This is a genomic window from Ruminococcus sp. RTP21484sp1_RTP21277st1_D2_RTP21277_210401 (assembly GCF_040924225.1).
GTDB lineage: Bacteria > Bacillota > Clostridia > Lachnospirales > Lachnospiraceae > Blautia_A > Blautia_A faecis.
In genome coordinates, this window is the sequence record NZ_JBCOMJ010000017.1 from 17,632 (window position 1) to 75,302 (window position 57,671).

At 42.3% G+C, this 57,671-nt stretch carries 54 protein-coding genes, 5 pseudogenes and 1 riboswitch (1 of these 60 running past the window's edge); of the genes and pseudogenes, 5 read left to right on the forward strand and 54 right to left on the reverse strand.

The genetic code is table 11. The features are described from left to right. Both AB5706_RS12310 and AB5706_RS12315 read right to left on the reverse strand, forming a co-directional pair. A partial coding sequence (locus AB5706_RS12310) for a copper ion binding protein (RefSeq protein WP_368366115.1) occupies window positions 1–588 on the reverse strand: 588 nt, incomplete at its 3' end. Window positions 589–647: 59 nt separating this feature from the next. Further along, window positions 648–1,007, reverse strand: a complete 360-nt coding sequence (locus tag AB5706_RS12315; protein WP_015512809.1) for an ArsR/SmtB family transcription factor — start codon at window positions 1,005–1,007, stop codon at window positions 648–650. Window positions 1,008–1,394: 387 nt separating this feature from the next. Between AB5706_RS12315 and AB5706_RS12320 the strand changes: the two are divergent. Then, window positions 1,395–1,632, forward strand: a pseudogene (locus tag AB5706_RS12320) (DUF6061 family protein). Window positions 1,633–1,831: 199 nt separating this feature from the next. Here the strand turns inward: AB5706_RS12320 and AB5706_RS12325 are convergent. Together AB5706_RS12325 and AB5706_RS12330 are read right to left on the reverse strand one after the other, a co-directional pair. Continuing rightward, window positions 1,832–2,788, reverse strand: coding sequence for a 2-hydroxyacid dehydrogenase (locus AB5706_RS12325; RefSeq protein ID WP_148462638.1), 957 nt, complete (start codon window positions 2,786–2,788; stop codon window positions 1,832–1,834). 32 nt (window positions 2,789–2,820) lie between these two features. After that, on the reverse strand, window positions 2,821–4,164 hold the full coding sequence (locus AB5706_RS12330) for an MATE family efflux transporter (RefSeq protein WP_117855163.1): 1,344 nt from the start codon (window positions 4,162–4,164) through the stop codon (window positions 2,821–2,823). Between the two features lie 214 nt (window positions 4,165–4,378). Here AB5706_RS12330 and AB5706_RS12335 point away from each other — a divergent pair, with 214 nt between their 5' ends. Next, window positions 4,379–4,831, forward strand: coding sequence for an Lrp/AsnC family transcriptional regulator (locus AB5706_RS12335; protein WP_226815844.1), 453 nt, complete (start codon window positions 4,379–4,381; stop codon window positions 4,829–4,831). 79 nt (window positions 4,832–4,910) lie between these two features. Here the strand turns inward: AB5706_RS12335 and AB5706_RS12340 are convergent, their stop codons facing one another. From AB5706_RS12340 to AB5706_RS12370, 7 genes and pseudogenes are all read right to left on the reverse strand, one after another. Further along, window positions 4,911–5,333, reverse strand: coding sequence for a hypothetical protein (locus tag AB5706_RS12340; protein WP_330602509.1), 423 nt, complete (start codon window positions 5,331–5,333; stop codon window positions 4,911–4,913). A 22-nt stretch (window positions 5,334–5,355) separates the two neighbouring features. Next, window positions 5,356–5,856 carry a DUF4368 domain-containing protein gene (locus AB5706_RS12345; RefSeq protein ID WP_276512290.1) on the reverse strand — a complete coding sequence of 167 codons (501 nt, stop codon included), beginning with the start codon at window positions 5,854–5,856 and terminating at the stop codon, window positions 5,356–5,358. A gap of 43 nt (window positions 5,857–5,899) precedes the next feature. Beyond that, a pseudogene (locus AB5706_RS12350) lies at window positions 5,900–6,663 on the reverse strand (IS5 family transposase). Between the two features lie 74 nt (window positions 6,664–6,737). Continuing rightward, on the reverse strand, window positions 6,738–7,850 hold the full coding sequence (locus AB5706_RS12355; protein WP_276512287.1) for a recombinase family protein: 1,113 nt from the start codon (window positions 7,848–7,850) through the stop codon (window positions 6,738–6,740). A gap of 297 nt (window positions 7,851–8,147) precedes the next feature. Next, the gene (locus AB5706_RS12360) at window positions 8,148–8,999 is read right to left on the reverse strand and encodes a metallophosphoesterase family protein (RefSeq protein WP_009203312.1); all 852 of its coding nucleotides are present in this window, start codon (window positions 8,997–8,999) and stop codon (window positions 8,148–8,150) included. Window positions 9,000–9,494: 495 nt separating this feature from the next. Next, a complete protein-coding gene (locus tag AB5706_RS12365) occupies window positions 9,495–9,731 on the reverse strand; it encodes a helix-turn-helix domain-containing protein (RefSeq protein WP_005335589.1) in 237 nt (78 codons plus the stop codon). A 2-nt stretch (window positions 9,732–9,733) separates the two neighbouring features. Continuing rightward, window positions 9,734–10,150 (reverse strand): sigma-70 family RNA polymerase sigma factor, encoded by a 417-nt coding sequence (locus AB5706_RS12370; protein WP_005335591.1) that lies wholly within the window; start codon window positions 10,148–10,150, stop codon window positions 9,734–9,736. Between the two features lie 581 nt (window positions 10,151–10,731). On the opposite strand from AB5706_RS12370, the gene AB5706_RS12375 reads away from it, so the two are divergent. Continuing rightward, a complete protein-coding gene (locus tag AB5706_RS12375; RefSeq protein WP_005335595.1) occupies window positions 10,732–11,088 on the forward strand; it encodes a helix-turn-helix domain-containing protein in 357 nt (118 codons plus the stop codon). On the opposite strand, the gene AB5706_RS12380 is transcribed toward AB5706_RS12375, so the two are convergent. The 22 genes from AB5706_RS12380 to AB5706_RS12480 form a co-directional block, all read right to left on the reverse strand. Further along, window positions 11,085–11,468: a metal-dependent transcriptional regulator gene (locus AB5706_RS12380; RefSeq protein WP_005335597.1), complete on the reverse strand. Its 384-nt coding sequence runs from the start codon at window positions 11,466–11,468 to the stop codon at window positions 11,085–11,087. The genes AB5706_RS12375 and AB5706_RS12380 overlap by 4 nt on opposite strands. Before the next feature lie 38 nt (window positions 11,469–11,506). Continuing rightward, window positions 11,507–12,613, reverse strand: a complete 1,107-nt coding sequence (locus AB5706_RS23135) for an ABC transporter ATP-binding protein (protein WP_472515482.1) — start codon at window positions 12,611–12,613, stop codon at window positions 11,507–11,509. Window positions 12,614–12,670: 57 nt separating this feature from the next. Next, complete coding sequence (locus AB5706_RS23140; protein ID WP_472515483.1) at window positions 12,671–13,240, reverse strand: ABC transporter transmembrane domain-containing protein; 570 nt, start codon at window positions 13,238–13,240, stop codon at window positions 12,671–12,673. Window positions 13,241–13,245: 5 nt separating this feature from the next. Then, on the reverse strand, window positions 13,246–15,060 hold the full coding sequence (locus AB5706_RS12390) for an ABC transporter ATP-binding protein (protein ID WP_005335600.1): 1,815 nt from the start codon (window positions 15,058–15,060) through the stop codon (window positions 13,246–13,248). A 132-nt stretch (window positions 15,061–15,192) separates the two neighbouring features. Continuing rightward, window positions 15,193–16,140 carry a helix-turn-helix domain-containing protein gene (locus tag AB5706_RS12395; RefSeq protein WP_008788620.1) on the reverse strand — a complete coding sequence of 316 codons (948 nt, stop codon included), beginning with the start codon at window positions 16,138–16,140 and terminating at the stop codon, window positions 15,193–15,195. Between the two features lie 125 nt (window positions 16,141–16,265). Further along, complete coding sequence (locus AB5706_RS12400) at window positions 16,266–17,171, reverse strand: conjugal transfer protein (protein ID WP_005335602.1); 906 nt, start codon at window positions 17,169–17,171, stop codon at window positions 16,266–16,268. Window positions 17,172–17,185: 14 nt separating this feature from the next. Next, window positions 17,186–18,190: a bifunctional lytic transglycosylase/C40 family peptidase gene (locus AB5706_RS12405; RefSeq protein ID WP_009203310.1), complete on the reverse strand. Its 1,005-nt coding sequence runs from the start codon at window positions 18,188–18,190 to the stop codon at window positions 17,186–17,188. Continuing rightward, window positions 18,187–20,316: a CD3337/EF1877 family mobilome membrane protein gene (locus tag AB5706_RS12410; protein ID WP_368366116.1), complete on the reverse strand. Its 2,130-nt coding sequence runs from the start codon at window positions 20,314–20,316 to the stop codon at window positions 18,187–18,189. The genes AB5706_RS12405 and AB5706_RS12410 overlap by 4 nt, the downstream gene beginning before the upstream one ends. Before the next feature lie 5 nt (window positions 20,317–20,321). Beyond that, entirely contained in the window at window positions 20,322–22,772 is a 2,451-nt protein-coding gene (gene tcpF, locus AB5706_RS12415) for a conjugal transfer ATPase TcpF (RefSeq protein WP_009203308.1), read from the reverse strand. Beyond that, window positions 22,759–23,148, reverse strand: a complete 390-nt coding sequence (locus tag AB5706_RS12420) for a conjugal transfer protein (RefSeq protein WP_021865983.1) — start codon at window positions 23,146–23,148, stop codon at window positions 22,759–22,761. The genes tcpF and AB5706_RS12420 overlap by 14 nt, the downstream gene beginning before the upstream one ends. A gap of 114 nt (window positions 23,149–23,262) precedes the next feature. Beyond that, window positions 23,263–23,751: an antirestriction protein ArdA gene (locus AB5706_RS12425; RefSeq protein WP_005335611.1), complete on the reverse strand. Its 489-nt coding sequence runs from the start codon at window positions 23,749–23,751 to the stop codon at window positions 23,263–23,265. A gap of 23 nt (window positions 23,752–23,774) precedes the next feature. Next, on the reverse strand, window positions 23,775–24,278 hold the full coding sequence (locus tag AB5706_RS12430; protein WP_040015660.1) for an antirestriction protein ArdA: 504 nt from the start codon (window positions 24,276–24,278) through the stop codon (window positions 23,775–23,777). Further along, a complete protein-coding gene (locus AB5706_RS12435) occupies window positions 24,251–24,496 on the reverse strand; it encodes a hypothetical protein (protein ID WP_015530244.1) in 246 nt (81 codons plus the stop codon). Before AB5706_RS12435 ends, AB5706_RS12430 begins: the two co-directional genes overlap by 28 nt. A gap of 67 nt (window positions 24,497–24,563) precedes the next feature. Further along, on the reverse strand, window positions 24,564–25,160 hold the full coding sequence (locus AB5706_RS12440; protein WP_005335616.1) for a hypothetical protein: 597 nt from the start codon (window positions 25,158–25,160) through the stop codon (window positions 24,564–24,566). Between the two features lie 59 nt (window positions 25,161–25,219). Further along, window positions 25,220–25,441 (reverse strand): hypothetical protein, encoded by a 222-nt coding sequence (locus AB5706_RS12445; RefSeq protein ID WP_005335619.1) that lies wholly within the window; start codon window positions 25,439–25,441, stop codon window positions 25,220–25,222. Window positions 25,442–25,534: 93 nt separating this feature from the next. Beyond that, window positions 25,535–26,740: a MobT family relaxase gene (mobT, locus tag AB5706_RS12450; protein ID WP_438267007.1), complete on the reverse strand. Its 1,206-nt coding sequence runs from the start codon at window positions 26,738–26,740 to the stop codon at window positions 25,535–25,537. A 182-nt stretch (window positions 26,741–26,922) separates the two neighbouring features. Beyond that, a complete protein-coding gene (locus AB5706_RS12455) occupies window positions 26,923–28,185 on the reverse strand; it encodes a helicase HerA domain-containing protein (RefSeq protein WP_368366117.1) in 1,263 nt (420 codons plus the stop codon). 16 nt (window positions 28,186–28,201) lie between these two features. Next, window positions 28,202–28,594, reverse strand: a complete 393-nt coding sequence (locus AB5706_RS12460; protein WP_009203304.1) for a YdcP family protein — start codon at window positions 28,592–28,594, stop codon at window positions 28,202–28,204. A 15-nt stretch (window positions 28,595–28,609) separates the two neighbouring features. Beyond that, window positions 28,610–28,924, reverse strand: coding sequence for a YdcP family protein (locus AB5706_RS12465; RefSeq protein WP_005363246.1), 315 nt, complete (start codon window positions 28,922–28,924; stop codon window positions 28,610–28,612). A 249-nt stretch (window positions 28,925–29,173) separates the two neighbouring features. Continuing rightward, window positions 29,174–32,608 (reverse strand): VaFE repeat-containing surface-anchored protein, encoded by a 3,435-nt coding sequence (locus AB5706_RS12470; RefSeq protein ID WP_009203302.1) that lies wholly within the window; start codon window positions 32,606–32,608, stop codon window positions 29,174–29,176. A 145-nt stretch (window positions 32,609–32,753) separates the two neighbouring features. After that, on the reverse strand, window positions 32,754–33,398 hold the full coding sequence (locus tag AB5706_RS12475) for a Fic family protein (RefSeq protein WP_202020680.1): 645 nt from the start codon (window positions 33,396–33,398) through the stop codon (window positions 32,754–32,756). Window positions 33,399–33,579: 181 nt separating this feature from the next. Further along, on the reverse strand, window positions 33,580–33,786 hold the full coding sequence (locus AB5706_RS12480) for a hypothetical protein (protein ID WP_179962580.1): 207 nt from the start codon (window positions 33,784–33,786) through the stop codon (window positions 33,580–33,582). A gap of 46 nt (window positions 33,787–33,832) precedes the next feature. Here AB5706_RS12480 and AB5706_RS12485 point away from each other — a divergent pair. Further along, window positions 33,833–34,015: pseudogene (locus AB5706_RS12485) on the forward strand (hypothetical protein); the annotation flags it as partial. A 116-nt stretch (window positions 34,016–34,131) separates the two neighbouring features. On the opposite strand, the gene AB5706_RS12490 reads toward AB5706_RS12485, so the two are convergent. The 14 genes and pseudogenes from AB5706_RS12490 to AB5706_RS12555 form a co-directional block, all read right to left on the reverse strand. Further along, window positions 34,132–34,782 carry an HAD family hydrolase gene (locus AB5706_RS12490; protein ID WP_004844981.1) on the reverse strand — a complete coding sequence of 217 codons (651 nt, stop codon included), beginning with the start codon at window positions 34,780–34,782 and terminating at the stop codon, window positions 34,132–34,134. Between the two features lie 15 nt (window positions 34,783–34,797). Further along, entirely contained in the window at window positions 34,798–35,262 is a 465-nt protein-coding gene (gene ribH, locus AB5706_RS12495) for a 6,7-dimethyl-8-ribityllumazine synthase (protein ID WP_442973262.1), read from the reverse strand. 38 nt (window positions 35,263–35,300) lie between these two features. Then, window positions 35,301–36,518 carry a bifunctional 3,4-dihydroxy-2-butanone-4-phosphate synthase/GTP cyclohydrolase II gene (locus tag AB5706_RS12500; protein WP_055230843.1) on the reverse strand — a complete coding sequence of 406 codons (1,218 nt, stop codon included), beginning with the start codon at window positions 36,516–36,518 and terminating at the stop codon, window positions 35,301–35,303. Window positions 36,519–36,536: 18 nt separating this feature from the next. Beyond that, the gene (ribE, locus tag AB5706_RS12505) at window positions 36,537–37,190 is read right to left on the reverse strand and encodes a riboflavin synthase (protein ID WP_173717225.1); all 654 of its coding nucleotides are present in this window, start codon (window positions 37,188–37,190) and stop codon (window positions 36,537–36,539) included. Then, complete coding sequence (gene ribD / locus AB5706_RS12510) at window positions 37,172–38,299, reverse strand: bifunctional diaminohydroxyphosphoribosylaminopyrimidine deaminase/5-amino-6-(5-phosphoribosylamino)uracil reductase RibD (RefSeq protein ID WP_009243651.1); 1,128 nt, start codon at window positions 38,297–38,299, stop codon at window positions 37,172–37,174. Before ribD ends, ribE begins: the two co-directional genes overlap by 19 nt. A 276-nt stretch (window positions 38,300–38,575) precedes the next feature. Continuing rightward, a riboswitch (FMN riboswitch) is annotated at window positions 38,576–38,690 on the reverse strand. Between the two features lie 472 nt (window positions 38,691–39,162). Next, a complete protein-coding gene (locus tag AB5706_RS12515) occupies window positions 39,163–39,969 on the reverse strand; it encodes a class I SAM-dependent methyltransferase (RefSeq protein WP_173719076.1) in 807 nt (268 codons plus the stop codon). Window positions 39,970–39,993: 24 nt separating this feature from the next. Beyond that, window positions 39,994–40,809 (reverse strand): class I SAM-dependent methyltransferase, encoded by an 816-nt coding sequence (locus tag AB5706_RS12520; protein WP_173719077.1) that lies wholly within the window; start codon window positions 40,807–40,809, stop codon window positions 39,994–39,996. A gap of 22 nt (window positions 40,810–40,831) precedes the next feature. Next, a complete protein-coding gene (locus tag AB5706_RS12525) occupies window positions 40,832–42,565 on the reverse strand; it encodes an ABC transporter ATP-binding protein (protein ID WP_368366118.1) in 1,734 nt (577 codons plus the stop codon). A 1-nt stretch (window position 42,566) separates the two neighbouring features. Further along, window positions 42,567–44,339, reverse strand: a complete 1,773-nt coding sequence (locus AB5706_RS12530) for an ABC transporter ATP-binding protein (RefSeq protein WP_173719078.1) — start codon at window positions 44,337–44,339, stop codon at window positions 42,567–42,569. 110 nt (window positions 44,340–44,449) lie between these two features. Next, window positions 44,450–45,073 (reverse strand): TetR/AcrR family transcriptional regulator, encoded by a 624-nt coding sequence (locus tag AB5706_RS12535; protein ID WP_334297252.1) that lies wholly within the window; start codon window positions 45,071–45,073, stop codon window positions 44,450–44,452. 327 nt (window positions 45,074–45,400) lie between these two features. Then, window positions 45,401–46,978 (reverse strand): annotated as a pseudogene (locus AB5706_RS12540) (ABC transporter ATP-binding protein); the annotation flags it as partial. Beyond that, window positions 46,975–48,489 carry an ABC transporter ATP-binding protein gene (locus AB5706_RS12545; RefSeq protein WP_173772296.1) on the reverse strand — a complete coding sequence of 505 codons (1,515 nt, stop codon included), beginning with the start codon at window positions 48,487–48,489 and terminating at the stop codon, window positions 46,975–46,977. The pseudogene AB5706_RS12540 and the gene AB5706_RS12545, both read right to left, overlap by 4 nt. A 5-nt stretch (window positions 48,490–48,494) precedes the next feature. Continuing rightward, complete coding sequence (locus AB5706_RS12550; protein ID WP_173772297.1) at window positions 48,495–49,232, reverse strand: energy-coupling factor transporter transmembrane component T; 738 nt, start codon at window positions 49,230–49,232, stop codon at window positions 48,495–48,497. Next, on the reverse strand, window positions 49,232–49,813 hold the full coding sequence (locus tag AB5706_RS12555; protein WP_044930260.1) for an MptD family putative ECF transporter S component: 582 nt from the start codon (window positions 49,811–49,813) through the stop codon (window positions 49,232–49,234). Before AB5706_RS12555 ends, AB5706_RS12550 begins: the two co-directional genes overlap by 1 nt. 225 nt (window positions 49,814–50,038) lie before the next feature. Here AB5706_RS12555 and AB5706_RS12560 point away from each other — a divergent pair, with 225 nt between their 5' ends. Continuing rightward, a complete protein-coding gene (locus tag AB5706_RS12560; RefSeq protein ID WP_173772298.1) occupies window positions 50,039–51,004 on the forward strand; it encodes a helix-turn-helix domain-containing protein in 966 nt (321 codons plus the stop codon). Window positions 51,005–51,209: 205 nt separating this feature from the next. Here the strand turns inward: AB5706_RS12560 and AB5706_RS12565 are convergent. The 7 genes and pseudogenes from AB5706_RS12565 to AB5706_RS12595 form a co-directional block, all read right to left on the reverse strand. Next, window positions 51,210–51,365 (reverse strand): annotated as a pseudogene (locus AB5706_RS12565) (LytR/AlgR family response regulator transcription factor); the annotation flags it as partial. A gap of 61 nt (window positions 51,366–51,426) precedes the next feature. After that, a complete protein-coding gene (locus AB5706_RS12570) occupies window positions 51,427–51,756 on the reverse strand; it encodes a cupin domain-containing protein (protein WP_173772299.1) in 330 nt (109 codons plus the stop codon). 142 nt (window positions 51,757–51,898) lie between these two features. Beyond that, on the reverse strand, window positions 51,899–53,218 hold the full coding sequence (locus AB5706_RS12575; RefSeq protein WP_173719085.1) for a hypothetical protein: 1,320 nt from the start codon (window positions 53,216–53,218) through the stop codon (window positions 51,899–51,901). Next, the gene (locus tag AB5706_RS12580) at window positions 53,149–53,484 is read right to left on the reverse strand and encodes a sigma factor (protein ID WP_330590286.1); all 336 of its coding nucleotides are present in this window, start codon (window positions 53,482–53,484) and stop codon (window positions 53,149–53,151) included. Before AB5706_RS12580 ends, AB5706_RS12575 begins: the two co-directional genes overlap by 70 nt. Before the next feature lie 448 nt (window positions 53,485–53,932). After that, on the reverse strand, window positions 53,933–56,449 hold the full coding sequence (locus tag AB5706_RS12585; RefSeq protein ID WP_173774174.1) for an ABC transporter permease: 2,517 nt from the start codon (window positions 56,447–56,449) through the stop codon (window positions 53,933–53,935). A gap of 14 nt (window positions 56,450–56,463) precedes the next feature. Next, window positions 56,464–57,129 (reverse strand): ABC transporter ATP-binding protein, encoded by a 666-nt coding sequence (locus AB5706_RS12590; protein WP_173719087.1) that lies wholly within the window; start codon window positions 57,127–57,129, stop codon window positions 56,464–56,466. Between the two features lie 143 nt (window positions 57,130–57,272). Next, window positions 57,273–57,671: the 3' end of a sensor histidine kinase gene (locus AB5706_RS12595; RefSeq protein WP_173719088.1), read on the reverse strand. 636 nt of this gene lie beyond the right edge of the window; only the last 399 of its 1,035 coding nucleotides appear in the window; the start codon falls outside the window, past its right edge; its stop codon occupies window positions 57,273–57,275.

Genomic DNA, 57,671 nt, shown 5'->3' on the forward strand with positions numbered 1-57,671 from the left:
TGTCAGCGTCTGCTTCATCAAATTTACAACTGAGGATTGTACTCCATCCAATTCTCCGACTTCTTTTTCAATTTTTGCGGAGCAGTTCGGACAGTCCAAGCCCTTTAACAAATAACTCTTTGTAACGGGGATAATTGTTTCTTCCTGAACCTCCACACTCGGCTCATGGCTGTGGACAATCGTTTCAATCTGACTGGCTATTGTATTTGCGGCAGCTGGAGCAACATTGATTGTCAGCGTCTGCTTCATCAAATTTACAACTGAGGATTGTACTCCATCCAATTCTCCGACTTCTTTTTCAATTTTTGCAGAACAATTCGGACAATCCAATCCTTTTAACGAATAACTCTTTGTAACATTCATAACGGTTTCTTCCTGAACTTCCACATCGGGCTCATGACTATGAACAATCGTTTCAATCTGACTGGCTATCGTATCTGCGGCTGTCTGAGTAACATTGATTGTAAGCGTCTGCTTCATCAGATTTACCACTGAGGATTGCACTCCATCCAACTCTCCGATTTCTTTTTCAATTTTTGCGGAACAATTTGGACAGTCCAACCCTTTTAATAGAAATATGCGTTTCATGATAATCTCCTTATAATTTGTTTAATTGTTCAATTACTCAACTATAATATTAAAAAATATTATTTCTGCCAAAGATGCTCAAATCCCTTGTCAATAATCTCTTTCACATGATCATCTGCCAGCGAGTAGTAAACTATCTGTGCTTCTTTACGGAATTTTACCAGATTCGCTAGGCGTAATGCCTTTAACTGATGCGAAATTGCAGATTTTGTTACCCCCAGTAGCACTGCAAGATCACATACACACATCTCACTCTGTTCTAGAGCGTGTAAGATTTGTACTCTAGTTCCATCTCCAAATAGCTTAAACAAAGAAGCCAACTGGATATAATCATCTTTTGGCTGCATCTTGGATTTCACATCATTCACAATATCCTCATGAATTACATCGCAATTACAAATATAAGACGTTTTTGACATATATTCACCTCCAAATAATAATAGTTGAACAATTACTCAACTATTATTATACTTATTTTTAAATTAATGTCAATAAGCTGATGTTAGTTCCCCATAAATTTTACAATTAAAACCAGCTCTTTATTCTTTTCTTAATCTTTTTTTCCCAGTATACCGTTTTGGCTTTCTTGTCACACTTCCTGTAAATTCCGATTGAGCTTTCCCTTATTGTTTCCCTTGTGTTATATCGTCCCGCCAGTGTTTACGAACTCTGATAAGGGAAAATACAAGACCAAGAAAATTATGTAAAACAGTATAACACAAAATAAAAGTGACATGGTGAACTGATTGAAATGCTTCTGATTTTTGTAGCAAATAATTGATTGAACGATAAGAAGATAAAATACGATGAGAACAATATTTGCAGAATATAATCCCGGACGAAACAGCATTGATGTTTATATCAGTGCAGGCTATATGCTTCGCATTGACTGCTGGAAAGCAGAAAAGAATTTGAGAACCACACCCGGATCAGATTGTGCATTAAACACACTTGCCATTGATGAACCACTAGAATATGCGAGACTGTATCTTGATGGAAATTTACAGATGTGGGGTAGATGCAGAAGATTCCTTGACATTATAGTAATGTTCAAAAAACGCTGAGAATAATTTCTTCTCAGCGTTTCTGACGACTATTCGGACTTATTTTTTCCAGTAATTCTATTGTTTATGTTATTCCTGCTATATTGGAAGAAGATATCAAAGCACTGATTTATTGATTGTAATTATATTTTTTTCACTCTGCAAACCCGGAAGTTATATCATCACTTTGCTGCCAGATACTATAGATCTGATACAACATTGATCGGATTTCCTTCCATAAACTGCTTTATATTATCCGCCAGAATAGAAACCAACCGCTGTCTTGTCTCAAGTCCTTTCCATCCCATATGTGGCGTCAAAAGGACTTGATCCATAGTATAAAGAGGGTTTGTTTCTTCAGGTGGTTCAGTTTCCTGAACATCAAGTCCGGCTCCTGCAATCATACCATTTTCTAATGCTTCTATAAGAGCAGCCTCATCAATAAGCGCACCTCTTGAAGTATTAATAATAAACGCTGATGGCTTCATAAGCGATAGAGTTTCTTTATTGATCATATGTTTTGTACTTTCTGTCAATGGACAGTGCATGGAAACATAATCACTATTCTTAAGCAGCTCCTCAAGCGATACATAGCAGATCCCCTTCTCATCCTCTTTCGGTGTCCTGGCATATACAAGTATGTTCATATCCAAAGCCTGTGCGATCTGGATAACTTTCCTGCCAATGTGTCCTGCACCTATAACACCAAGTGTTTTTCCATTTACCTCAACATGCGGAACCTGAAGATTTCTGGTAAAATTGTCATGATTTCCGCATGCCAGCATCTTCATCTGTACCTGCATTGCAGAACTCAGATTCAATATCATCATGATCGCAGTATGTGCCACACGTTCTGTGCTGTATGCCGGGATATTGCAGACTGTAATCCCCTTCTTTCGTGCTGCTTCAAGATCAATATTATTATATCCTGTACCTGCCTCGCAGATCAGTTTAACAGATTCCGGAAATTTCTGTATCATTTCTGCACTCACAGGCATCTCCTTTGTTACAATGATATCTGCACCCTGAATACGCTCTGACAGCTGCTGTTCTGTTGTATCATCATATACTGTAACATCAGAAGATAAAACGGAAAAATCCAGCTTCCCATCAAAATTCATTTTCTTTGCATTCAATACCACACATTTATCGTTCATACTATAAATTTCTCCTTTTAAATTACTTTAGGCTATCGAGATTGCACCTCTTTATCAGTCGGCCATGATCTCCGAAGAGCCACATAGGATATTAAAAAGTTTGCAAACCAACCTGCTGGTACAGCAAGCCAGACAAACACAATGCCAAAACGCGGTGCACAAATCAAAGCAACCGACAGACGGATCGCCAGATTCACCATATTTGCAATAAGGAACGGGCGCATGATTCCAAGACCACGAAGGACCCCATCGGTTGCCATTTTGATTCCCATAAAGATGAAGAAGTAACCGAGCCATCTCATATAACCCTCGGATACCTGATAAGCCAGGGCAGTTCCATCTTTACCAAGGAATAGTGAGGAAATCTGAGTATGCAATGTTTCAATGACTATAAAAGCAAGAACTGCAAAACATACATCTAACACCAGTGCAGCGTGATATCCTTTTTTGATCCGTTCAATTTTCTTTGCACCAAGATTCTGGGAAACATATGGGGAAACCGCATTGCCAATGGATACAAAAATCAATGAAAAAACATTCTCTACCCGCATCGTCGCCGCATAACCCGCAAGTGCCTGTGTACCGAAAGGATTTACAACAGCCTGTACGATCATCATACCGATGGACACTGTAGACTGCTGAAGAACCGAAGGTACAGCAATTTGAAGCATGGAATATAACTCCTGCCTGTCAAACCAGTCAAAGCGACTTTTATATCGACGCATCCGGCTAAGGAAAAGAAAAAGTGAAAACACCGCAGAAATCCCCTGTGCTATAAGAGTCGCAAGGGCTGCACCAAACACACCGAGACCAAGTCCTGCCACCATCCAAAGATCCATAAAAATATTTAAGATTGACGAGAATACCAGGAGCCCCAGTGGGATTTTTGATTCACCAATGGAAGTGAACATGTTGGAAAGAATGTTATACATAAACAGAAACGGAAAGCCCACAAAATAGACCCGCAGATATAACACTGCATCATTCAGTATATCGCCAGGGGTTTGTAATACTCTCATCATCGAGTGGGAAAAGCAAAAGCCAAAAACACCAAGGACTATGCTTAAAATTAAAAAGCTAAACAAGGACGTTGACACGATGGTCTTCATTTTTCCATACTCCCTGGCACCGAAATAGCGGCTCACGAGCACACCGGCACCGACACCTGCCCCCAGTGCCACACAAATGAAAACATTGGTCAGCGCTGCGCAGGCCCCGACAGCTGCAAGTGCAGAGGAGCCAACAAATTGGCCGACGATGATAGAGTCAGCCATATTGTATATTTGCTGAAAAAAACTGCCCAAAATCATTGGCATTGCAAAAACCGTCAACGCTTTAAGAGGCGTATCTGTGAGCAAATATTCATCTTTTGACATTATCATATTCCTCCAAAGCCTTTATAATTTCGCTTATTCTTTCCTTCACCAGAATCTATTCCATACATTCAAAACGCAAGTTTTAAATTACGTTATGAAACAATTATATGTAGCTACAGCTGCTAAGTCAAGCCCGCGTTTACTTTCAGCTAAATAAATGATATGATATTTAATATCCGGAGGATATTATTTTACAGGAGGGACACTTATGTAACTGAACGGTTTAGATGAACTGGATCAGAAAATCATCCAGTTGCTTATAGAAAATGCACGTATTTCTTACTCTGATATCGGTAAAGAAACCGGTATTTCCAGAGTGGCAGTAAAAGCCCGGATTCAGGCTCTGGAGAAACAAGGCATAATTGAAGAATATACAACTATAATAAACCCTCAAAAGATCAGCGGTGCTGTTTCATGCTATTTTGAAATCGAGATAAAACCAGACCATCTGTCGCAGGTGACAGATATATTACATAATAATGATACTGTCACGCAGATTTACCGTGTCACAGGAAGAGACAAGCTGCATGTACATGCCGTTGCTTCATCAAGTGATGAAATGGAACACTTCCTGCACACAGTCATTGATACACTTCCCGGCGTTATCAGCTGCAGCTGCAATACGATCTTATCACGTATTAAAGATATTAAAGGATTACGGCTATAGAAGCCGACATAAAAGGAAATGATTTTTGCTAAGAAAATGCCGGTTTTGACTGGCAAATTTATAAGCTACTTTCATATTTTTAAACACGGACATAACCAGTAGATGGACCTGCACCAACTTTTGCGATATACCCACTCTTAACCAGATTCGTCAAAGTCCTTTCCACGGTAATTTTGCTTATATCAGGACAAAGCTCCATGATTTCTTTCTTTGTAATTTTGCCAACCTTGTTATCAATAACCGCTTTAATTCTATCAGGCTTAGAAAGACTCCGATGCTTCAAATACTCTACACGGCTTTCGAATTCATTGTATGCTTTCAACATGATACCCAGATAATATTTAACAAAAGGCTCATAGCTGTTTTCGCCCTCATGCCAGCCAGTAGAACTTGCTTGAAGGGCTTCATAATATGTTTCTTTTGTCTTTTCAATCAGCATTTCCATACTGACATATTTTCCAACGATGTATCCCGCCTTGTAAAAAAGCAGTAAAGTGAGCAAACGGCTCATCCTACCATTTCCGTCATGCAATACCACATTGGGACTCACAAAGAAATCTATAATTGATTTCCACTTTTTGAGTACGTTCTTTGCCGGTTCCCTCTGCTTGATACACATATATACTGTCAATCAGTTCAACCAGCATAGAACGGTTTAACTCTGTTACATTTTCATACTTGCGTATGGTTTCTAAAAATTTGTTTGTATTTTTCGTCTTGTAGTCCTCGGCTTCGATTTTCTCTTTTAATGCCTTACGCCTTTCTTCAAGTTCTCTCTGCTCATTTTCATAAGTTACAGACATTTTCTCAAAACGTCCATCAGAAATCTTTCCTGCTACATTCTGCTCAAACAGCTTCATTATGATACTGTCAATTTCAGCAATACGCTTTTCTGCCAGTTCCAATTCCTGTTTAAACTGCTTGATTTTCTTACCGCCGCCGGATTCACTCAACACCCTCATTTCTTCAATGAACTGGTCGCCTAATGTTTCCATATTCTTGATATGCTTTTGAATGTCGTCCATGACAATCTTCACTAGAGCGTGTTTGAAAAACATTTCGAGTTGTTTATTTTAACCAAATTAATATTGAGACGATGCATACGAAACCCAGAAAAGTGGAAGCCAGTTTATCATAACGTGTGGCTATTCGGCGAAACGCTTTTAATTTGAGAAAATAGTTTTCTACTAGATGTCTCTCTTTGTAAAGCCACCAATCACAATGACGGTCAAATTTCGCTCCCTTTCTGGAAGGAATCGTTGGTTCTCCACCATGGTCGTAGACATAATCAAGTAATTTATTACTATCGTATCCTCGATCAGCTAATACATTGCTTCCGGTTGTATTCACATGTTCGAGCAATGGAAGTGCGTAATTAATATCATTACGCTGACCTTCACTAATCATAAAATATACCGGATAGCCATAGGCATCCACTACGGCATGGATTTTTGTGCTTGCTCCACCTCGGCTATGTCCGATTTCGTTTGGAGGCCCCCTTTTTTTGCACCTGCACTGTGCTGATGAGCCTGAACAATAGAAGCATCTATAGATAGTTCTGTTAATTCAGCATCAAGGCTTAAAACACGAAAAATGTTATCGATGATGCCATCATCAATCCATTTTCGAAAACGGGAGTAGACGGTTTGCCAGGCACCATAACGTTCTGGAAGATCACGCCAGGGCGCTCCACTGCGGGCAATCCAAACAATTCCGTTAAGAATTGTCCGAGTACATTTTGGGGGGCGGCCCTGTTTTCCAGTATTTTCAGGTGGCAGTAAAGGAGCAATGCGGTTCCATTCTTCATCAGTTAACTCGTATCGTCTCAACATAGTAAACACCCTTTTTTCTTTATTTTAACATGAAAAAGGGTATTAGAATATATGTTTTGTGCAACTTTTATTTTTCAAACACGCTCTAATGCGTCATAGGAAATTGCATGAGTTGTGCAGAGGTTGCTGTTTCTGGCATATGTCCTGCAACGAAATCTCGGCTCTCTCCCGTTTGGATTGGAGAACGCCATATTGCGTCCACAGTCCGGGCATTTTACAAGCCCCACAAACATATTTGGTCGTCCAGTCTTATTTGGTCTTTTCTTTACACTGATGAATTTCTGTACCAGTTCAAAGGTTTCTTCATCAATGATAGCTTCATGGGTGTTTTTTACAACAATCCAATCTTCCTTAGGAACCGCTACCAGTTTTCTGTTCTTGAATGATTTTGTCTGTGTCTTGTGCGATACCATATGACCGAGATACACTTGATTTTCCAAAATCATCTTAACATTTTTTCCAACCCAGTCGGTAGGGAATCGGAACCCTGTGCTTGTTTCCAGCGTGCCATTCTTCATTGCTCTGTAGGCTCTCGGAATCAAAATCTTTTCTTCACACAATGTTCTTGCTATCTGATGAACACTGTTTCCCTGTTTCGACATTTCAAAAATACGCTTGACGATAGGCGCTGTTTCCGGGTCTATCAGTAGTTTACGCTTATTGTTCGGGTCAACCCTATAACCATACGGAGCGAATGAACCGCAGAACCCGCCACTTAAAGCAGTTGTTTTCTTGACGCTTCGGATTTTCTTTGAGGTATCACGTGCATAATACTCATTCATAATAGATTTGAATGGCATCATCTCGTTATCCTCATATCTTGTGTCAACATCATCATTCAGTGCGATAAAGAGAATGTCATTGTTCGGGAAGATTTCTTCCACGTAATACATGAACATGGCATTGTTGCGACCGAACCTTGACATATCCTTTACCATGATTCCACTAGGCTGTGTATCTTCCATAGCGTCCTCAATCATGCGGTTTAAATCCGGTCTGTTGAATGTTGTGCCGGAATAGCCATCATCTACATACTCGTCAATGATTTCAAATCCTTTTTCCTTTGAATAATATCGGAGCATTTGCAACTGGTTTGTGATACTGTTGCTTTCTTTATCAGCGTCACCATCATCTTTGGATAAACGTGCATATAATCTAACTCTTAATCTTGCTTGCTGTTTCGTCATTTTTACTCCTTTCCAACAGCAAACAAACAACTTATATCCTGTTAATATTATACCACGCTACTTAATTATTTTCAGCCGCTTATTACACTGTTCTCAATTTAATATCCATTGTTTTCCTGCTCGATTTCCTTTTGAATCAGCCTTTTAATCAAATGCTGCAAATCCACTGTACCGGAGAACACTGACGTTACATAAAAGGTCGTATTTCCTATTTTTATTGTATTGGACTGTACTGTTTTTCCTATAATCCCACCTCATTTCTTCCAACAAAAAAACACCATTTCTGGTGTCTTTCTGCTAATCTACACTGATTACTTTGCGTTCATACTTCTTTTCCTGCAAATCAATCTCCGCATAAACCATGTATTTGTCATTAAGTTCCGTCTGTCCAGTCTGAATACAGGTTGTCTGATGAATCTGGTTTATCCACTTTCCTTTCTCTGTGTCAGGACTTTCATGTATATGTCCGTGCAGAGAAAGAAGTGGCTGTTTTTCTTTCAGAAATTCGTAAATATCAACAGAGCATATATCCAAATCTTGATAGCGCAACTGTCCTAATCTCAATCCCGCAGGCGGCATGTGCATAACGTAAACCGCTTTTTGTCTATCGTCCGGCAATGGAAGTTTCTTCAGCACATCACACATATGCGGTAATTCTGTTCTGGAATATTCCAGCCAGTTGTAAATCCTGTCATAATCAACAGCATTAGAGATTCCGGCTACAGGACTTAACTGACGCTGCGGAATATAATGTGTTTCTGTAACAACCCTGTCTTTACAACCGAACGGATGGTCTAAAATATAGTTCATGCCGATAAATTCATATCCATTGACAGAAAATTTCCTACCAGCTATATTGCAGACATTTTCAAATCTGTCGCAAAGATTGTCAAACATTTCATCTGCTGCCAGTAAATCATCATTTCCAAGCATGGCAAGGTATGTGATGTCCTGCTTTTTCAGTTCCTCAAAATATTCATCAAGGAATCCATTGATAAAAAACGATTGCTCACTGTGGCGGTCACATTGTTTTGGTAACATATCCCCGCCATTTACAATGACTTTGATTTCCTTTTCAATGGCTACGTCCAGAATCTTTCTGTACTTCTTTTTATCTCCGTGTAAATCTGTAACATACAATATCTTCATATCACTTTCTACCCCTTTTAATACAGCATTTCTTCCTAATCATAGTTAAAAGTATACCATATCAGAGATAGATTATCAGCAGCTTATATCTGACATACAGACTGCAAAATTTTTGCCTTATGCACCTCCTTTACTGTGTGTTTCCGAAGCAGTCAGATGGCTTTGGAAGCTCCACTGGACTTTCACCATTCTCATTCCTATGAGCAGAACCGCACCATGCGAGTGTATCATTATTCAGATATACAGGTCATGGCAGAACGACCATTCCACAAGTCGCTCTCGGATCATTGCATGAATCGCTCGCTTTTTTAGGTCATGGCGTACAATTTCCGCTGGCTCGCTGCATATCAAACGTATCTGACTGCTTTATTCAGTTGTCAAAGAACTACCGACTGTATTTGCCAGTCTATGAAAATCCACTACCTAGATAATGGACTTTCATAGATTGACAAGCGGAGCAGAGGAAAGGGGAAAATGCTCCGCCCGTCTGAATGATTAGATTACGACTATCTCAAAGTTTGCAATCATATCCATGACTGCTGCCTGTATTCTGCCTTTTAATTCAGAATCCACTACCATGTAGACGTTACCGTATTCGTCATACAATTTGCGTAAGCTCAACTTTGATATGTACCCGTCATAGAAATCCAAGATTTCCTGTATTGCAGTTTCATCACCATTCGTAGCCGCCACAATCACAGCAAACGGTATATGTTTTTGGTCTTTGTCCATGCTTATTCCTCCTCCATCATTTTTCGTAATTCTTCCAGAGTGCTTGTCCTGTGACGGTAAACAGTAGTGCGTACCACGTTCATAAGCTCTCCGATTTCTGCGTCAGACATATCCATAAAGTATGACAACAAAATGATATTGCGTTTTCTCTCTGGCAAACATTTGAGTGCTTTGCTTAACTGGTCGTCAGATACTTGTACTTCCATGCCAAGAACATTGAACGCTGTATAATCGCTGGAATACTTGTCATAAACGCCTGCTTTGTTCAATTCCAAATCTGAAATTTCAGAAAACGGAACTTCATGTTTCAAGCGTCTTGAAATATCACGGTTATACTTCATTGCTGCTCTTTTAATGACTTTCTTTGTAAGGCAATCAAACTGTGCTTGAATAGCCTGTTGGAAAGAAGATGACTTCATGCTGATTCACCTCCTTTCTGCGTGAGAGTAGATGAGGGTGTTTTCCCTCTATCCCCCTTTCCGCACAGTAGCTACCCACGCAGCAGCTATTTGTTGCGTTTTCAGAAATGAACTTGAAAAATATTTTTACGCACGAAAAAAGCACAAGAGAAAAGGCTGTATAGCGTTCTTGTGCTTTATCATTTGTACCTGTTATATGATGTAAAAAACCACATTCAAGGGTGTATTGTCCTGCTATGGTAATTTCAGTTTTTTTGACAATAAAGGGTATGTCATAAAATGTCGATTATGAGATTCTTTCAATGCGGCTACCTCCTAGAGCCGCAAAACAAAAAAACCTTATATGATTTATCCACCGAATTGAGGAAAAAGAAAAACGGCGGCTTTATCTTGACCGCCATCAAATCAGAAATATTTTTGGATAAGCAAAAAGGTTACTGCCGATAACGGTTTTTTTTATTTACCGTATAACAGTAATTTTGTTCTTTTAACACACTAGGAACTGACAAACCATATAACACGTTTTTCTATACCTGTTAGAAAATCAACAGGAACAGTAAAATGTATTGAGGTGATTACATATGCGTAAAAAAGAAGATAAGTACGATTTCAGAGCTTTTGGTCTTGCCATCAAAGAAGCTCGTATGAAACAGGGTCTAACCCGTGAACAAGTGGGAGCAATGATTGAGATTGACCCACGTTATCTGACAAATATTGAAAATAAGGGGCATCACCCAAGTTTACAAGTGCTTTATGACATTGTTCATTTATTGAATGTATCAGTAGACGCTTTTTTTCTTCCTGCTTCTGATCTGGCGAAAAGCACCAGAAGAATACAGTTAGAAAAGCAGCTTGATAACCTGTCTGATAAAGATTTAGTTATCATGGAAAGTGTCGCTGACGGAATTATTAAATCTAGGGAAGTGGAGGAAGATTAAACTTCCTCTTTTTCACTCCCTATACGAGTTGATTCTTTTAATTTTTGAAAACACTCGTCACTGATTACGTGTTCCAGTTTGCAAGCGTCTGATTCTGCTAGTTTTGGGTCTACACCCATTTCTGTAAGATATTTTGTAAAAAAGCAATGTCGCTCATAAATTTTCTCAGCCATAGCCTGCCTACTGTCTGTTAAAAGCAATTGACCATTATTATCCATTAGTAGGAATCCTTGTGTTTTAAGTTGCTTTACTGCATGACTTACACGAGGCTTTGAAAATCCCATATAATCAGCCACATCAATAGAGCGAACCATGCCTTTTTTGATTTTAAGTATAAGTATTGTTTCTAAATAATCTTCTAATGACTTTCCCAATGTCACATTATTATCACCTCTTAAATATTTGATTCAATCAGTTTTTAAATTGTCCACCCAAGACTTTCTTGCTGAATATGATACAATTTTTGATATACACCTTTTTTCTTCATCAATTCATTATGTGTGCCATATTCAACTAATTTGCCATCATCTAATACTAATATTTGGTCTGCGTCTACAACTGTTCTTAAACGGTGAGCAATCATAATTACTGTTTTGTTTTCAACCAATTGAGCTATAGCCTTTTGCACTAAAACTTCGTTCTCCGGGTCAAGAGAAGCAGTTGCTTCATCTAAAAAAATAATTGAAGCATTTTTTAATAAAGCACGTGCAATAGATATTCTTTGTCTTTCACCACCAGATAATGTACTACCATTTTCACCTAAAACAGTTTGATAACCGTCTGGCATATTACGCACAAATTCATCACAGTATGCAGCTTTAGCAGCCGCCATAACTTCTTCCTCTGTGGCGTTAGGGTTTCCAATACTGATATTGTTAAAAACAGTATCATTAAATAATGTTACGTCTTGAAATACAAAAGCCATTTTTCGCATAAGACTTTCTGGCTCCATTGTTCGTATATCTTTACCACCAACACGAATTGTACCTTTCTGTATATCCCAAAATCTTGCAATCAATTTTGAAATTGTACTTTTCCCGCTTCCAGATGAACCTACCAATGCGGTGATACTTCCTTGTGGAATTTTACAAGTCACATCTTTAATGACATCTTTTGTATTATATCTGAATGTAACATGTTCCAACTCTATATCACAATTTTCAATTTCTTTATCATTTCCTTGCATTACAGATGTACTTAAAAGAGTACGCATTCTTTCTGTAACAACATTAAGATTTAGTAATGTAGTTAATTGTGAAAGAATCGCAAGAATTGGTCCATATATACGAGTAACCATCAAAAAGAACATTAGTAATGGGAGCAGTTCTATTTCACCTTTAACTAACAACATTGTTCCAACAAAAATGACAATACCAATTCCGGCTTGCAAAATCATGCTTGCACTCGACATAAATACGCCACAAATCATTTCTACTTTCACAGCAATCTTTTTCATAGATAATAATGCTTTGTTAAGAGCAGAAAAGTGAGAACCACTTAAATTACATGATTTAATAATTTTCATTCCCTCAAGGTATTCTTGTACTTGACTAGAAGCGTCTAGCTTTGCTTGTACTTGTCGTTAAAATAATTTTTTCTGATAGTTCTTACTTAACCAAATTATCAAAAATGCAACTGGCAGCGTAATATACATACATAACGCTAAACGCCAATCAAAGAAAGCAAGTAAAATACAAGTAAGAGTAACAGTAATACCATTTGCAATGAGAGGTGGAATTGTACTACTTAACATTGATTCCATGCTGCTACAATCAGACATCATGTTAGTTGTCAATTCTGACAAATCCTTTGTATTGAAGAAACTCATTGGTAATTTTCTTAAATGCTCTGCAATATTAAGTCTTGTTTTATTTGATTCTTGATAAGACGCAATGTATGTCTTTCTATAATCATTTCTTGCTGCTAAAAACACCAAAACAGCAGAAACAACTCCAATTCCCCAAAGCAACCATATATGATTCCATGCAATTTGCTTTCCTACATACGGGTTCAGTAATTCATTAAATAACATTACTGTAACACAAAACGGTAGCATTAAGGCTAGATTTGTTATCGTACAAGCAACAATAGCTTTTTTTAAATCTTTATAACCTTTATCTGATAGAAAAAGAAACTCTTTTAGTTTTTTCATCTTTATTACACCGCCTTTCCGCTGATTTTCCAATCAACCGCTTCTGTGTAATGGTTCCACATTTGCGAATAACGTCCACCAGCAGCAACTAATTCATTATGTTTACCTTCTTCAACTAGATGACCTTTTTCCATAACAATAATTTTGTCAGCATTACGAATCGTAGATAAACGGTGAGCAATAATAATAACTGTTTTATTCTGCATAAGTTTCTCGAATGCTTTTTGAATTAAATACTCATTTTCTGGGTCGCTAAATGCAGTTGCTTCATCAAGAACAATAATAGGGGAATCTTTGATAATAGCTCTAGCAATAGCGATACGTTGACGCTCACCGCCAGAAAGATGAATACCTTTTGTTCCAAATACAGTTTTGTAGCCATTAGGAAGTTTTGAAATAAATTCATGGCATTGTGCAGCTTTCGCGGCTTCAATGACTTGTTCTTCTGTAGCGTTTGGATTTCCCATGCGAATATTATCTAAAATACTCTGCTTGAATAAGAAAATATCTTGAAATACAAAGCTAACATGATTCATTAAGTCTTTTTCTGAAATATCTCTTATATCAACACCGCCGATTTTTACACTTCCCTCTGTAACGTCCCAAAAGCGTGAAATTAAATTTGCAATTGTACTTTTTCCACCACCAGATAAGCCAACAATAGCTGTTATTTGTCCTTGATTGGCTTTAAAAGATACATTTTCAATAGCCATTTCTTCTTTTTTTCCTGTATATGTAAAGCTAACATTATCAAACACAACATCATCTTTTTGAGTTTTTTTAGGACTGGTAGTTTGTGGTAGAACAGGTATATTGAAAATTTCGTCCATTCTTGCTACATTTCCGTCAATTTGCATAAATGATTCAGAGATATACATTATTTTGTTTAAAATACCAGCGATTGCCGGAACAAAAAGCAAGTAAAATATAAATGTCATAGTAAAGCTCTTATAATCTTGTGCATTAGCTCCTAACAAAATACCTACAGGAACGATAACCAAATATATATTGTTAATGATGGTAGTAAACGCTGGCATATAATTTTGCCAACCTAGAGAGAACTTTAGAACCCATTCTGTGTATTCTTTAATAGCATGTTCTAAACGAGCAAATGAAGAAGCTGTTTGATTAAATGCTTTCACAACAGGCATACCACGAACATATTCTACAGAAGCATTGTTCATATCTTCCAATGCGATCTGATATTTTCCCATGTTTTCTTTCATTGCTCCGCTACCAAATCCACTGAATTGTACGACAAAAGCAAGCACAATTCCAACTAATGAAGCAATACCAAATCGCCAATCAATAGCCAGTAGAATAATAACCATAACAATAGGCGCAGTTACAGAAGCAACAAAATCTGGAAATTGATGTGCAATGAAACCCTCAATGCTCTCAATGTTTTCATCCATTATTTTTCTTAAACGACCACTACCTATGGTTAAGTGATAACCTAAAGGAATTTTGGTAATATGTTCTGCGAAGTGAAGTTTTAATTCATAAAGTGTTCCAAATGCTGCCATATGAGAACTGAAAATTGCTAAAAAATATAATAGTATATTAGCAATAATACCAGCTAAAGCTATCCAGCCATAATTCATAACCTTGCTCATATCCAGCAATTCTAAATTAGGATAGACTTTTAAAATGGAACTAATAATAAAATATACCGCAATATACGGAACAAACGACGCTATAGCCGCTAACGAGGAAAGTATAGCCGATAAAAATACTAATCCTTTCTTATTGGAAGCTAATTCTAAACATCGTGCTAAACCCGTTTTGGGTTTGTTTTGTTTTGGCTTTTTGTTTGCCATAGTACGAATCCTCCTTAAATATAAAATACGTGGTGGGTTAGCTTAATCTAACCACACCACGTATTCTAAAGGAAATACTATTTTTCTTCTACTCCATCTCTAGTATATTTGGGTAAAAATAGCCCAAAAGTGTTATTTTTGTTTTCTGTAATCTTTCGGTAAAATACCATAAACAGATTGAAATGCTATTGCAAATTTACTAGCATTATTATATCCAAGACTTACCGCTATATCTCCAATTTTCATATTTTCATTTAAAAGCCAATGTGCTGCAATATTCATCTTATATTTCTTTAAATATGAATATGGTGTGTCACCATATATCTGTAAAAAAATTTTATGAAACAGTGATAAGTTAATTTGATTCCGAAAGGCGAGTTGTTCTAACGATACTCGTTCATCTAAATGAGTTATCATATATGTTTGAATTTCTTTAGTAGCTTGAATCTGACGTTTATCATAATATTTGAAATCACAGCCATGATTTTTAGTTAGCTGGTCTATATGGTAAAGTAATTCAATTGCTTTAATTTTGAAATATCCTAATTGTTCTATGTTAAGTGCTTCATATAATTCAGAAAATAAATGATGTAATTTAGGTGGAGTGGAACTTAAATATCCATTATTCTCAATCCCTAATGTTGAACCAATTTTATCAAGGTTAAGCGGAATAGTTTCCATCATTTTTTTGATTTCTTCTGATAAGGATTGTTTATCAATCACAAGGCTAAGTCCATAATATTTTTTTAATGGAAACGAGAAAGAAACTGGTAAATGTTGTGTTCCAGTCACACTAAAATATCCCTCTGGTAAATACGAAACTGTATGATTGGCATACTCACATTCATAGCGTCCAGAGCGACAATGTGTAATTGAAATAATATTAGGATTGAATTTTTGAGAAGGCATACTTATGTCTGTATCAAAGTCCAAAAAAGAGAGTTGAATACCATCAAAAAGCGTGTAACTTGTAACAATTCCTTTCCCTTGACACCCATAATCTATAATCATAAAATTTTCATCTTGCTTGATAATTTTTGCCTTATCACTGTACCAGTCTTTATTAAATGTAGAACTCACATTATGTACCTCCATATGTCGATTAGCAACATCTAACTATTATCATACTGTATTTTTTATCCCAAAACAATAAAAACATAAGCGTGCAAATCCGATTTATGTGAAAATGCACGCTTTTCTTCATGTTATTTTACAATCTTCCAGTTACTATCTTTTTCCAGCGTTAAGTCAAACTGTGAAATTTGCGTTGCTTTTGTCCTCTGGTCGAGATACTTTACCGATACCGATACTTTCACTTGTTCTCCATCTTGTATAAAGATAGGATTTACCAGCTCCGAGAACATATAGTCACAGTTGACAGGTTCAAGCACATTCCCCGATACATAGTAGGCAAGCTCTTTTTCCGTTGCGGTAGGGTACAGCTTAAAGAATGTTTCCAAAAACTCTGTCACTTCCTCTGTAGTGGCAGCGTCCACCGTTCCGTCCGATTCCTTGACTTTTGGTTCATAGCCGGATTTTGTTGGTATGCTGCTGATGGTCGGATTCTGTGTAATAACCAGATTTCCGTCACCATCTACATGAACTACCACCATGTAAGCGGAAGTGTAACCGATAGAAGTCTCTCCCTCTGTTACCGTTTGATCTACCGAGTAGACAACGGTAAAGTCGTCCGTTCCAGTCGCTTCAACCTCCCAAATCTTAACGTCCGTTACCGTAGAGCTTGTAGGTATGTCCATACAGACAGTATCAACATTCAAATCCTGCAAGCTCTTTGTAAGGTACTGGTTAATGGCTGTGGTTCTTTTCTCAATGGATTCCTGCGTGTTGCTCCAAGAATAGTAGGACTTCGCAAATGCCTTGACGAAATTCTCTATCTTGTTGGTATCAACAATACGCTGCTCAATGACTTCTTTCTCATGTACCGTGTGCATATCAATGGCGGTGAAATTCTTATACACCCCAAAGCTGATACTGGCAATCAACACCAGCCATAAGGCAATCACGGTTTTTTTATGCGTGCCAACTTTCATCACAGGCACTTTCTTTTCCTTTTTTGGTTTTGATTCCTTATCCTTTTTCTTAAATAGCATAGCACCATTCCTTTCTAATTGGTTTTCACCCGTCCGGCACCAATCAAGTGTTGCTGCCAGTACGAGCTTGTTAAATCTGCATATCCGATAGGGTCGCCAGCATGATACATTCTGTTGTTTCCAGCATAGATTCCTACATGAGTGACGTATGTTCCAGCGTTATAGGTTGAATGGAAGAACACCAAGTCACCAGCCTTTGCCTGTGACAGCGGTATGTGCTGTGCAGCGTCATACTGTGCCTGTGCGGTACGAGGTAAGCTGATACCAGCTTTTCCATAGCACCAAGACGTAAGACCAGAACAGTCAAAGCTAGTGTTGGGATTGCTGCCGCCATACACATATTTCCAGCCTTGATACTTCAACGCTTCATTGAAGATTGCCTGTGCGGTAGCGTCACTGAGACTAGGCACAGCCAAATACTGACTGACTAATTTCACATAGAACATATTCCCGTACTTGTAACGCCAGCCGCCATTTTCTTTTATGGAAATGTCATTCTTATAGGTGACTTTGACACCGCCGGATTTACCTTTTGCGAAGCTGACCGCCAGCTCAAAGGTGTACTTCTTTCCGTGTTTTGATACATAATCAATGAAGCCGCCACCATAGTTATAGGACTGTACCACTGTGTTGATGTCACAGTCTTTTGCTTCTGCGGATTTCAAAAGCTCCGAGAAGTATTTACACCCCTGTTTGATGGAATCCTCCACGGATAGGGAGTTAAGCGGTAATCCTAAAGATTCACTGGCTTGCATAACGTCTGTCGTGCCAGTGCCGCCGGATTCCACCTGCATAATCGCAAGCAGATAGTTCACATAGTCAGAGATTCTGTATTCCTTTGCATACTTTTCTACCGTAGACTGATGTTTCAATACTTCCGCTGATAGGTTCAGTCCAGAAAAATCAAGACTGGAAGAACCACTTTCTTCATCATCTGAGGTCACGATAAACAGAAACAGAAGCAGACAGATAATCACTGTGAAAATCCCACCGAACACAGCAAAATGCCTTAACTTCATTTCTTGCCGCCTTTCTTACTTGTAGATTTCTTCATTGTTGATTGATTTGTGGTCTTTTTCTGAACCGTCTTTGTCTGCTTCTGACGTTGTACCGTTTGCCTTGAAATATCTGTGGTAGCTTGTGAATGTTTATTTACTGCTGATGAAGCCTGTTTATCTGCCGGACAGGATTCTCTGACAACCTGTGTTCTTACATTCTCCTGTGATTTTGTCACAGGCTCTTTACTCTTGCTTGATTGCGGCTGCTCCTTTGTCACTGTGACAGGACGCTCTTTGACATTCTGCTCCGGCTTTAAAGCTGCCGCCTGTGAATCCGATTTTACAGGAACAGGCGTTGTGGCTGGTCGCTCATGCACCGGGGCAGCTCTCTTTGTCGCTGATCCGTTGCTTTGTCGCTCCTTATCCACAATCGGACGCTGCGGATTCTTTTTGTCTGACTGCGGCTGTTTCGATACCGATTTTTTATCCACAATTCCACGCTTTGAGGTAGACTGTGATTCCTGTGTATTGCTTTGTGAACTATGTACGGTCTGTGAGGAATCCGTCTGACTTTTCTTATCCGGCAATGCAAACGGCTTCTGTGATTTGGAATCCGGCAGAGCTGGCGGCTTGCTGTTACCTCCACTGGAAGAAGCAGAAGTATTGTGATTTGCTCTGGTATGCGTATTACCTGTCTGTTTGGTATTGTCTGCCTTTTTTGTAGAAGCAGAAGCCGCCGCAGCACCAGCTACACCACCAGCAGCACCAGCCGCCATTGTCCTACCGATTTTACGCTCCAAGCGTCTTGCCCTGCGGTTGAGGAACATATACGGGTGTCGCATGATTCGTCTGCTGACTTGCTGTGTATCGGAGGATTGCAGGCTGAACATTGTCATCAAGTCACCTAATTTAAAATAGATTCCGGCAAAGGTGACTATCTGTAGAAATGCCACCATGAAAAACGGATAGCCGGAGGAAATGGAGTAAAACATAGTCGAGATACTAAACGCTGTGGTAATAATCAGTGTGATTCCAGCTCTCATCATAACGGTATTGAACAGCTTCGTAAGAGCCTTTTTTGCCATGCCTTCATAGGTCGGTATCATGGACAAAACAAAACTAATCGGCAGAAACATGGCGTAGATGATAAATAACACCTGCGAGAAAATCATCATGCCCGTAAGCAGAAAAACAAACGCCGAGATTCCGATATTGAAGATAAACAGGAACACCACCATACCTAAACGGGTCATGGTCTTTGTGACGCTCAAATAAGCGTTGTCCTTATCTTCGATTTCTTCAATCACAACATCCTCTCTGTCGTCTGTGTCTGGGTTTGCCGATAACAGGCTTTCCACACGGTCAGAGCCGAGCGTTTCTATATCCGATTCCCCGTACTGTAAAAGCAGCCACGGTTGTTTCACCTGTATGGAAAACAGGCTGTCTCTTATTAAATCTACGCTGTCTTTTCCTTTGCTGTTGGAATCGGGCAGCACGATTTTTGTACCGAGCGATAATGCCGAGCTGCTTATATCTGCGGAAAAGTCATTGATTTTGCTGATATAGTTTGGGGCATAGGCAATAAAGGACGCTGACAGGATAAATACCACAAGAAAGTTGATAACCGCATGAATGGCTTTTGTGGTTTCTCTTTTTAACAGTCCTGTGTATGCCACATAGATTCCCATTACCAGAATGAGGATAAGCAGGAATCCTACATAAAATCCCTCACTGGAAAAGCCATTGGAAGTCACACCAGCTAATGTCTGAATGTTCTTTCCGATAGAACTTGCAGTATCAGAGATAAAGTCCAGCTTGTAGGCTTCCTGTACCACATAACCTGTCGCATTGGAAATGTATAAGCTCACCGTCCAGACAAAGTTTGTGATGGCATATAGTCCGTACTGAATACTTTTGCCGATACCGTCAAGCCAGTTCCACGGCAGCCAATCCCAACTTGAATCCACATAGAAATCAAGCTGGTAGTTTTCCAGCGGATATTTGGAATAGGTGTTAGCGTCACTCACCGTATTGTCTACCAGACCAGCCGCATGAGCTACCGTACCCGTGATAGATAAAAATACCAGCACACCGAGAATCACCGAAAGCGTGATAAGCAGATAACGGACTATTTTTCTCTTGTCCATAGGCTTCACCTCATTTCTTCCGTCTGCACTGGCGGTCTGGTATCAAAGGCATGGAACAGGTCAGAGAATACAGGGTGAATCTGGATAACGCCCACACGCCCATACAAATCTTGAAACAGGCATTGTCCGTTTTCCAAATCCCTAAGTCGTTTCTGGTTGCCCTCGTCCTCCTTATCCACACCGAAAAATTCAAGAGTATTCTTGATTTCCTTTATGTCTGTAGAACGGAACGCAAACTTTAAGCCGATATTGTTCTTCATCTTTTCATCGTCCACATCACCAGAGTTTTGTGTAACAAAGTAAACAGCAGCGTTCATGGAGCGTCCAGCACGAATCAGCTTGTTAGACAATGCTTTCCCCTGTGCCACCTGTAGGAACGTCCACGCCTCGTCCAAGTCCACCATCTTAAAAATGCTCCTGTCGGAATGAATAAAATCAAGGGCAAAGGTACTAATGACAATCAGCATAGCCACGGACAATAATTCCATTGTGGTGTATTCTTCAAACTTCGTGTCCTTATCCGGCAACACAAGGTCTGCCACCTGTATGATGTTGAGCTGCCTGTCTAAACTGATGGACTGCTCCACATCACCGTCCGAGAATAAAAGGTGTGCAAAGTCATAATCGGTCATGCTCTCGATATGGTCTGCGATATTTTCTGCCACAGGAGAACCGTCTTTCCTTAATTTATCAATGACACGGAGCAGTCCTCGTTTTTTGCTCTGTGTCACGGAACGGATTGCACGCCTTAATACAGGGAACTTCTCACCGTCACGGGACGAAATACCTGTAAGGAATGTCAGAATGTCGATTGCCAGACTTTCAGCGTCCTTTGTTCGCTTCATAATCACATACGGGTCAAGAAGTCCTCTGTTTTTGTCCTCACTGGTGAGATTAACTATCTTGATTTCCTGTGCAATGTCGGGTAGCGTTTCCTGCCAGTTGCCACGCTCTGATTTTGGGTCTACAATGACCGCTTTTCCTCCAAACAGCACCGCATAATAGATGATAAGGTTGTTACAGAAAGACTTCCCACCACCGAGCGAACCGAGAAAAGCAGCCGCAAGAGCATTTGTCACAGAACCTTTTACGCCCTGTGCTGCAAGGCTAGGTTTTAGATAGACGTTCTTTCCTGTATCAAGGTTATAGCCGATATAGATACCGTCCGTTTCCCCAAGCTGCTGTGTTGCACCGAAGCCAAGTCCGGCGAGAAAGTCCGAAGTGACGTATTGGATATAATCATTGATATATCTTTTGCTGGACGGGATAAACTCACCATGCAACCCCAACATATCACCGAATGGGCGAACCAGCTTGACATTCAAATCATCATAGAAATCTTTGACTTCATCACAGCGGCGTTTCAATTCTTCCAGAGTATCAGCCGCCACACGGATAACGTAGGATAATTTATACATGGATTCTTTGGACTGGTCTAAATTTGTTTCCAGTTCATTCACCGAATCCAGAGCGTCCATGACGTTACTTCCCGTTTCGTTGTTGGATTCCCAAGCATGATTATCCAAGTCTTTCAGCTCTTTCTTTTTGTTCCTAACAGTCGTCAGAGCCTTTTTGTTGGTAACGATTTCAACATTCATAGAAGTGGAAACGGGGAACGTGAATTGCTGTTGCTGATAATAAAATATCTCGCTTGACGGAAAATCCAGCTCACCCACGATATTGTTAATCGTGAAGTAGGCAACAAAAGTTGTCTGATCTTCACGCTCAATCTTTAGGTATCGCTGGTTTTCTTCAATCATGCAGCGTGTCGGACGGATAAGGTCATATCGCTTCACCAGTGTTTCACGCTTTGACTTTTTTATCGGGAGGTCATAACTGTAATCACTGTAGGCAACGCCGGTATTCCCGTAGATATGTTCCAAGAGGTAGCCGAAGTCGTTCTTATCTAGTCTGCGGAACTGAAAGCGACGTGAGATTTTGCTTTCCAAGAGTTTTTCCATCTTTAGGAAACGGTTGATTTCATCATTACTCATGGAAACGAAGTCACCCATCAGCTTGTGATTGACTTCATAGATAAAATCCGCAAAGGTCATAGCTGCTGATTTTCGCATACCCTTGAAGCTGATTTCTTCCTCATTTACCAGCAGCTTGAAGCCAAGAAAAAAGCGGTAGTCAATCTGATTTTCACCAATCATTTCAACCAACGCTTCTGTCTGTTCATCTACCTTTTTACAGGCAATCTCTTTTAATCTGCCTGTGATTCCCTTTTTGGAACGCTCCTGTACTGCACGCAGGCTGTCCTCTGTGGCAATCTGTAGGGCATGGATTTTTCCGTCACGGTTCTGGGCGATAAGCTGACGGAAGTTGTCATGCACCATGTATTTTTCTTCTGGTGACAGGAACGAATAATTGTAAGGTGTCAGCTCATAGTAGGCAAAGCACTCACCGTCATGGTTGAACACCAGATTGTTTTCTATGTACTTAATCGGGAACATACATCACACTCCTAACTGCGGTCACGCTTGTATTGAATTTCTGATTTTTCAGTTTGATAGCTTTTCCTGCATAGGTCACTTTTGGTCGGAGGAAAAAGCTCACACAGGATTTTAGGAATCCAAAAGGCTTTTTTCCGTCAAAGGTCTTTTGCGATACAAACCAAGTGAACGCCACAGGGATTCCAAAGTATTTGAGAAATGCACCGTCAATCATGTTAAAGGGCGGTAGCTCCCCAAAGAGAATCACCACAAACAGCGACACCACGAACCAAGCCATCTGACTGAATGTGAGCGGGAACGGGAGTTGAAAATCGTTGATTGCATAAATGACTTTTTCCACGCTCCATATGCTTGTATAGCTTTTGATTTTCTTCAATTTTCACAGCTCCTTTCTGTTCTAAAATGGAAACAGCAGCCTATGTTTCAAGGCTGCTGCAAAAAAATAACCAGTGTCATTTCACTGGCAGATAAAAAAATTCAGTTGTAATTGTTAATACGGACATTCAAACACGCCATGATTAGTGACGACAAAACGCCCCTCTAAATCAAGGTCACGCCCGTAGGCTTCATAGTCTATGTAACTGCGGATTCTGTCTGGTATCTCACCCAGACTTTGACATTCATCTATGAAGTAATAGGCAACGTCTGTCATATCGTCACAATCGGGATAATGGATAATATCGTCTGCATGTTCGCACAAATCTTCCAAGCTGCTGTAATAGCCTAGCAGTTCCGATAATTCGTCCTGTATGTCTTCTGGTAAGTCCTCCACCATTTCACACAGGCGGTTGACTTCCTCAATGGGTGTGTACTCGTCAATCTCAAAGGGTAGCTCATAATCATGGATTGCGTATTCTTCGTATCTGTCATTCAAGCCGATACGTTCTGCCATCTCGTCATAATCAACGGGCGGCGTAAACCACGCACCCACAAGCTCACCCTCGTTGTATTTCCCAAGATTGGCGATATAGATTCGCATTTCTTCGATACCACATCACCCCTTTACTGATAGCGGAATACGCCGCTTGTGGTAAATAAGTATCTGTCGTCCATTTCCAGCTCACTACCATAGGAGTGATAGTCGATATGTTTCAATAGTTCGTGAGGAATCTCACCAAAAACATATTCTTCACGGATAAGGTATTCTGCCAGAGCTGCACCGTCACCCACATCATAGTAGCGTATCTCGTCCTTGTGGTCGATAAATTCCTCGAAGCTGGAAAACCATTTCTGCTGAATGGCTTTCATTTCATTGCCGATAGGCGTACCCTCCAATTCCAGCACCATGCGGCAGTTGGCGTTGATTTCCCAAAGTGGCATATCACTGTGTAAGTCAAAGGGCAGCTCATAGTCTGCAATCTCAATCTGTTCTTCATGTTCTACGCCGATTTTTTCTCGGACTTCCTCAAAGTCCACAGGGCAGTTGAACCAAGCACCGGAATATTCTTCGTCACCCTCACGATACGGTTTTGTATTGTTTAACAGGTAGATTCGCATTTCCTGCATGGTCTGTCACTTCCTTTCATCATATCCAGTATTCCCATTATAACAGCATAATCTACACCGAATACATAATGAGAAAACTTTTCTAACTGTTCTTTTGGATAATCAAGTGGTGAGTGCTGCTTGATGATTTCCCACACCATACGTTTGCGGTAGGGAAGGTCGGAAATATTTTCACAGCCGACACGCTCTTTCATATCCTCAAATATATCTGTTTTCATGTTGTCCTCCAATCTTAAAATTTGCATAGAAAAAGCAGCTAACTCAAAAGAATTAACTGCTCTTTGTCTATGATAATTTGATTCCTATTTGTTTCAAAATTAAAGTAAGTTCTTTTCGCTTTTCTGGGTCTGGTGTTCTGACTAAAGTATATCCTTCTTGCTGTATTTTTCTTAATATATCAAATGTAATATCTGCTCTAGCATTTAATTTATATAGAGTATCATCCGACATAGGTACTTTACGAAGATACCACCAGAAAGGTAAATCCAATTTACTTTTAGCATATTTTATAGTGTTGACAAAGTATGTGTCCTCATTATAGTAATTAAAATGTGGTTTATCCTCTAAAAGATGTTTTTCCATATTTTCATAGAAATCATCTAAATGATTGTCAACTAAAATCTTTTCAAGTATTTGAGGAGGAATTTCACTCAAATACTCTGTTATCATACCAGTATTCAAAATATTTAAAGGCGTATAATAATATTTCTTTTTAGCGGAAAGAACAATGCTCAATACTACACTTTGATTATCAAATGCGTCAAAATATACATTGACATTAACATTGTGATATTGATAGTAAAATTTTAAGCAAGTAGCCTTTGTTTTTTTAGGAATACTGTTATAAATATCTACTAAATAGGCTTTTGTACTTTCTTTCACACAAAACACTCCTTTCAAATTCTGCTTAAATTATACTACTTTTACACAAGAAATACAATTTACGCCCCGATAATCTTATTGAATAACTGCAACAGTACGTCTTTTACGCCAGAAGAATTGAATACCAAGCCGACAGCGATTAAGGCAATCACCAAGAATCCAATCAGTTTAGAAAACTCACGCTTGAATCCGAGATATACGCCGATAACCGCAATCGCCATGAGTACCAAACTCTGTGCGTTAGATAAAAACCAGTTGTATAAGTTCTGTCCGAAATTCATTATTTTCTGCTCCTTTCCATCATTTCAATTTCTCTTTCTGCGGCTGCTCCAAGTGAGAACAGGAATAAATCAAATAAGATATGCTTCATGTTGTCATTCCTCCGTTTCTGTAATCATTTCCTCTGTGGAAGTTGTCTGCTGTTCAATCAGCTTTTTGTGACGCTCCGTGAGCTTCGCATGGTCTAAAATGTCTTTGAGATAAGTCGTACCGTTGGTACTGTCAATCTTCTGTAAGACTTTCCAAGTGGGAGCTACCTGTCTGCTTATCCAGTTGAGCGTCCGAGTGAGCGTATAAGGCTCTGGTTTGGTCGTCAGTTTCAAACGCCCACGATCAGAGCCGATAAAGTACGCCCATTTCTCATTGGTCTGCCATTCGCTGCGTCTTTTCTCCACCTCCTTGTCAGCGAACCGCATATAACGGTTGATAATGTCAAAAGCGGTACGCTCTGCGTCATGATAGGTCAGCAGGTCACGCACCGCATAATAGGCTCGCTCATTTTTCAGCCGAATTTCAAAACGGTTCTTGATTTTCGTATCTTCAATGGGTATATCGTATTTCACATACTGCTCATAGTCCTTTTCATAGATACAGAAATAAACCTCTGATTTGAGCGAACCGATATAAAGCGTATTTCCCATTCCGTATCTGTCCTGTTCATTGCTTCTCACCAGCTCACCGCTGCGGTAGCTCTTGAAGCTGCGGAATACGGAAATACATTCTTCACGGTTGCATTTCTCTGTCAGCTCTGGAATATCCAAGATTCCTGCCATATCGTTGATGGCAAGGTCAAGACGTTTCATCACACCTCCTTCCACCAGAGCGTCCATGAGAAAGTCATACCAGCTCCTATGCTGTGCCAGCAGATAACTTTCCATCTGTCGACAGCCTTTGCCTTTCAGCTCCAGCAGTGTGCCTTTCTCTTTATCGGGTGATGTCAGCACGAACACATCACCAAGCACATAATGTTCCGCATAGGAGTAGAATCCGTAGTCCTCATGTATCATTACATCCAGCTTTAATTGCAGAATATCTTCAACAACGTGCCGAACGTCCTGTGTGGGGAATCGGATTCTGACGTAATCCAAGACCATTTCCAACGGATTCTCTGGATTCAGCTTTTCCAGAGCGTCCGTGAATTTCCCCTTGATTTCTTCTGTCAAGGCTACTTTTCCAGATTCAATCCTGCTGACATACTCACGACTGATACCAGCCATGACCGCAAGACGATTCTGGGAAACGCCGTACTGCGTCCGTTTTTCCTTAAAATCGTTTATCCAATCGGTATCATTCAGTTTCAATCCCTCCAATCGAAAAAGAAATGTGACAGTTACCGATTTTGTCACACTTCTTTGAATGTTTGAAAAGTCCTCTGTTTTCAAGGACTTTTTGATATGTAATTGACTGTTTCCAGATAATTTGTGCCCCCCTGTTAGATAATGGGGGCAGATGGTTGGGGCGGCTTACGCCACCCCAACACAGGCTAGTCCGTACCTGCGTCTTTCGCTTCGCACGCCGCCTGTCCGTCCTGCCTGTTTTGTGACAATCTTCCTATCTCTTTTAAAAAGTCATGTCCTTTGGGTACAAGGGGAGTGTAAAACTCGGATATGACACTGTTTCCCGTATCAACATAGCCACGCCCTTTAATCTGCTTCAAGAAAAAGTCCTTGTGTCGTCCGAGCATGACTATCTGTTTCAGCTTGTTAAGGACAGCAGCATTTTCCTTTGTGGTGAGCATTTCCATGAACGCCACATATTCATCAAAAATAAGGAAGTGGGGCGATAGTCCTAAATAGGCATAGTTTTCACCTGTCCTGTAATTCTCCATGAGCTTCATTGCTTCACTTCTTGCCATCATACCGTCATAGAACCTGTCAATACAGGCGGTTATATCGTCTTTCTTGTACCAGACTTCCGGCATGACAACGGACAAATCCGCAAGGTCGGCGTTCTTTGGGTCTAAAATATACATGACCGCATTGCTGCGGAGCAGAGCTTCAATGATAGTAAGGATAAAGTAGGTTTTACCACCACCAGTGCCGCCAGCAATTAGCATATGTGGGAGCTTGTCATACTCCCACCAGACATTTTTCATCAGACGCAAGCTGCCATGTTCAGCCTGTACCTCATTGATAGTGATTCTGTTCGCAATCGTATCATAGAGCAGCACATATTCCACATAGCTGTCTTTCAATTCTTTGGAAACCAGCTCACAGTATAAGCCTGTTTCCAGCTTCTTTTCCAAGTGTAAAAGCTGGTCTTGATATTTCCCTAATGTAATTTCCGTACGGATATATAAAAGTCCATGCTCCATATGGTAATACAGTTTTGGAAAATAGGTGATTTTCTCTTTTTTAGTAGTAGCTGGCAAGTCCTTGAAGAATCCGCTATCCTGTGTGGATTCCGATTCATACCAGCCATTTTCCAACAGCATACGAGCCAGCTTTTGACGGTGAAAGAGCTGTTTCACTCTGTCATACTGGAATCTGCGATAGAAAAGGGTAGCCAGTACACAGACCAAAGCTGCCAAAACGATAGTCATTATCCTATATGGTGTGACCGTCAGATGGACACTGCCATCTTGAAAAAGCGAGATTACTTTCCAGTCCGTAGTGATGATTGTTTTTAGGTTCAGCAGCATAACCACCGCAAGGAACAGCAGGAGCAACGAACCAGACGAGAAACGAAAAACCAGCGATTTGTCACTGGCTCTGATACGATTCCCACGTTTATTGAATTGTGGCATAGGCTAAATCCTTTCCTTATTTTTTATGCTGTGGCTGCTGCGGATTGTTGGGAGCGTGGTTATTTCCGGCTGGCTGACCGTTCTTATTCTTCAAGACAATATCATCTGCTTTGATATACCAGTCAACGTCTGCACCTTGAAATGTAGCGGTTGCCACCGTATCAGCTACAGGATTGATGATTTCCACCTCTGTGTTGTAGTCAAATTCCTTTAACGGAACAGAAGCCGGAATACTCACCTGAATCATGCGTCCTTGCTCCTTACACTTCAAATCGTAGGTACGTTCTTTAATTTCTTCAGAAACCGTACCGTCCTCATTTTGAATATGTACCTCTCGTCTTAATGCAGAGAATTTCAATACTCCGAAAGTCTTTTCCTTGTCTATAATGATTCCGTTTGCTAATCTCATAATCTCTGTACCTCCTTATGCTTTCACCATATCGTCTGCTGACAGGATATAGTTCGTGAATCCTCTTGTGCCGATTTTATAACCCTCTGCGGTGATTTTAGGATTGATAAGTTTCACTTTTTCCTCTGATTCAAAGTTCTTCTCACCAGCAGAAGCGGGCAGCACCACGATAATATCATCTGCCCTCTGTACATCCGAATAAAGGTTGAAGCTACGGGAAACGACCGTCATACGTCCGTTGATCCTACGCTGTTCCACCTTATTCTCACCTGCAAACTCCAAATTCCCGAATGTCTTTTCCATGTTTGGGATAACGTGTTTTAATTCCATAAATTGTTTACCTCTTTTCTTTCTGATTTTGATTGATTTGTTATTTAGTGTCATTCTGCTGTCGAGATAATATCTGTCTGCCTGTGAATTATCAAGGGCAAGCGTTGTGCTAAAAGCACCCTTGACAATCCCCATTCAGAAAGATAAATCGTAATCAAGCAGAAGTTAGATATAGTGTCAGCCACAGACTGACTTTTTTATGATGGGCGGTGAACGGGGCGTTGCTTTCATAAGCTGATACCTCCCGTATTATTTAGACTTTTTTACTCTGCGGAATCTCTTATAACATGCAAAGATAAGACCAGCAGCGGAAATCCCCATCATGGCGAATAATGCGGCAAATGGCGTATTGTCACCTGTCTTTGGTGATGTGCTTGCCTTAGTTGGTGTGCTAGGTTCATCTGGTGTGGTAGGGGATTCTGGTTTCTCTTTGATTGTTACAGTCTGCCCCTCATCTTTGATGTCCTTATGTTCAGCCACTTTGATAGGCTCGTCTGGATTGGTTACGTCATATAATTCTTCAAAAGTAACAAGCTCCTTACCTGCAAGCTCACTGGCATTGAATGTAAATTCAATCTGAACTTCCATCTTCGTGTCAGTAGCGGTAAAAGTAAGGTCATTTTCCACACGTTTACCATTCGCCAGAAGTTCAGCATTTTCAGACTTCACCATTTCCCAACCTTTAAGAGTGTATTTCACGCCTTTTTCCAAACCGTCTAAAGTGACCGTATCAACGATAGTTACTTTGTCGTCTACTTCAATCGTCTTTTCACCTGTTGCCTTATCGGTAGCGATTGTGTGCATAGTGATGATACGTTCCGTAATCGTCACTGTTTGCCCTTCGTCCTCAATGTCCTTGTGTTCTGCCACCTTTGTAGGCTCGTCTGGATTGGATAAATCGTATAATTCCTCGAATGTTACTAGGTCTTTTCCTGCAAGCTCACTGGCATTGAATGTAAAGGCAATCTGGACTTCCATGCTAGAATCTTTTGCAGTAAAGGTATAGTCACTTTCTACAGGTTCACCGCCAATCAAAAGCTGTGCGTTTTCAGACTTCACCATCTGCCAGCCTTTGAGCTGATAGGTTGTACCTTTTTCCAAGCCATCTAAAGTGACCGTATCAATGACAGTTACCTCTTTACCAGCAACAATCATCTTTTCACCTGTGGCTTTGTCGACAGCGTTGGTATGAATTTCAATCACTCGTTCTTCGATAGTCACGGTCTGCCCCTCATCCTCAATGTCCTTGTGTTCTGCCACTTTGATAGGCTCGTCTGGATTGGATAAGTCGTACAATTCCTCGAATGTCACAAGGTCTTTTCCGCCAAGAGCAGAAGCATTGAACGTATAGGAAACCTCAACTTCCATTTCTGATTTTTTCGCAGTGAATGTGTAATTACTTTCCACAGGTTGACCGTCAATCAAAAGCTGTGCGTTTTCAGACTTCACCATTTGCCAGCCTTTCAACTGATATTTTGTGCCTTTTGTCAAACCATCTAAAGTCACAGTATCAACGATAGTCACGTTCTTTCCAGCAACGATTGATTTTTCACCTGTCACCTTATCTGTGGCAGTCGTATGGATAGTGATTTCTGGCTCGTATTCATCTGTAAGCGTACCTAAATCCACGACTACTTTATTTCTTGACACCACTACATCAAATGCCGGAATTAGCGTCATTCCCTTGTTGGAATCGCAGCGTAATTCTTCGATTGTGTAAGTATCATAGAGCAATGCACCTTTGCTGTCGTCTGGTGTGGAAGTACCGAACCAGATACCGTCCTCACTGGTCTTTCCGGCGTTGGTATTCTGCTTATGAGATACCCAATCAGAGGAAGTGGAAAGCTGACCATTTGCGTCTGTCACAATGATATGGCTCTCACCAGTCGTCTTGCCTGTGATCCTAAAGGGAACATTCGCAAGTCGCTTGTGAGTGCCAGCACCGATTTTTACACCCTCAATATCTCCACGCTTAATCTGGTTGTAGATGGAATGTGCTTCATCTGTTAAATCCACGATTTTTCCATCTTCTGTGATTTCAAATTCAATCGGTTTTGCACCGTCCGTCAAATATCCCTCTGGGGCGTTGCTTTCCTCAATATGGTATTTTCCGTATGGTAATGTATCGGCGGCAGTTGTAGCGATACCGTCAACGCCAGTATGGATTGTTTTGACGACTTCATTCTTGTTGTATAACTTGCCATTTACCAAGACAGCGTTATCATTTAAGGAAATGATTTCAAAGGCAGTATCTTTCAAAGTCGCACCGCCTTGTGCTTTTGTATCTTTGGTTTCAAGGTCACGTTTCTGGATTTTGACACCGCCACGGATAACCTTGTCTAATACGGAATACTGGTTGCTGCCGCTTAACGCTGCAAGCTCACCATCTTCTGTAATCTGTGCCACATAGACACCTTTTATCTGTTCAGAACTTCCGGCAGCCTGCATATAAGCACCCTCCAATAAGTAACCGTTTGGAGCTGTCTTTTCTTCTACAGTGATAGTACCAAGCGGCAAGCAGATAGTACCATTCTGTGTATAGAAGCTGTCACCCAATACCTTGTAGGAATCGGCTAATCTTGTGATGTAATGGACTTCATTGTTGCTGTCTTTTTCAGCGATTGTCTTTGTCGTCCATGTGCGTGTTGGTTCTGATGGAAGATTGTCTTTTGTATAGTAACCGTCATAATACTTCCAGACGAACTCCGCACCCTCTAAAGAAGCGTTACCCTGTGGCGTAGCTTTGGAAATTTCCATATCAATCTTGAAAAGCTCAACCAAAGTGTCAGTGACTTTTGGTTTGTCGCTGACTTTTAAAGTCGTAGTTTCATTAACCTTGACCGTCATAGTATAGACGTTCTTATCTAACTGGAATCCCTTTGGAGCTTTCGTTTCTTTCACATAGTATGTCGCAGCTCTTAATTCCACAGTGTCCGTATTACCATTGGCATTTGTCGTAAGTATGGCAACAGATTTCGTGCAGCCTTTATCAGAATAGACACCATAAGTCGCACCAGAGAGAGAATAGCAGTCATTCCCGTTTGTGACTGTGGTATTACTGGAAGATTTCTGAATCTTGCCATTGCCGACAGCCAGCTCTGCGAAGAACTGTCCTAAATCCTGCCCCTCACCAGTGTAGATATAACCGTAACAGTCATAGCGTCCTTTATTTTCTCTTACAAAGGCTTTCGCTCCGGCGAATACTTCATCTTGCACGGATTTTGAGATTTCATCATAGGAAGCTCGTACATTGTCACAGCTCCACCCAAGATGGACGCTCAATCTCTGCCAGACTACAAGCTGTCTTAAAAGGTAGGCGTGCTGGCTGCTCAATCCTGTATGGCTTTTCGTGTACTGTTTGACGTATTCAAGAGATAAAGCAACGTCCTCTATCTGGTCAGCAGTCATGCGTGTACTTGCGTCACTTCTGGTCTTATATCCATTCTTAAAGCCTGTGTTGATGTCGATACAATAAGCGTCCTCGCCCTCAACGGTCATATGCCCCTCATTAAATGTAGAGCCGATAGAACCATCATTCATTACTTTCTCAACAATGCCGACACGTTCCTCCGATTCTGTCCAGTATTGTGTTTCCGCAGCATGGACAGCAGTTGTGGGTAGAGCAGTAAAGACGGTTGCGAGAGTAAGAACACCTGTAAGCAATCGTTTCAATATCTTATTCATTTTTTGATTCTCCTTTCATTTGGGTAAAAAAATAGACGCTCATTTCTGAACGTCTGGAAATAAAAAAGGAATACCGTTTTTCAAGTATTCCTAATTCTATATGTTATTTAACTGTATTTATGTGATATGAAGTTGTTTGCTGCTGTTATGCCGCTATTTGTTGTTGGTATCTCAATGGTACATTACCATCATTGAAAGGATGAATGCACAGAAAGTCCAGAATGAACATGGGAATCAAAACCAGTTTATCAATGCGGTCAGCTTCCCATGCTTCAAGGAAGCGAGCGCAAAGTTCTTCCATCGCTTCAGCAGTCTGAAATGCGGGAACTGGAATAAAACGTGCCTTCTGATGACCCTCGGCATCTGTTTCTGCAATTACATTATCGGAATTCTTATAACTTCCACCAGCAGATCCCTGTGAATAGGAGTACAGATCTCGATGTAACTGCAAAATAATGTTCGGTCTTGGGTTGATATATTCATAACCTTCGTAAATTGTGGAAAGTACTTCACGATAACCAGCAATTTCCTGCTCAGATCGGTTGCGGGGTTCTGCTTTTTGACTTACCAATTCTTCCAAACGCTTATCGCTTGTAAATATACCTTCGATTCGGTTGGATGCTCCCGTACTCTGAACCAATGCAACTTCTAAGAGTGTTTTCAATTCATCTACATTGGCTTCGAGAAATAATTCCTGTTTGCCTTTATGTTCATGAATGCTGCTAACCATCTGAACAATTTCAGGTGTTAACAATTTTTCAGGACTTACAATAAAATCAAAGTCTCTCATAGGAATCTCCTTCACTTCAGATTTATTTCCATCATTCTATCAACAAATGATGGAGATTTCAATAGATTTGATGGAGATAGAATATCCATATACACAATAAATATCCTCATTTCATCCATATATTATATCGTTTTATGGATTGTTTTTCATTAAAATTACACTATTTTTTCACTATTTTTCATTACTTCATCGTTTTCGCCAACGAATTGAGCAACGCCCGCCTCTCTGGATTCAGATTCTTTTTCTCATAAAATGCTTCTTTAAAAAGCTCTGCATTTTTCCTTTGGTCATCATCCGGAATTTGAGAGTACGCATCCGTAATCATATTGACCTGTGCATGGCCGGAATCACCCTGTACTGCTTTGATATCAGATAATGGTACACACAAGCACGGAAAACACTTTATGCAAAATCTTCCACAGTAAAATCTATAAATGATCCGCAAAGGCAAAGGAAACCGACAGTTTACCATGTTTGGAATTATGGCAGTTCTTTTAGGAAGTGGAGATGCATTCCATCTGGTTCCCCGTGCAGTAGCGCTTTGTACAACTGGACTTGAGAACTTTACTGTACAGATGGGGTTAGAAAAGTGGATTACCTCTATCACTATGACTATCCTAAAATCATCCCCGCCTCAGAATTTGCAACAAGTTGTTGCAAATTTTCTATATCCTTTTATTTTACAGAAGTACTTATTTTTAACTTTTTTCCTTCAGATTTTATATTGCAAAAATCATATCACCATCTGCAGTATATCCTCTATATGTTCTGCATAATAATCAGCCCCATTCAGTTCCCCTTTCTCACCATATCCATACAGGCATCCTATAAAAGGGCTTTTGCAGGACCTGGCACATTCCAGATCCTGTCTCCTGTCTCCGACTACCAGATAAGGGCCACTATATTCCCGGATGATTTCCTGCACAATTTCTGTCTTTGGACGGAATCTGTATGATTCACAGTCATAAAAACGATCAAACCATCGTTCCATCCCAAATTCCTTCCAGTGTGCCTCACGATATGAAGCTTTACAGTTACTTAAGATCACAAGGTGATATCCCCGGTTCTTCAAAGCTGTTAGCATCTCCTCTGCTCCCGGATACCACACTGCCTTATGTTTCCTGATCTGTCTTACCATCAGATCTCCTACCATCCTGCTTGCCTGCTCTTTATAGCTCTGATCCAGTTCCGGCAAAAATGTATTCCACATCTCCTTACTGTTAAGTCCCAGCCAGCCGGCAATTTCCACCGAGCCTATCTCCCGTTCTTCGGTAACCTTCTGTTCTGTCAGCCACTGATAGGTTTCACGAAATGCCGGTTCATAGATTCCAAGGGTATGATGGATCGTTCCATCATAATCGAATATGATCGTTTTTGTCATCATTTATTTTCCTGTCTTTTAGAGCTGCTTCATCAGATTGACCATCTCAATCGCAGATAATGCACAATCATAGCCTTTATTTCCCGCTTTGCTTCCTGCACGCGCAATAGCCTGCTCGATATTTTCAGTCGTGATCACTCCGAATAAAACCGGGATTCCTGTTGCAAGTTCAACCTGTGCGATTCCCTTGGCAGATTCATTACACACCAGATCATAATGTGAAGTATCTCCACGGATGACAGCTCCAACGCAGATAATTGCATCATATTTTCCTGACTGTGCCATCTTCTGTGCTGTAATCGGAATCTCAAATGCTCCCGGTACCCATGCTGCAGTAATGTTCTCTTCTTCTACTCCATGTCTTACCAGTCCGTCGACTGCCCCTCCCAATAATTTATTCACAATAATTTCATTGAATCTCGCTGCCACGATACCAACCTTCATTCCCTCCGGTGCTACTACTTTTCCTTCTACTAAATTGATCTGTCTCATTTTTTCTTCCTCCTGATATTTGCTGTTTTTTATAAATTTATTTCTTTAAAAATATGACCCATCTTTTCCTGCTTCGTCTTCATATACTTCCGGTCATACTTTTGTGCCGGAATCTCCAGAGGTACTCTCTCATTGATCTTCAGTCCGAATTCGCCAAGTCCATAGACTTTATCCGGATTATTTGTCAGTAATCTTAATGATTTCACACCAAGGTCTGACAGTATCTGTGCCCCGACCCAGTACTCTCTGAGATCCGGTGCAAACCCTAACTTCACATTAGCCTCCACAGTATCGTATCCCTGCTCCTGAAGCGCATATGCTTTGATCTTATTGATCAGTCCGATTCCTCGGCCTTCTTGTCTCATATACAGAATAATTCCTCGGCCTTCTGCTTCTACCTGGCGCATCGCTGTCTGCAGCTGCAGGCCACAGTCACATCTGAGCGATCCGAATGCATCCCCTGTCAGACACTCCGAATGTACCCGGCAAAGCACATCCTCACCATCTCCCAGATCACCTTTTACCAGTGCCAGATGATGCTCTCCTGTAATATCATTGATATAACCATACATTTTAAAATCACCGTACTGCGTTGGGAGGTTTGCAACGGCTTCCTCCTTTACATGCTTTTCATGTATTCTTATATAATCCTGCAGATCACGGATCGTAATAAATGTAAGGTTATGCTCTTTTGCCATTTCCCATAGCTGTGATGTACGCATCATAGTTCCATCTTCTTTCATAACTTCACAGCACACGCCGCATTCTTTCAGTCCGGCAAGTCTCATAAGATCTGTTGTTGCCTCTGTATGGCCATTTCGTACCAAAACCCCGCCTTTTCTGGAAATAAGCGGAAACACATGTCCCGGTCTTCTGAAATCCTCCGGTTTTGACTGATCATCCACACACTTCATGATAGTATAGGAGCGCTCTTCCGCAGAGATACCTGTGGTTGTATCTGCGTGATCTACTGCCACGGTAAATGCTGTACTGTGATTGTCCGTGTTCTCCGCAACCATCGGCGGAAAGTTCAATCTCGCCGCAATTTCTGCACTCATCGGTGTACAGATAAGACCCTTTGCATAGGTCGCCATGAAATTAATATTTTCCCTGGTCGCAAACTCTGCCGCACATATCAGATCTCCCTCATTTTCTCTGTCCGGATCATCTGTGACCAGAACTATTTTTCCTTCCTTAAGATCCCTAAGTGCTTCTTCAATTGTGTTGTACTGATAATTTTGTGACATAGTGTATATCCTCCTGTTCTAAAACCCGAATTCTTCAAGAAACTCCATCGTAATTCCGGATTCTTTTTTCTCTTCTTCGTTTTTTCTGATGCCAAGCAGTTTTTCTACGTATTTTCCGATCACATCATTTTCCAGATTAACCAGATCCCCCGGCACCTTTTCCAAAAGAGTGGTTTCTTCTCCTGTATGTGGAATGACCGACACCTGAAAACCAGCTTCATCAACCCTTGCAATTGTCAGGCTGATCCCATCAATACAGACGGATCCTTTTTCCACGATCAGATGCAAAATCTGTGGCGATGTCTCAATTGATACCCAGATGGCATTTTCTTCCCGGAGCATGGAACGTATCACGCCAGTCCCATCAATATGGCCGCTTACTATGTGTCCCCCGAACCTACCGTCTGCAGCCATTGCACGTTCCAGGTTTACCTGGCTTCCGGCCTTGCAGCTGCCAAGACTGCTTCTTCTGATCGTCTCTGCCATCACATCGGCAGTAAATCCGTCCGGCTGAATCGACGTAACTGTCAGACACACACCATTCACAGCGATACTGTCACCGATCCTTGTCCCTTCCAGGACTTTCCGGGCTTTCACTGCCAGGATCCCTGATTCCCCTGTCAGCTGTATATAACGGACTTTTCCTTTCTCTTCTACGATTCCTGTAAACATGATTCCTCCTGTTTTTTATCACACACCTGACATTTTATCCGGATATCCTCACCGATCTGACAGATATCTGTATATTTCAGTTCCACTGCTTCAGACGGCAGTTCAACTCCAATACCCTCTACCGGTGTCTTCCCAGCCACACCGCCAAACAGCTTTGGTGCCACAAAAGCCTGTACTTCCTTTACAATTCCAGCTCGCAGTGCACTGTCATTTAACGTACCTCCTCCCTCCAGGAGGATGCTGTCAATGCCTCTGTTTCCAAGATCTGCCATCAGCTTCTTAAGGTCTATCTGATTCTTTTCGTCGGGACAGTAAATGGTTTCAACTCCCATGGTATGTAATATTTTTATTTTCTCTTTTGCATTTTTCTGTTCTGCATAAGCCACGATCGTCCGGTACTTTTCCGCACTTTTTACAATCTGACTGCCCGGCGGGATCCTGAGCTTACTGTCACACACAATCCTGACAGGACTTTTCCAGCCTTCTACCCGGACGTTTAACATCGGATCATCTGCAAGCACAGTTCCAATACCAGCCATGATTCCCATGTACTGATGCCGCATATGCTGTACTTCTTTTCGTGCAGATTCTCCGGTGATCCATTTTGATGCTCCTGTTTTCGTTGCGATCTTCCCATCCAGTGTCATGGCATACTTCATTACCACATAAGGGGTCTTCGTAGTAATATAATGGAAAAACACCGGGTTCAGCTGATCACATTCTTCTCTCATAAAATCTTCAACTACTGTTACACCGGCTTCCCTTAACATCTGTACACCTTTTCCTGCCACTTTCGGATTCGGATCTCTGGAACCGATCACCACTTTTCTGATCTTCTGTTCAATGATCGCTTCCGTACATGGAGGTGTTTTACCATGATGACAGCAAGGCTCCAACGTGACATAAATCACCGCACCTTCTGCTGATTCTGTAAGAGAAGCAATTGCATTACGTTCCGCGTGAAGTTCTCCATACTTTTTATGATAGCCTTCCCCGATGATCTTTCCGTCTTTTACGATCACTGCCCCTACCATAGGATTGGGATTCGTCCAGCCTTCTCCTTTTTTGGCCAGTTGAATAGCCCGAAGCATATATTCCTGATCCGTCATTTCTATTCCTTCTTTCTTATTCCTGTTCTTTGCCTGGGCTACGCCGAGGCTTTTAAACATGTGCAATCGGATTCACAGACAAGTGAATGGTATAGTTATTTCGAAAACGATGTACCAGATACAAAAAAAGCCTGCAGAAATATCTGCAGGGTGGAATTGATCTGTTACATATGATTGATAAATGAATGTCTGATTTTCCTATATAAAAAGCTCTGAAATGGATCACCATCTCAGAGCTCTGATACTACATTCATTCATACAAAAAATCAACTGTACTATCATCTTCTTCCATCCAGACTGTACTGTCGGCCCCGGAATCTCACCGGATCATGCCTCTCGGCTCGCGGGCTTTACCGCCGGTAGGGAATCTCACCCTGCCCTGAAGATATCTTTTTGTTTATTTTAATACTTTATCTGTTGTTTGTAAAGCAGAATTTTTATTTTACTTAGTTTACTGATGGAGATAGAATATCCATATACACAATAAATATCCTCATTTTATCCATATATTATATCGTTTTATGAATTGTTTTTTCATTAAAATTACACTATTTTTTCACTATTTTTCATTACTTCATCGTTTTCGCCAGTGAATTGAGCAATGCCCACATCTCTGGATTAGCCAATACTTTTGCCAGAAGTTCCGGATCGACTTCATCAGCAACAGAACCGTCACAAGCAACCAAACGATAACGGTTTCTGTATAGAGTTGGTTGAAGCTTCTGGTTAAAGATTTGCAAAAGTTCCCATAGTGCATTATCTTTTAATTTTGCACGCTGGTGATAGAAAGCGGCTTTTGATGGTGTTTCATCAGTGCGTCCGAAAAAATGATAAAGTTCTCTCTCTCTGATATTGTATATCCACTATAGTTTTAGATGTATCATCTTTACCATCTTGAATTGATCAGAAACTGTCATACTGACCTTTGTGGATAGCTTTAAGCCATTTTTAGGGATGTAACGATAGTATGGTTCCTCCGCAATCACCTTCACATTACCCCCGATCTTTGCTGCCAGTTCTTCCGCTGAATTCACATAAAAGAACATTTGTGCATCGGCATGGCCGACCTGTTTCATATATTTTTTCTTCATCATGGTCATTCCTCTTTTGTTCACCGTATCAAAAACAACTTCCATATTTCCAAATTGCCCAATCATACGCAGAAGGGCAATGACCTTATGTTCCTCAAAATAATGAAATAACCCGCCTGCAGTAACGAGAATAGGAGCATCAAATACATCATTGCGAACTTTTTTGATCCAATCCTTTGCAAAGGCATCCCCGGAAATATATAATTCCCTCTCTGGTTCGGGAAGAAGTCCCCGCCGGTATTCGATTACATGAGGCAGATCCACGGCATACCAGTGTGTCTTTCCGTTATCACATCGGTGATAGGTTGTCTCCAGACCACAGCCCAACTGGACAATCACACCGTCCGGTCTGCGTTCCAGAAAAGTCCGAATAATCCGATCCATATTAGCAGACCGGGAAGCAGAGGCCAAAAGGGTATACTGGCTCTGCATATTCTGTTTAATCAAGTCTGAAGGCAGCTTCTTTTTCAATTCCAATGCTTTTTTATCATATAAAATTTGCGGGTAATGCTCACTAGCATAAATTCTTCCCAGCATAGGGACGAACAGTGTATCCTCCACGACTCCTAACTTGGACATAGCCAAACCTCCTGTTTTGATACATTACTTTCTACCGACAAGCAACCGGGAAGAACCTAGCATCATCATGGCAGCCCGACGGTGGGCGCCAAAAGCTTCCTGTGCGGTATCAACAAGTCGTACTTCCTCATACCCCATATCCCGCAGTTTCTGCGCAAAACCTTCCATGTCACCGTACATCTTTTGTTTCATATCATCGTTAAGTGCAAAGACGCCGCCTTTTTTCAATACCCGCAGGCTTTCCAGCAGCAGTTTCTGCATATCTGCACCCATGACATTGTGATAGACATAGTTGCTGATGACCACATCAAAGCTCTCATCAGGAAAATCCAGCTGCTTCGCATCACCGTGCTGAAATACACAGCGGGAAGCCACGCCCTCACTTGCAGCATTTTTCTCGCAGAGTGCCTTGCTGTAATTGTACACAGCGCCCCAATAATCAATACCGATTACTTTTGCTTTCGGCCATGTCAGAGCCGCACGGATTGTCAGCGCTCCGGAGCCGCAACCTACTTCCAGAATCTTGCCCTCACCGTCATAGTCTAGGTGCGAGAGGACAACCCGGTGAACCTGTTCCATGATTCTGCCACCGCCAAAGGCATACTGCCGCCTGATCCATGTGATCCAGATCAGCAAAACCACAAGTGCGATTGTGATGATGGCAAACAGCACACCGAGAACAGCGACATGAAATACATAAAAAGAGAGGACAGCCAGCACAGCGGCCAAAACTCCGATTCCGCCAATGATGTAAAAGACAGGATTGGACATCCAGCTTCCATAGTCTTCCCCGTGGGTGCCAAGGCGGATATTCTCCTGCTTCCATTGGTTCCTTTTCATTGCACTACCTCCTTTTCCTTCTTCACGCAAGTTTCCAGTTCTGGCTTTCTGTCTGCAGTTTTACCATATGGGCATATACACCATTCTTTTCTTCCAGATCCTTTGGTGATCCTTCTTCTGCAACTGTACCATCAGAAAGGACAACGATCTTATCTGCTCCGGCTACGGTACGCATCCTGTGGGCGATAACCAGAACGGTTTTATCTGCGATCAGACGGGAAAGGGCTGTCTGTATCAGAGTTTCATTCTCCACATCCAGGGAAGCAGTAGCTTCATCCAAAAGAATGATCGGCGCATTTTTCAGAAATGCACGGGCAATAGAGATGCGCTGGCGCTCTCCGCCGGAAAGTTCACAGCCATTTTCCCCGATATTGGTATGCCATCCATCTGGTAATTTTTCTGCAAATTCATCTACATTGGCAAGTTTCGCAGCCGCAATGACCTGTTCATCTGTGGCGTCTTTGTTTCCGATTCGGATATTTTCCAGAATCGTATTGTCAAACAGCGTAACATCCTGGAATACGATGGAATACAGAGAAAGCAGTGTTTCCGGGTCTATTCGGGATACATCCATGCCTCCCACGGTAATCTTTCCTCTGTTAATATCCCAGAACCTTGCTGCCAGCCGGGATACGGTTGTTTTTCCGCCGCCGGACGGGCCCACCAGAGCCGTAACCTCTCCCTGCTTTGCCGTAAAGGAGACATCTTTCAATACAGTTTCTCCGGTATTATAGGCAAACCCGACATGGTCAAAGACAATATCATACCCCTGATTGGAAAGCCTATCACTGCCCTGCTGGATGGGATGATCGAGAATTTCATTCATATGGGCAATATTGGTTCGTGTACTGATGACTGCCGCAAGATTCTGGAGTGCGCCCTGCAGAGGGTCATATAAACGGGATACTACCAGAAGGAACATAAAGAATGTAAGCACGGAGAGGCTTCCTTGCATGAGCAAAACAGCTCCCACCAGCGCAACCGTTGCAATACCAAGCTTCAGCACCAGCGATGCGGAAACCACAAAAACAGCAAGGCCGAATTCATTGAGGATGGAACGATGCTCCACGGCACGGATCTTCTTTTCCAGACCTTTTAAATATGCCTGCTCCGCATTGTTCGCTTTCAGGTCACGAACCGTTTCAATGCACTCCTGTATCCCGTCTGCGCAGGCCATCTTTACATCCATGGCTTTCTGATTCAGATTTTCCTGAATCTTTGCGGAAAATCCCACAATCGCAAAGGCAACCGGCAGAACCCATAAGGCAGCCAGTGCCATTCTCCAGTCCGTAAAGAGCAGACCAATGGAAATCAGAACTGTAGAAATGATCGAACCCGCAAGCTCAGGGATAAAATGCGAAAAACTCTGCTCCAGGAAGGTGCAATCCGCCATAATGGTACTGGTAAGATCGGCTAAATCCTTTTTCCCGAAAAAGGAAAGGGGGATTTTGCGCAGATGTTCTGCCAGGGTAATGCGGCGGATACCGCTTTCTTTGTAAGTGGCAAAATAGGTCGCATTGTATTGAAAGAAAGTGGTCAGCAGAATCAAGCCAATACACACCACGCAGCCTGCCACATAAAATGGAATTTTCCCGCCGGGAACACCCCCGTTCATCAGATCGCTGACCAGGTAATATAAAAGTCCCACCGGAAACATAAAAGACAGATTCTGAAGGACACAGGCCAGGCAGCCTTTGATCAGGTCTTTTGCTCCCTGTTCAGACAGGGCATATTTTTTCTGCAGTTTTTTGATCATATTACTGCACCTCCTTTGTTACCTTCCATTGCACGGAAGTCTGGTAATTTTTCCACATACGGCTGAATATACCGTCTTTTGCAAGCAATTCGCGACTGTTTCCGCACTCGGCAACCCGTCCGTCGCAAATGACAAAAATCTGATCCACATTTGTTACGGTAGAAAGCCTGTGGGCAATCATAATCACTGTCTTACCCTCGGAAAGTCTTGAGAAAGCAGCCTGTACGCGGCTTTCGTTATCCGGGTCAGCAAAGGCAGTGGCTTCATCCAGAATGATAATCGGAGCATTTTTCAGCATCACACGGGCAATGGCAATTCGTTGCTGCTCGCCGCCGGAAAGATAGACACCCTTTGTACCGATGACCGTATCCACACCCTGTGGGAGTTTTTCCAGAATATCATCGCATTGCGCGTGATGAAGGGCAGTCAGAACTTCCTCACGGGTAGCTTCCGGTTTTCCCATACGCACATTTTCCAGAATAGATGCCTTGATCAGACGGCTGTTCTGAAATACGAAAGACACCGTGTTCATGAGTTCCTCTTTCGGGATGTCTTTCACATTAACACCACCGATTTTTACCATTCCGCTCTGGGGATCAAAGAATCGGGAAATCAGGTTGGCAAGGGTTGTTTTTCCACCGCCGGATGGACCTACAAAAGCTACCGTCTGTCCTGCAGGAATGGTCAGTGAAATATCTTTTAATACTTCTTTTTCTCCATCATAGCTGAAATGAACCGATTTCAGTTCCACGGAAGCGTTTTGGGGATGCTTTGAATGTTTCGTTTCCTCCAGAGGCTTCAAATGCAAAACGCTGTCAATTCTCTGTAAAGCGTCGTCTACGATCATGGCGTTTTCACTTTGGAACATAATGCGTGTCAGTGTGACAGAAATAACCGGTGTAATGATGATATAGAAAATAAGATCCAGTAAGAAACCGGAAGTCACACCGTCTTGCGTAAGCAACAGTCCTCCGGCAATCAGTGTGGCAAAAACGCCGTTGATCGCAGCTGTATAGAACATCATCGGTGTCCGAAGCTGCCTGGTATAAGCAATCACCCATACTTTATACCGGTCAATGGAGTCTTTAAACTTCTTAAAGGAAAAGATCGTCTGGCCAAAGGTTTTTACCACCGGAATCCCACGGACATACTCTACCGCTTCATTGGACATATCATCCAGCGCATTCTGGTATTCTTTCATCTTTTCCTGCATCTGCTTTCCGGTCATTGCCATCATGATCAGAAACCCCAGCACAACCGGAACAAGACTCAATAGTCCCAGTCTCCAGTCAAACACGAACAACAGCACCAAAAGACCGCAGGGGGTTGCAATGGCATTGGCTCTGTCGGGAAGCTGATGGGCGAGATAGGTTTCGGTGGCTGCGCTGGATTCGTTGACAATCTTGCGCAGTTTTCCGCTGCCAAAACTCTCGGCAAACCCAAGAGGAAGCTTAACAATATGCTCCATGGTCTGGATACGCAGGTTTGTGGCGATACGAAATGCTCCCAAATGGGAACACATCAGCCCTGCTATGTAGACAAGCACCGCTATAACCGCAAACAATACTGCCATCCAGCCATTACCGGTCAGGTTCTGTGCCTGGCCAAAATTCGGTGCCACCTCCAATACTTCCTTGATCATTTTCCAGATGTAATAGAAGGGTACCAGAGCAATCAGGGCACTGATTGCAGAAAACACCCAGGAAGCATAGGTCAGGTACTTATGGCTGCCTGCAATTTCCAGCAGGCGTGATAAATTGGATTGTTTTTTCAAAAAAATTCCTCCTTTTCTTTGTGTTTATGATAAAGAGAACACGTCTATGTTCTTACAATATCCGAATTTAGGTTAGCAGCAGCTAACTGTCAAACAAAAATTATAAGGCATTACTGCCCCATAATTTTCATCCATCCTGCTGTATAAAAGGCGCGCATTTCTCTAACGTAGTTTTCGGCATCTTTTAGCGGCATTTCATGAATGATCAATTCAAAAAAAGTATGAAACATGCCGGTGATCAGAATATGCTCCAGCGAAGGATCGATATGGGGAGAGGGCCTTCCAAGCTTCCTTAAAACCTCCTGATAGGCATGAGTCCCTTCCACTTCAATCTCCACCATTTCATCAATTAGCCCGGCAAATTTTGTTCCTTCCGAACAGACAAGGATCAGTTTACATTCCTCTAAATGCTCATACGCATAATGAAGAATATTGTACATGCAGATTCCCGAAATATCACTCATGACTTCCGGCTGTCTGGCAGCTGGAAGTTCAGCAAACTCCTGCTGTGCCTTTATAAAACGGTTGCGAATATATTCATAATGCTCACCAACGATGGCTTCAAAAAGTTCTTCTTTACTTTTGTAATATCCGTAAAAGGCTCCGGTAGTCATTCCCACGGATTTCACAATATTCCGCAGGGAAGCGTCTTTATATCCTTTTTCTAAAAATTCCGCTTTCGCTGCCCGGTGGATATTTTCTAAAGTCATTCCATTTCCGTTTATTTTGCACACCTCCTATATAACAGTGCTATATAACGCTGTTATAATTTTAATCTCTGAAAAAGGTTTTGTCAATAGCAACAAGAAATAGTTGCATAAAAACTGCAATCCAAACATCATTCTGCACTTTATTACTGATAAAATTTTTAAATACTGGTTTTGACAAAAGTTTCCTTTTTTCTAATAAATGATAAGCAGGGTGGAGTTTGTTCTCACACCCTGCTTTTTGATTATCATGAATTACTCGAAGATCTTCTTCACTTTTTCTTTCAGCCTGTCCATGCACCTGTAAACTGCCTTTTCGGTAATCTTCAGATACCTGGCGATTTCATGAGTGCTGGTCTTATCATGAGTCAGTGCCTCGATAGCTCGCTGCAATTCGTCCTCATTCTCCGGGTCAACGCTGCTAGTTGCCTCGTCCAAAATGACAACCGGTGCATTTTTCAGCATGGCACGGGCGATGGCAATACGCTGGCGCTCCCCGCCGGAAAGGTGGGAACCGGCGCTGCCGACAACCGTATCATAGCCATTGTCCAGCCCGCGGATAAAGGCGTCGCAACCACTTTGTTCGGCGGCCTGTTCCACCTCCGCGTCTGTGGCGCTGGGTCTTCCCATGCGGATATTTTCCCGGATACTGCGGTTAAACAGGTAGTTGTCCTGAGATACATAGGAAATCTGATCTGCAATTTCAGACAGCGGTATATCCTTCAGCTCATGACCGCCGAGGGTAATGCTGCCGGATGTAACATCCCAATATCCGGCAATCAGCTTTGCCACCGTCGATTTGCCGGAGCCAGACGGCCCCACAAGGGCGGTCATGGTGCCGGGCCGGATGGTCAGGCTCACACCATGCAAAACCTCTGTTGTCCCGTCATAGGAAAAAGACACAGACCTAAGAGAAATGCCGGTATCTTCCAGCTTGACCGGCGTATCCTTATGGTTCAGTTCTTCAGCGTTCAAAAGCTGGCTGATTTCTTCCACATTTGTCCCTAATACGGCCAAATCGTCCGTAAAGGTAAAGGCTGCAACAATCGGCCCAATCAGTCCCAGCGAGAAAATTACGATAGACAGGAAAGTGGAAAGTTCCAGGCTGCCGGAGATCCAGAACGCGAAGCCGCAGGGCAGCACACAAATCAACACCGATGGCAAAATGGCGTTGTAGGCGCTCATGGTTTTTTGGTTTTCTCTCATCCAGTCCACATAGTAGTTGGCGTTATAGTTTACTGCGTCAGAATATTTTTTGTAGGAACCGGCGGATTGACTAAACGCTTTGACTACCTCAATCCCACCAATGTACTCTACAATGACATTTGCCATTTGCTTGCCTGCCTTAACCGCGCCTTCCCATTTGACGGGATAATTCTTCATGCCGGCAGACATGACAGCAAGGCCCACCACCAGCGTAACAAGTGACAGAAGCGCCATGCGCCAGTCCAAAAGGAACAGGTACACGGCGATAACAAGCGGTACCAGCACATTTGCCGTCATTTCCGGGATCAGGTGTGCGAAGGTTGGCTCCATACCTTCTACCCGGTCAACAATCGTTGTTTTATACTGGCCGGACGGAGTATCTAAAATCGTCCCCATCGGGACGCGGGCCAGCTTTGCGGTGATATTTTCCCGCAGATCGCGCAGCGTGTAATAGGTCGCTGTGTGGGAAATCGTTGTAGAAAGACAGGAAAACAGCACCTTCCCAAAGTATCCGCACAGTGCAATAATACCAGCGGTCACATAGCGGGAATAATTCTGTTCCCCAGACAACATCATTGTGACAATATGCGCCACGCAGAAATAGGGCACCATCTGGCAGACAACGCCTAATACCGCAAGGATAATACTGCCAATGAATTTCCCGTGATAGGGTTTGCCCCATCCCCATAAGACGCCTATGGGTGACTCCTTCTTTTCCTCCTTCATTCTGTGGACACCTCCTTCTCCATATCATTCAGGAAAAACTTTAGCAGCCGGTTTCGGCCATCGCCGTTCGCTATGGAATAACTTTCCAGAATTTGCCCATTTTCTAAGTGAAGGACATAATTGCAGCAGCGTAGAATAAATTCCGGGTCATGCGTTACCACAAGCGCGGTTCTTCCGGCATTTGCCACCTGATTGACAACATTGGCAACCTGCCTCATGTGAAACAGGTCAAGGCCACTGGTCGGTTCATCAAATAAAATCAGAGGGCGCTCCGAAGCAATCGCAGAGGCAACCGCCACGCGCTGCTTTTGACCGCCGGACAGTCCCATCGGGTGGCAGTCCTCAAAGGAAAGCAAGTCCATCTCCTTTAAGATTTCTCTTGCCCTTTGCTTATTCTCGGTTCTCATACTGAGCAGAATTTCATCCAGAAGACTTTCGGTAAAGAGCTGGTGGTTTACATCCTGCATGACCATATAACAGAGTTTCAATCGTTCTTTTCTGGAATAGTTCTTGCTCTGATCCTGCACCGTTCCTTTGAAGTGCTTTTCCAACCCGCAGAGGCACCGGGCAAAGGTGGATTTTCCCGCACCATTATGTCCGATGATGGCCGTGGCGCTGCCGAATGGGAAAGAGGTTTCCGTTATATGCAAGGTTTCCGGCTCATGCTTATAGGCAAAGGACACATTCTTTATCGTCCAAACCGCCTCATTCATTCTCTGCGGCGTGCCTTCAACTTCTGAAAGCCCCGCAAGATCAAGAGGGCGCAATCCCATATCATCGCGCTGTCTTGCCGACAGGCCGCAAAATTTCTCTGCTGTATAATCACCTTCGATTTCTCCATCTTTTAGGTACAGGACACGGTCAAAGAGGCCGGACAGATAATACAGCCGATGTTCAGAGATGATGATGGTCTTTCCCTGCGATTTCAAAGTAAAGAGTAGCTGTCGGAAATCAGCGATAGCGTATGCGTCAAGGTTGGATGATGGCTCATCAAGCACATAAATATCCGGGTCAATTGCCGCTGCCGATCCGCAGGCGATTTTTTGCTTTTCACCGCCGGACAAAGAAAAAATACTTCTATCAAGCAGCGGCTCCAACTTTAGCTGTGCAGCTACACGCTTTACACGGTCACGCACAAGATCTTCCGCTATGCCGTGATTCTCTGGGCCGAAAGCCAGTTCGCTGGTCGTGTCTACATTGAAAAACTGAGAACGCGGATTTTGAAATACAGAACCGACTTTCAGAGAAATATCAAACAGTGACAGGTCACGGGTATCCTTTCCATCCAGATAGACGGAGCCGGTATAAGTCCCCTCATGATAATGGGGGATCAAGCCGTTAAACAACCGGGTCATGGTTGTTTTCCCACAGCCGGAAGTCCCGCAGAGCAGGACAAAAGAACCGTCCTCAATAGTGCAGGAAATATGTTTCAAAGCGCCACCGGCCTGCCTCTCACTGTCGGGAAGGGTACTGGCAGGATAAGAAAAGGACACATCTTGACATTCAATCATTTCCTTCACCCCCTTGCGGAAAGCACATAGATTTGCGCTGCAAATGCTCCCAGACAGATCAGCAGGAAAATAACATCCTGCACATGAAAACCCAGCTTACAGATATTCGTCCGTTTTACCGGGCCTCCCAATCCCCGCGTAAGGGCTGCCTGGGACAGTTCCTCTCCGATTTTGACGGAGCAGATCATCATGGGGACAATCCGATACTCTAAAATCGCACCGACTTTTCCACCACCAAAGCGGACGCCACGCATCCGCATGGCGTCCCCAATAGCGCTCCATTCTTCCGCAACCGTGGGAAAGAAGCGAAACATCACAGACATAGGAATGGTGATCTGCTGCGGCAGGTGGAGCCGTTCCATCGCCGCAACAAATTCGCTGACCGTGGTTGTCGTTACCACAAAATATCCCATGACCACGCTGGGGGTGAACCTCAGCAGAATGCCAACAATGGCTACTGCAATGTAGTTTGCTACGCCAGCCAGTCGTGACAGACCGAACATTTCCAGGCACAGACTGCCTCCAAAAATCAGGATATAGAAAACAGCGCCTTTCCATTTTCTGGCCGCTGACAAAAGTAACAGCGGGATCGCCGCCAACACGATGATGTAATACTGCATGATGCCTTCATACGAACCGCCTAAAATAAAGACAGCTATGGTAATCAGTACCGCCAGTTTTGTCCGGGGGTCTAATAAAATTCCGCTATTGTTTTTTTGACTTGCAAGAAGTTCGCGGCTCATTACACAATTCCCGCCCGCTCAAAGTGCTTTTTGAAAATCTTCCGTCCGATCAGGCCGCCGACAAGACCGCTGACGAAAGCAGCAATAAGCAGTACCGGCAAAATCCAGTCGGGCATATAAGCCATGAGCGTATCGGCATATTCCTGACCGTAGCCGGGGAGCAGGTTCTGGTAGTAAGCGTCACGCGTCACAACGATGGGAATAAAGGCGCCGATTACCCACATGGAAAAAACGCCGTGGATCAGCACTTCGCGCTTGGCATTTTTGTAGTCACAGGCTTTCATCATAAAATCGGAAATCAGCCCGAAGATCAGCCCGGTAGGGATGCACCACCAGCCCATGCCGGTCAGCAGCATAATGATACCCAGCAGCACTCCGCAGATGGTAAGCATACCGAATTTTTTGATTTTGGAGAAGAACAACATCATCGGAATACCGCCCACAAGCGGCACGATCACGCTGATAAGCGGAATAAAGATCGGGATAAAACCGATAGACGCCGCTGCGAAAATGACGATAAAGTAAATCGCCGTAAAAATACCGATGTTGATTAAGTCCTTTCCTTGCAATTTGTTGTTCATTGCGAAACCTCCTAACATGATTACTTTCGTCTTTGTTAGTTCTTGCTAACTAACCCTAATGATAGCATACAATCAGCTGTGCTTCTATGCACATATCGGTATTTTAAGCCCGTATAGCAAGGAGTTTTTTCGCTCTGCCAGAATATCCATTGACCGGGAGTTTTCTCGCAGGTATAATAATATCAGCGATTTTGCATGATGAAAGGGGCGAAGCAGTTGCGTAACATGATATGCAACATTTTAGAAAACAGCGATGCTGTTTCTGGTGTGACCTTGAAAAACAGTCCAAATAGCAGCACATTGCTTTTGGATCGGGCAGATGGCAAGGGACGCATGACATTCCATACGCTCTTTCCGGGGCTGACTTTGGCTTTTATTTTTGTAAACGCTCCCGTATGGCCGGAGTCGGATGAAAATTCAAATCTAAAGCCTTTGCTGATTAACTATTGCGTTTCGGGCAGAAGTGAATTGCTTCTGGATGACGGCTCCTACATTTACCTGAAGGAAAATGATTTTTGTGTCAGTGAACAGACCGCACAGAAAGAATATATCTTTCCCACACGGCAATATCAGGGCATAAAAATATACTTTGACCTGCCACTTCTTTTACAGTCCTGCGGTGAACTTTTGAAATCTTTTTCACTTGACCTCCCTACGCTGGAAGAAAATTATTGTGGCAACCATAAGACATATATCAACGGAGCGGACAGTGAGCTGGAAAATATATTTCAAAAACTCTGGCGGCTATCTGAAAAGCCCTCTGCCTTCCATTTGCAAATCTATACGCTTGAACTTCTCCACCGGCTTTTTAACATGGAAATCCGGCCTTCGAAAACCTGCGGCTTCTACACGGAAACGCAGGTTGAAATTGCAAAAAGGGCAGCGCAAATTCTCTCAGATGATCTTTGCCAGCACATTCCTGTACGGCAGATTGCAGAACGCTTTTCGGTCAGTGAAACCAGCCTGAAAAATTATTTTAGAGGCGTATATGGACAGAATATATCCACCTGGCTGCGGGAAATCCGTATGAACGAAGCCGCAAGGCTTCTTTCGGACACAAAGCGTCCGATTGCCGAAATATCCGAACAGGTCGGCTATTCTAATCAAGGGAAATTTGCAGCTGTATTTAAAAAACAGCTTGGATTATCACCCTTAGAATATCGACGATTCAAAAATTTGGAAAAATACTAAAGCCGAGATAGATTAATACTCTCGGCTTTACTCATTTCACATTCACAATTTGGTATTCAAAAACTAATTGTTTGATCCACTCCTTCTCTTTGATATTTGTTTGTTCGTAATAATTATAGATTTCCTCTACAGAGAGTTCTTTTAAAACCTTCTCTCCATTTTCTTCACATTCTTGTACTAAGCATCACTTAGCAAACTCATCAGATCAACCATTCCTTTCCCTCAGATATTCAAACAGTGCCTCGGTAAACTCTTCTTTCTTTGCTCTTGAAACATTCAGTTCTATTCCGCATTTCAACCGTAGTACGCCTTTTTCTAACCCTTCTACTTTTCCAAAATTAACAATGTAACTATAATGTGTCCTAAATGACCTTGTCTCTTATAAAAAATGAAACGAAAGTAAGTTTCTTTTACTGCCAGCCTTAGAAAATTACTACCAGCAGCATCTTGAACTGTTCCTGTCCATATACTGCATGGGGATGTTTTGCTGGCATGACGATGGAGTCGCCTTCTTTTAGGATATATTCCTCGCCGTCAATAGTTACTTTTCCTACACCATCCAGACAGGTCACGAAGGCATCCCCGCCAGATTCATGGGTGCCGATCTCTTCGCCTTTGTCAAAAGAAAACAGAGTAACACTTACGTGTTCGTTCTGCGCCAGTGTTTTGCTGACTACCTGTCCGTCCTGGTATTCTACCTGCTCTTTTAAAGCCATGACTTCTGCTTTGTTGATGTTCTTAATTCTTGTCATTTTTTATGTCTCCTTTTTTAATTTATATTGTACCCAGTACAGTGAAAATTAAGTATCTGCTATATTGACGCAGTATATGAAAAGTCAAATTAATCAACATAGTGGCTACTTAATATTCGCTGTACTAAGCATAATGTGCCTGTTATACTTCACAATAATACAAGAAGGATCTAAGTTTCTCCCATCCTGCCTCGTCGAAGTCCCCATCCAGGGACAGGTCATAAACTGGTGCCTGGCAGTGGTCGTGGATTCCTCTCATATTCAGCACCATAGCAGTGTTTTCATAGCGTGGTGCCATCATCAGGATACCGCTGCAGTTCTCACCCAGTTCCAGTGCTTTTGCATAACGGTATCGTCCATTGGCACCAGAGTAGTCTGACAGATACTCATCGGCACGTTTTTGAAGCCCACTTAGGTCTTGGCTGAAGCTGCTTCTATCTCCCAGGCGCTCATGGATTGCCAACAGCTGTTTTTCCAATTTCTGGAAAAACTCTGTCGCATTTTTATTGCCAGAGGCTTCTTTCCACAGAAACAGCATCATCTCAGACAGCGGTGCCCGGCGGCACAGGATTCCTTCATACTCCAGCTGCTCCAGGATTCCCTCATTTAAGCTGGTCAGGCTGGCAGAGGTTCCAACTAATCCCAGTGATTTGGCTGAGGTACTTTCTTCTCCGATCTCCTTCGCCCAGCGGCGCAGGTCTTTCCACTCATGGAGGCTGCCATCTGGAAGCAGAGAGCGGTAACACTGATCCCGCATATGCGGATCGGCACTGTAAAGGATGTCGCCGCAAACCAGAGCCTTCATCAGAAGCTCCGGATCATCTGCGGTCACTGGAAGTGTCTCCAGGATCGGCGCGATAATGTCCACATGCTCATATCCCTTGCGGTCCAGTACCGTCCGGACGGCTCTTGCATACTGTCCATCTGCATCTGCACCCTCGTTAAATGGGATCAAGAACTGCAAATCCTTCTGCTCTTCTTTCGGTGTCTCTTCCAACAAGGTCAAAATCTGACCTAACATCACTGGGAACGGCAGATATTCCTTGGAGTTGGTCTCTGCACGTCCCTTCATCAATACTTCACGGGAATAGTCTGGCAGTGTTTTTCTCTTTTTATAGCCGCACTGTTCAAAATAGTTTTCCAAGTACCAAGTGTGGTAACCAAGATCCGGCAGTACAAGTGTCTTGTCCTCATCCGGCTTGAACTTAATATTGGCTGGCTTCATCTTCACATCCAGGATGTTAAAATCTTTTGGCATCTGGGCTGGCGGTCTGTGGGAGATACTGTTAAGGAACGCCTCAATACGGGTAATAATACCGACTGCCGAATACTGCTCATCCACCTCGATCTGAAGGTACGGCTTATCCCCCATCTCTTCACGGAACATATGGTTTACAAGGGTATCAGGACCGCATCCGTGGTTGGTAAGGTAAACGGCATACAGGTTCGGATGGTGGGCCACGATCTTCGCACCGGATAACAGGTGGTCACCGAAATGATATTTTTTCTTTTGCGAATGATTCCGTTACACTCATTAATTAGTATTCGGGTGATCCAGGTTCGGAAAAATTTCTCTTTTTTTAATGTATCCAGCTTTTCATATGCTTTGAGAAGCGTTTCCTGAACAGCATCACAACAATCTGCATCATTTTTTAAAATGGATTTGGCCACATGATACAGCATCGCTTCCGCATCGTGGACCTCCTTAATAAATGCACTTTTTGTCATAGCCTGTTTCTCCTTTGGTCCGGACATTTATACACGTGTTTTTTTATTTTACATCAATTAGATGCATTTGAACATCAATCGGTTCTCCCCAAACAGTTTTTTCTAAAAATAAAACAGTTTTTTTGAAGTAACTGGTTCTTGACACATAATATACCTTGCAATATTGAAGGAAACTGATTTAATCCGAAACCAAAGAGAAGAAAAGTTTATTTATTAGGAATTAAATACTTCCGTATTGAAAGATGTCATGCTGTGGATCACAGATTTGAAAGGAACATCGGACGATGAAGGAAATGATAAAAAAATATAGAGGTTCATTAATTAGCTCTATACTGATAATCCTCACAGAAATGTCACAGACAGGTGCCTTTTATCAGCTGAAATCTCACAATTTTGTGACATTTGAAAACGGCCACCCTTTCGGATGACCGTTTCTCGTCTGTGTATCTTATTCAGCAATGCGTAGCCGTTCCACAACTGTTTTCTGTGCCATTTTGTTATAGCAGACCAAAGGTACAAAGGCGGTAATGAGAACTAACGGTATTACACAGAGGAACACAGGAAGCAGGGTAAAATGCCATGTAAAATAACTTAATTCTGCCCCCATCATTCGAACCACTGTCAGACTCCCCACGATAGAGATGAGCAGGGAACATATAAGCCCCAATGCGGAATACCCAATCCCCTCAATCATTAGCATCTGTTTGACTTGTCGGCCGGTCATACCTACCGATTGCAGCATGGCCAATTCTTTGTATCTGGACAAAATAGAGGTCATCATGGAATTGATAAAGTTCAGTATGTCAATCAACGCCAGAATCGCACAAAGAGCACCTCCCACAAGACGGTACATGTTAATCATCCCATCAAAAGTCTGCCGCAGTGTCACTTTTGACAGATAATCCAAAGCTGTGTCCGTATTTGTAGTGTAGTTTTTCAGCCAGTTTTCCGTGGCAAGCTGGTATTCATTATCTACATTGAAGATGGTTTTCATGGCCGGCTGGTCGGCGGATACCATATTTCCCAGCAGCTCATTTGTCGGGAAAATATAATCCAGTCCCATATCTACTTGTAAAGGTGTTTCTAACGCTTTCGGTATATCTACCACAGCCAATACATCATGTATTTTGTTTGTTCCATCAAGCTGCTGCACACAGATCTTGTCTCCCGGTTGATACAAACAGAGAGAACCGTCACTCATCATCCGCAGCGGTGTTACATACACGCCGGTTCCAGCTCTCCATTTTTCCATGTTCAGCTCTCCATCCAAAACCCGCACATACTCTGCCGGAAAGTCGTCTAACCCGTACACATTGACACCATGTTCCTGTCGAACCCTATAATTTCCCAGCTCATTTGCTATATCACGGGAAGAAACTGCAAGTTCCTGCAACTTTGTAAGATCATGTTTGGAAAGCGGCTGTTTGGAAGTCCACAGGTACACATTGCCTATATCTTCAAGACCATTCAACCTTTCAGCCTCACGAATGAAATCCTGGCTCACATTCGCCGTGTTATACGGGGCATAGCTGTTGATTACCGTTGTATCGGACACTGTAAAATCCGTAAGACTAAAATCAGCCACAAACTTATCGAAATCAAAGGAAGTTACATAGGTATAGACACTGTTCAAAAGAACGATGCTGAGTGCAAAGGACAAGGTGACAATCGTTACTTTTTTCTTATTGCGGCCAAGATTGCTTTTTGCCATCATAACTGTGCTTATACGTTTACTGCGACGGTCTTTCTTTTTTCCTCCTGCCTGCTCGACATAGTGTAGCGCCTCTATCGGGGAAACCTTGGCTGCCATCGCAGCAGGTTTTTGGCAGCTAATCAAAACAGTAATCATAGAAAAAACAATCGCCACCAAAAAAATCGACGGATTTACCGTAGTAACGACCCTTATATCATCCGTCAGCATATTTACAATCGCAGGCAGCAGCAATCGACCAATTGGCCATCCCAACAATAGACCAATAGGTATACCCATAAGAGATAGCTTAATTGCTTTTCTATAAACGATTTTTCTTATTTGTCTTGCAGTGGTTCCCAGTGTTTTCAACATTCCATAAAACCGAATATCCTGTGCGATAGAAATATAAAACACATTGTAGATTAGAAGATACCCTGCGATAAAGATAACCGCAATACCAGCTACAAGGGGCAGCATGGAAGAAAAACTGACCGTTGCCGTTTGGTAAGCGTCGTTAATACTTACCCGTTCATCTAAACCGTATTTGGAAGTCACATCTAATGCCTGCTTTTCAATGTTCCATGCCGTAGGCATCATCATAACAGCATCAATATAACCGGTTCCCACAGGTGGGGTTGTTCCGTCCGTTTCCCCGTGGATGACAGGAGCTACCTGTTCCGTATATTCTTTGGATAATAGAATTGTTTGACGATACGCCACAGCATCCCCATCCCAAATGCCGCAAAGCGTAAAGGTATCGCTAAATGTATCCGTATCAGTTATAAAGGTCAGTTCCATCTGTGTACCAACCTCATCAGGTAATCCCATCGCTGCCAGAACAATACGGCTGGTGGCAATCTCATTTTTCTGTTCCGGCAGATATCCGGTGTCGGGGGTGTTAAAAGTTAGTTCTGCATAGGTTTCATCACTATATCGCAGTTCCGTGGGTGTCTTGTTGAACTTATCACCCACGGCATTTCCTATGATAATCGAGTATCCGCTGTCCTTCACCCCTGTATCCGATGACAGCCGTTCATATTCTTCCCAAGATAAACGCTTGATACCTGCATGGGCAGAAGTGCCGGTTGTCCTCATATTACTTTCCTGCATAGCAGTCTGCAAGCTAATGGCAATTGTAAACAGGCTGGTAAAAAGCAGTGTGGCAAGCAAAATCGCCAATACAGCAATGGTGTTTCTCCGGGCTTTCAAAGAACGCTTTGCCAGAAGTTTCAGGACAGGTCTGTTGTTATTCCCAAATAAAATATCTGTCATATTTTCGCCCTCCTTTACTTGGAAATTCTGCCGTCCTCAATACGGATAATACAGCCGGCAAGCTGGGCAATCTCATTGTTATGAGTAATCATCACAATGGTCTGATGGAATTTCTGGCTGGTAACTTTCAAAAGTCCTAATACATCACTACTTGTCCTGCTGTCAAGGTTTCCGGTCGGTTCATCGGCCAAGACAATGGCTGGTTTGGAAACAAGGGCACGCGCAATTGCCACACGCTGTTGCTGACCGCCGGAGAGGTTGTTGGGCATATTGTTTAGCTTATCCTCCAGTCCCAGCATCTGCACTACTTCTTTCATAAACTTCTTATCTACCTTGTTTCCGTCCAGTTCCACAGGCAGCACGATGTTTTCGTAGACATTCAGCACCGGCACCAGATTGTAGTTCTGGAAGATAAAGCCGATGTTACGTCTGCGGAAGATGGTAAGCTGTTCATCCTTGAATTCAGAGAGTTCTTTTCCTTTTACTTGAATGCTACCGGAAGTCGGTGTATCCAAACCGCCCATCATATTCAGCAAGGTGGACTTACCACTGCCGGAAGTACCAACGATGGCAACAAACTCTCCCTCCTCAATGGAGAGGGTTACGCCATCCAATGCTTTTGTGATGTTCGGCTCAGTGCCGTAATATTTTTTTAAATCTGTTGTCTGCAATATGCTCATATAGAACACCATCCTTTCTTTGTGATGGTTTTATCATAAAGACCGAACCTCACAGAAATGTCACGAGCTACAAAGAATTTATAAGAAATTCGGTTCCAAATGTCATAAGTCTGTGACATTTCAATTTTGAGGGAATGTCGGTACTACTTTCGGAGCAGGAAAACAGAAAAGGTTGAGCCTTGCCCAATCTCTGATGCCACCCGGATATAGCCTTCCTGCAAGGTCATGATCTCACGGGCCAGATACAGACCAATCCCAATCCCCTCCACATCATGTACCGCATCTTCCCGGTAAAACCGTTTGAAAATCGTCCCCTGATGCTGCTCCGAGATGCCGATGCCGGTGTCGGCAATGTTGATCTTTACATACATTTCCCAGCCTTCCACAGACACACGGATCTGTCCGCCTGCCGGGGTGTACTTCACTGCGTTATCCAGAATGTTGAACAGAGCTTCGCTTGTCCATTTTCTATCGTGTCGCGCATCCAGATGCTCTGGACATTCCACCTGTACATCTATTTGTTTCTTTTCAGCATTGAACAA

Bases quoted from the DNA above. Each gene is read 5' to 3' on its own strand.
- AB5706_RS12345 (WP_276512290.1), bottom strand. From the start codon at position 5,856: ATGGACGACATTCAAAAGCATATCAAGAATATGGAAACATTAGGCGAC.
- AB5706_RS12325 (WP_148462638.1), bottom strand. From the start codon at position 2,788: ATGAACGATAAATGTGTGGTATTGAATGCAAAGAAAATGAATTTTGAT.
- AB5706_RS12500 (WP_055230843.1), bottom strand. From the start codon at position 36,518: ATGTCACAAAATTATCAGTACAACACAATTGAAGAAGCACTTAGGGAT.
- AB5706_RS12545 (WP_173772296.1), bottom strand. From the start codon at position 48,489: ATGATTGAATGTCAAGATGTGTCCTTTTCTTATCCTGCCAGTACCCTT.
- AB5706_RS12520 (WP_173719077.1), bottom strand. From the start codon at position 40,809: ATGAAAAGGAACCAATGGAAGCAGGAGAATATCCGCCTTGGCACCCAC.
- AB5706_RS12555 (WP_044930260.1), bottom strand. From the start codon at position 49,813: ATGAACAACAAATTGCAAGGAAAGGACTTAATCAACATCGGTATTTTT.
- AB5706_RS23140 (WP_472515483.1), bottom strand. From the start codon at position 13,240: ATGAAAAAACTAAAAGAGTTTCTTTTTCTATCAGATAAAGGTTATAAA.
- AB5706_RS12550 (WP_173772297.1), bottom strand. From the start codon at position 49,232: ATGAGCCGCGAACTTCTTGCAAGTCAAAAAAACAATAGCGGAATTTTA.
- ribE (WP_173717225.1), bottom strand. From the start codon at position 37,190: ATGTTTACAGGAATCGTAGAAGAGAAAGGAAAAGTCCGTTATATACAG.
- AB5706_RS12390 (WP_005335600.1), bottom strand. From the start codon at position 15,060: ATGGCAAACAAAAAGCCAAAACAAAACAAACCCAAAACGGGTTTAGCA.
- AB5706_RS12465 (WP_005363246.1), bottom strand. From the start codon at position 28,924: ATGGAATTAAAACACGTTATCCCAAACATGGAAAAGACATTCGGGAAT.
- tcpF (WP_009203308.1), bottom strand. From the start codon at position 22,772: ATGTTCCCGATTAAGTACATAGAAAACAATCTGGTGTTCAACCATGAC.
- AB5706_RS12360 (WP_009203312.1), bottom strand. From the start codon at position 8,999: ATGAAGATATTGTATGTTACAGATTTACACGGAGATAAAAAGAAGTAC.
- AB5706_RS12590 (WP_173719087.1), bottom strand. From the start codon at position 57,129: ATGAGCATATTGCAGACAACAGATTTAAAAAAATATTACGGCACTGAG.
- AB5706_RS12460 (WP_009203304.1), bottom strand. From the start codon at position 28,594: ATGAGATTAGCAAACGGAATCATTATAGACAAGGAAAAGACTTTCGGA.
- AB5706_RS12585 (WP_173774174.1), bottom strand. From the start codon at position 56,449: ATGACAGATATTTTATTTGGGAATAACAACAGACCTGTCCTGAAACTT.
- AB5706_RS12375 (WP_005335595.1), top strand. From the start codon at position 10,732: ATGCGTAAAAAAGAAGATAAGTACGATTTCAGAGCTTTTGGTCTTGCC.
- AB5706_RS12355 (WP_276512287.1), bottom strand. From the start codon at position 7,850: ATGACGAAACAGCAAGCAAGATTAAGAGTTAGATTATATGCACGTTTA.
- AB5706_RS12330 (WP_117855163.1), bottom strand. From the start codon at position 4,164: ATGTCAAAAGATGAATATTTGCTCACAGATACGCCTCTTAAAGCGTTG.
- AB5706_RS12515 (WP_173719076.1), bottom strand. From the start codon at position 39,969: ATGTCCAAGTTAGGAGTCGTGGAGGATACACTGTTCGTCCCTATGCTG.
- AB5706_RS12430 (WP_040015660.1), bottom strand. From the start codon at position 24,278: ATGCAGGAAATGCGAATCTACCTGTTAAACAATACAAAACCGTATCGT.
- AB5706_RS12400 (WP_005335602.1), bottom strand. From the start codon at position 17,171: ATGCTATTTAAGAAAAAGGATAAGGAATCAAAACCAAAAAAGGAAAAG.
- AB5706_RS12425 (WP_005335611.1), bottom strand. From the start codon at position 23,751: ATGCGAATCTATATCGCCAATCTTGGGAAATACAACGAGGGTGAGCTT.
- ribD (WP_009243651.1), bottom strand. From the start codon at position 38,299: ATGACGGATCAGGAATATATGCTTCGGGCTATTCAACTGGCCAAAAAA.
- AB5706_RS12470 (WP_009203302.1), bottom strand. From the start codon at position 32,608: ATGAATAAGATATTGAAACGATTGCTTACAGGTGTTCTTACTCTCGCA.
- AB5706_RS12580 (WP_330590286.1), bottom strand. From the start codon at position 53,484: ATGACAAAAAGTGCATTTATTAAGGAGGTCCACGATGCGGAAGCGATG.
- AB5706_RS12525 (WP_368366118.1), bottom strand. From the start codon at position 42,565: ATGATCAAAAAACTGCAGAAAAAATATGCCCTGTCTGAACAGGGAGCA.
- AB5706_RS12445 (WP_005335619.1), bottom strand. From the start codon at position 25,441: ATGAATTTCGGACAGAACTTATACAACTGGTTTTTATCTAACGCACAG.
- AB5706_RS12315 (WP_015512809.1), bottom strand. From the start codon at position 1,007: ATGTCAAAAACGTCTTATATTTGTAATTGCGATGTAATTCATGAGGAT.
- AB5706_RS12410 (WP_368366116.1), bottom strand. From the start codon at position 20,316: ATGGACAAGAGAAAAATAGTCCGTTATCTGCTTATCACGCTTTCGGTG.
- AB5706_RS23135 (WP_472515482.1), bottom strand. From the start codon at position 12,613: ATGAAAATTATTAAATCATGTAATTTAAGTGGTTCTCACTTTTCTGCT.
- AB5706_RS12570 (WP_173772299.1), bottom strand. From the start codon at position 51,756: ATGACAAGAATTAAGAACATCAACAAAGCAGAAGTCATGGCTTTAAAA.
- AB5706_RS12370 (WP_005335591.1), bottom strand. From the start codon at position 10,150: ATGAAGTCATCTTCTTTCCAACAGGCTATTCAAGCACAGTTTGATTGC.
- AB5706_RS12455 (WP_368366117.1), bottom strand. From the start codon at position 28,185: ATGCCACAATTCAATAAACGTGGGAATCGTATCAGAGCCAGTGACAAA.
- AB5706_RS12405 (WP_009203310.1), bottom strand. From the start codon at position 18,190: ATGAAGTTAAGGCATTTTGCTGTGTTCGGTGGGATTTTCACAGTGATT.
- AB5706_RS12560 (WP_173772298.1), top strand. From the start codon at position 50,039: ATGATATGCAACATTTTAGAAAACAGCGATGCTGTTTCTGGTGTGACC.
- AB5706_RS12435 (WP_015530244.1), bottom strand. From the start codon at position 24,496: ATGAAAACAGATATATTTGAGGATATGAAAGAGCGTGTCGGCTGTGAA.
- AB5706_RS12475 (WP_202020680.1), bottom strand. From the start codon at position 33,398: ATGAGAGACTTTGATTTTATTGTAAGTCCTGAAAAATTGTTAACACCT.
- AB5706_RS12490 (WP_004844981.1), bottom strand. From the start codon at position 34,782: ATGATGACAAAAACGATCATATTCGATTATGATGGAACGATCCATCAT.
- AB5706_RS12365 (WP_005335589.1), bottom strand. From the start codon at position 9,731: ATGGACAAAGACCAAAAACATATACCGTTTGCTGTGATTGTGGCGGCT.